This is a genomic window from Sorangium sp. So ce185 (genome assembly GCF_051526825.1).
Lineage (GTDB): Bacteria > Myxococcota_A > Polyangia > Polyangiales > Polyangiaceae > Sorangium > Sorangium cellulosum_D.
In genome coordinates this window covers 8957189-9014859 of sequence record NZ_CP150316.1, presented here as the reverse complement: position 1 = coordinate 9014859, position 57671 = coordinate 8957189, and the positions used below count along the sequence as shown (strand labels likewise).

Annotated in this window: 35 protein-coding genes and 1 pseudogene (2 of these 36 running past the window's edge); 13 read left to right on the top strand and 23 right to left on the bottom strand. The window is 72.7% G+C overall.

Annotated features, from left to right (window positions below):
• The 6 genes from WMF26_RS32950 to WMF26_RS32925 all read right to left on the bottom strand — a co-directional run.
• Positions 1-268, bottom strand: the 5' portion of a protein-coding gene (locus tag WMF26_RS32950; protein ID WP_061624440.1) for a hypothetical protein. The gene continues 107 nt to the left of window position 1, outside the view; only the first 268 of its 375 coding nucleotides appear in the window; the start codon lies at positions 266-268; its stop codon lies off the left edge, out of view.
• A 146-nt stretch (positions 269-414) separates the two neighbouring features.
• Positions 415-1449 (bottom strand): aspartate-semialdehyde dehydrogenase, encoded by a 1035-nt coding sequence (locus WMF26_RS32945; RefSeq protein WP_061624441.1) that lies wholly within the window; start codon positions 1447-1449, stop codon positions 415-417.
• Positions 1450-1641: 192 nt separating this feature from the next.
• Entirely contained in the window at positions 1642-2904 is a 1263-nt protein-coding gene (locus WMF26_RS32940; protein WP_437995956.1) for a glucose-1-phosphate adenylyltransferase, read from the bottom strand.
• A 428-nt stretch (positions 2905-3332) separates the two neighbouring features.
• Entirely contained in the window at positions 3333-3998 is a 666-nt protein-coding gene (locus tag WMF26_RS32935) for a hypothetical protein (protein WP_437995955.1), read from the bottom strand.
• 261 nt (positions 3999-4259) lie between these two features.
• Positions 4260-5915 (bottom strand): serine hydrolase domain-containing protein, encoded by a 1656-nt coding sequence (locus tag WMF26_RS32930; RefSeq protein ID WP_437950122.1) that lies wholly within the window; start codon positions 5913-5915, stop codon positions 4260-4262.
• Positions 5916-6120: 205 nt separating this feature from the next.
• On the bottom strand, positions 6121-6948 hold the full coding sequence (locus WMF26_RS32925; RefSeq protein WP_437332301.1) for a TIGR02452 family protein: 828 nt from the start codon (positions 6946-6948) through the stop codon (positions 6121-6123).
• 187 nt (positions 6949-7135) lie between these two features.
• Here WMF26_RS32925 and WMF26_RS32920 point away from each other — a divergent pair, with 187 nt between their 5' ends.
• A complete protein-coding gene (locus WMF26_RS32920) occupies positions 7136-7918 on the top strand; it encodes a helix-turn-helix domain-containing protein (protein ID WP_437950120.1) in 783 nt (260 codons plus the stop codon).
• A gap of 103 nt (positions 7919-8021) precedes the next feature.
• The gene (yddG, locus tag WMF26_RS32915) at positions 8022-9077 is read left to right on the top strand and encodes an aromatic amino acid exporter YddG (RefSeq protein WP_437995954.1); all 1056 of its coding nucleotides are present in this window, start codon (positions 8022-8024) and stop codon (positions 9075-9077) included.
• 44 nt (positions 9078-9121) lie between these two features.
• On the opposite strand, the gene WMF26_RS32910 is transcribed toward yddG, so the two are convergent.
• Both WMF26_RS32910 and WMF26_RS32905 read right to left on the bottom strand, forming a co-directional pair.
• Positions 9122-10174, bottom strand: coding sequence for a hypothetical protein (locus WMF26_RS32910; protein WP_437995953.1), 1053 nt, complete (start codon positions 10172-10174; stop codon positions 9122-9124).
• An 893-nt stretch (positions 10175-11067) separates the two neighbouring features.
• On the bottom strand, positions 11068-11388 hold the full coding sequence (locus WMF26_RS32905) for a hypothetical protein (RefSeq protein ID WP_437332297.1): 321 nt from the start codon (positions 11386-11388) through the stop codon (positions 11068-11070).
• A gap of 441 nt (positions 11389-11829) precedes the next feature.
• Here WMF26_RS32905 and WMF26_RS32900 point away from each other — a divergent pair, with 441 nt between their 5' ends.
• The gene (locus WMF26_RS32900) at positions 11830-12294 is read left to right on the top strand and encodes a MarR family winged helix-turn-helix transcriptional regulator (RefSeq protein WP_437995952.1); all 465 of its coding nucleotides are present in this window, start codon (positions 11830-11832) and stop codon (positions 12292-12294) included.
• A 74-nt stretch (positions 12295-12368) separates the two neighbouring features.
• Complete coding sequence (locus tag WMF26_RS32895) at positions 12369-12929, top strand: carboxymuconolactone decarboxylase family protein (RefSeq protein WP_437995951.1); 561 nt, start codon at positions 12369-12371, stop codon at positions 12927-12929.
• Positions 12930-12982: 53 nt separating this feature from the next.
• Here WMF26_RS32895 and WMF26_RS32890 read toward each other — a convergent pair whose 3' ends face one another.
• Entirely contained in the window at positions 12983-14386 is a 1404-nt protein-coding gene (locus WMF26_RS32890; RefSeq protein ID WP_437995950.1) for a serine/threonine-protein kinase, read from the bottom strand.
• Between the two features lie 306 nt (positions 14387-14692).
• Between WMF26_RS32890 and WMF26_RS32885 the strand changes: the two genes are divergently transcribed.
• Positions 14693-15451, top strand: coding sequence for a hypothetical protein (locus WMF26_RS32885; RefSeq protein ID WP_437995949.1), 759 nt, complete (start codon positions 14693-14695; stop codon positions 15449-15451).
• 8 nt (positions 15452-15459) lie between these two features.
• The gene (locus WMF26_RS32880) at positions 15460-19473 is read left to right on the top strand and encodes a serine/threonine-protein kinase (protein ID WP_437995948.1); all 4014 of its coding nucleotides are present in this window, start codon (positions 15460-15462) and stop codon (positions 19471-19473) included.
• Positions 19474-19585: 112 nt separating this feature from the next.
• On the opposite strand, the gene WMF26_RS32875 is transcribed toward WMF26_RS32880, so the two are convergent.
• Positions 19586-22036, bottom strand: coding sequence for a thrombospondin type 3 repeat-containing protein (locus WMF26_RS32875; protein WP_437995947.1), 2451 nt, complete (start codon positions 22034-22036; stop codon positions 19586-19588).
• A gap of 244 nt (positions 22037-22280) precedes the next feature.
• Positions 22281-24299 (bottom strand): hypothetical protein, encoded by a 2019-nt coding sequence (locus WMF26_RS32870; protein ID WP_437995946.1) that lies wholly within the window; start codon positions 24297-24299, stop codon positions 22281-22283.
• Between the two features lie 527 nt (positions 24300-24826).
• On the opposite strand from WMF26_RS32870, the gene WMF26_RS32865 reads away from it, so the two are divergent.
• The 3 genes and pseudogenes from WMF26_RS32865 to WMF26_RS32855 all read left to right on the top strand — a co-directional run bounded on the left by WMF26_RS32865 (position 24827) and on the right by WMF26_RS32855 (position 27225).
• Positions 24827-25525: an alpha/beta fold hydrolase gene (locus tag WMF26_RS32865; RefSeq protein ID WP_061624092.1), complete on the top strand. Its 699-nt coding sequence runs from the start codon at positions 24827-24829 to the stop codon at positions 25523-25525.
• A 604-nt stretch (positions 25526-26129) separates the two neighbouring features.
• Positions 26130-26480, top strand: a pseudogene (locus WMF26_RS32860) (nuclear transport factor 2 family protein); the annotation flags it as partial.
• A gap of 82 nt (positions 26481-26562) precedes the next feature.
• The gene (locus WMF26_RS32855) at positions 26563-27225 is read left to right on the top strand and encodes a glutathione S-transferase family protein (RefSeq protein ID WP_437995945.1); all 663 of its coding nucleotides are present in this window, start codon (positions 26563-26565) and stop codon (positions 27223-27225) included.
• Positions 27226-27420: 195 nt separating this feature from the next.
• On the opposite strand, the gene WMF26_RS32850 is transcribed toward WMF26_RS32855, so the two are convergent.
• Positions 27421-28338: a fatty acid desaturase gene (locus WMF26_RS32850; protein WP_437995944.1), complete on the bottom strand. Its 918-nt coding sequence runs from the start codon at positions 28336-28338 to the stop codon at positions 27421-27423.
• A gap of 764 nt (positions 28339-29102) precedes the next feature.
• Complete coding sequence (locus tag WMF26_RS32845) at positions 29103-30074, bottom strand: FAD-dependent oxidoreductase (protein WP_437995943.1); 972 nt, start codon at positions 30072-30074, stop codon at positions 29103-29105.
• Between the two features lie 216 nt (positions 30075-30290).
• On the opposite strand from WMF26_RS32845, the gene bluB reads away from it, so the two are divergent.
• The gene (gene bluB, locus WMF26_RS32840; RefSeq protein ID WP_437950105.1) at positions 30291-30965 is read left to right on the top strand and encodes a 5,6-dimethylbenzimidazole synthase; all 675 of its coding nucleotides are present in this window, start codon (positions 30291-30293) and stop codon (positions 30963-30965) included.
• A gap of 86 nt (positions 30966-31051) precedes the next feature.
• On the opposite strand, the gene WMF26_RS32835 is transcribed toward bluB, so the two are convergent.
• The 9 genes from WMF26_RS32835 to WMF26_RS32795 all read right to left on the bottom strand — a co-directional run bounded on the left by WMF26_RS32835 (position 31052) and on the right by WMF26_RS32795 (position 50222).
• Complete coding sequence (locus tag WMF26_RS32835; RefSeq protein WP_437995942.1) at positions 31052-32383, bottom strand: formylglycine-generating enzyme family protein; 1332 nt, start codon at positions 32381-32383, stop codon at positions 31052-31054.
• Positions 32384-32595: 212 nt separating this feature from the next.
• A complete protein-coding gene (gene ilvD, locus WMF26_RS32830; protein WP_437950103.1) occupies positions 32596-34494 on the bottom strand; it encodes a dihydroxy-acid dehydratase in 1899 nt (632 codons plus the stop codon).
• Positions 34495-34549: 55 nt separating this feature from the next.
• Positions 34550-36181 (bottom strand): cytochrome c/ABC transporter substrate-binding protein, encoded by a 1632-nt coding sequence (locus WMF26_RS32825; protein ID WP_437995941.1) that lies wholly within the window; start codon positions 36179-36181, stop codon positions 34550-34552.
• A gap of 1 nt (position 36182) precedes the next feature.
• Entirely contained in the window at positions 36183-36794 is a 612-nt protein-coding gene (locus tag WMF26_RS32820; RefSeq protein ID WP_437995940.1) for an SCO family protein, read from the bottom strand.
• Positions 36791-38776: a YncE family protein gene (locus WMF26_RS32815; RefSeq protein ID WP_437995939.1), complete on the bottom strand. Its 1986-nt coding sequence runs from the start codon at positions 38774-38776 to the stop codon at positions 36791-36793. Before WMF26_RS32815 ends, WMF26_RS32820 begins: the two co-directional genes overlap by 4 nt.
• Positions 38773-43500: a multicopper oxidase domain-containing protein gene (locus tag WMF26_RS32810; RefSeq protein ID WP_437995938.1), complete on the bottom strand. Its 4728-nt coding sequence runs from the start codon at positions 43498-43500 to the stop codon at positions 38773-38775. Before WMF26_RS32810 ends, WMF26_RS32815 begins: the two co-directional genes overlap by 4 nt.
• A 475-nt stretch (positions 43501-43975) precedes the next feature.
• A complete protein-coding gene (locus WMF26_RS32805; RefSeq protein WP_437995937.1) occupies positions 43976-48715 on the bottom strand; it encodes a copper oxidase in 4740 nt (1579 codons plus the stop codon).
• Between the two features lie 441 nt (positions 48716-49156).
• Positions 49157-49390: a hypothetical protein gene (locus tag WMF26_RS32800; protein WP_061623714.1), complete on the bottom strand. Its 234-nt coding sequence runs from the start codon at positions 49388-49390 to the stop codon at positions 49157-49159.
• 46 nt (positions 49391-49436) lie between these two features.
• Entirely contained in the window at positions 49437-50222 is a 786-nt protein-coding gene (locus WMF26_RS32795) for a class I SAM-dependent methyltransferase (protein ID WP_061623715.1), read from the bottom strand.
• An 863-nt stretch (positions 50223-51085) separates the two neighbouring features.
• Here WMF26_RS32795 and WMF26_RS32790 point away from each other — a divergent pair.
• The 3 genes from WMF26_RS32790 to WMF26_RS32780 all read left to right on the top strand — a co-directional run bounded on the left by WMF26_RS32790 (position 51086) and on the right by WMF26_RS32780 (position 54814).
• Positions 51086-51616, top strand: a complete 531-nt coding sequence (locus WMF26_RS32790; protein ID WP_437995936.1) for a hypothetical protein — start codon at positions 51086-51088, stop codon at positions 51614-51616.
• 245 nt (positions 51617-51861) lie between these two features.
• Entirely contained in the window at positions 51862-53742 is a 1881-nt protein-coding gene (locus tag WMF26_RS32785; protein ID WP_437995935.1) for a PilT/PilU family type 4a pilus ATPase, read from the top strand.
• A gap of 1 nt (position 53743) precedes the next feature.
• Positions 53744-54814, top strand: coding sequence for a type IV pilus twitching motility protein PilT (locus tag WMF26_RS32780; RefSeq protein WP_437995934.1), 1071 nt, complete (start codon positions 53744-53746; stop codon positions 54812-54814).
• A 178-nt stretch (positions 54815-54992) separates the two neighbouring features.
• Here the strand turns inward: WMF26_RS32780 and WMF26_RS32775 are convergent, their stop codons facing one another.
• Positions 54993-57671: the 3' end of an AAA family ATPase gene (locus WMF26_RS32775; protein ID WP_437995933.1), read on the bottom strand. The gene runs 3276 nt beyond the window's last position; 2679 of the gene's 5955 nt are visible here — the last part of the coding sequence; its start codon lies beyond the right edge, outside the window; the stop codon is at positions 54993-54995.

The following is a 57671-nucleotide window of genomic DNA, read 5'->3' as shown; positions in this document are numbered from 1 at the left end:
GGCAAGCGTCGCAGCGGGCGACGAGCCTGCGGGCGACGGGGTGGAAGATCTCGTTGAAGATCTCGTCGCCGATCTGGCGCGAGCCGGCGTGCTCGATGAGCGGCAGCGCGAACCACTCGCCCAGGACGGGGAGGTGGCCGGCGCGGAACAGGCGCACGGCCATGTCGTTCATCGCGCGAACGTTGGCGGCGATCAGGGCGGGGTCGTCGTTGGTGCCGGAGCGATAGGGCCCGGCGACGAGGATCATGAGCGGCTGCCCGGTCGTCATCTTCTTGAGTCCTCCAGGGGGTTTTGGCCGACAGAAATGCAGGGAGTGAGGAGCGGTGTCGGGTGGCGGGCCGTCGGCCCGCGAGATCGGGTGAGGCCGCGCCATCGCGGCCGTCGCGGCGGTTCACGCCCGTCCGGGCGCGCCGGTCACGGGGCCTGGAGGTCCTGGTCGGCGCTCTTGAACCAGCGCGTCGCGATGCGGACCGCGTTCGTGGCCGCGCCGAGCCGGAGGTTGTCGCCGACCACCGTGAGGCACACGGTCTTCCGGTCGCGGTCCCGGGCGTCCGGGCGGATCCGCCCGACCAGGGCGCGGTCGCGGTCCTGCACGCAGTGGAGCGCGCTCAGGCCCTCGCCCGCGGCGCCGGGGAGGTACTTCACGTAGGGCGACTGCGCCGGATCGCTCAGGATGCTCGCCGCGCGCTCGAGGTCCACCGGGCGCTCGAACGTCACCCACGCGTTCTCGTAATGGCCCACGGCGACCGCGACCCGGCAGCACTGCGCGGACACGCCGAGCTCCGGCATCGCCAGGATCTTGCGGCTCTCGAAGATGAGCTTCCGCTCCTCCGAGGAGAAGCCGCTCTCGTCGGTGCCGCCGTTGTGCGGGACGACGTTGCCGGCGTACCCCGACTGCTTGAACGGGAGGCCCAGCCGGTCGGCGGCCTGGTAGCCGTCGCGCGCGTCCGCGAGGAACGTGTCGAGGGCGGCGATGCCGGCGCCGCTGACCGCCTGGTAGGTGCTCACCGTGACCGCGCTGAGCCCGAACTCCCGGCGCAGGGGCGAGAGCGCGAGCGTCAGCGGGATGGTCGTGCAGTTCGGATTGGCCACGAGCCGGACCGAGTCGTCGATGATGCTCGAGTTCACCCCGGCGGCGACGAGCGGCACCTTCGGGTCGGTGCGGTACGTGTTGCTCTTGTCGATGACGCGGTAGCCGAGCTCCAGGAGCCGCGGGACGTACCGCTTGCTGTGCTCGTCATCCAGGGCGACGAACGCGAGGTCCCCGCGGGGGGCGTCCTGCGCCTCGAGCCGCGACGCGCCGAGCACCTCGTACGACTTGCCGTCGAGGGTGAGCTCCTGGTCCCGGCTCGCGAACAGGGCGAGCGTTGCGCCGGGCCAGGCCCGCGCGATGAGGGTGATGGTTTCGCGACCGACGAGGCCCGTAGCGCCGAGGATGCAGATTCGCATAGGGGCGTTCTTTACCAGACCGGGGCCCGTCCGACGAGGGGCCAGTGGTCGGGCGCGGCGACCGCGGCCCCGATGGCGCAGGGCGCCATGCCCGGCGGCCTCGGGTCGGCCTGTCCGGGGCGCCCGGGCGCCGCGGCGCCGACCTGCGCGGGCGAGCTCGCGCCGGCCTCGCGCGGCGCGCGGGCGGCCTGCTCAGATGACCGTGCCCGGGGGGACGACGGCGTTCTTCGGGACGACGACGACGCCCTCGCGGGCCGCGTAGTACTCGGCGTCGGCGTCCTCGCGATCGGGGATGTTGCGGATCACCACGCCCTCGCCGATGCGCGCGTTCTTGTCGATGATCGCGCCGTCGATCCTGCACCCCCGGCCGATGCCGATGGGCGGGAGGCCTCTCGCGCTGTCGGCGGCGTGGCCCTGGAACAGGACCTCGTAGTCCGCGCCCATCATGACCGTGTTCGACATCGTGACGTGGGGCCCGATCGACGAGAGCTGCCCCACGACGGACCGGGAGATCTTCGACTCGATGATCCGGCTCCCCTCGGCGAGGAGCACCTGGTCGAGGACCGAGCCGGCGCTGACGTGGGCCGGGGGGAAGAACTGCGGGCGGGTGTAGATCGGCCGCTGAGGATCGTAGAACGAGAACGGAGGATTGGAGTCGGTGAGCGCGAGGCTGGCCTCGTAATAGCTCCGGATCGTGCCGATGTCCTCCCAGTACCCGTCGAACGTGTAGGTCACCATCCGGTGGGTGTCGAGCGCGCGCGGCAGGATGTGGTGGCCGAAGTCGGAGGCGTTGTCGCGCTCGAGCATCTCGTAGAGCGCCTTCGCGCTGAAGATGTAGACGCCCATCGAGGCGAGCCACGGGTTCTTCGGATCGGGGAGCCGCCGCACGCCGTCGAGCAGCTTCATGTCCTTCGGCTTCTCGACGAACTTGACCACCCGCCCGTCGTCGTCGGTGTCCACGATGCCGAGGCGCGACACCTCGGCGGTCGGGACGGGCCGCACCGCGAGCGTGACGTCGGCCCGGGTCTCGCGGTGGCGCGCGAGGAAAGGCTCGTAGTCCATGCGGTAGAGGTGGTCGCCCGAGAGGATCATGACGTCGCGCGGGTTCGGCGACTTGACCTCGACCAGCTGCTTGCGGACCGCGTCGGCGGTGCCCTGGTACCAGTCGCTGTGGGTCGGCGTCTGCTCGGCGGCGAGGATCTGCACCGCGCCCGCGGAGAAGACGTCGAATCGATACGTCTGCGTGATGTGGTTGTGGAGAGAGACCGAGTTGTACTGCGTGAGGATGTGGATCCGGTTGAAGCCCGAGTTGAGGCAGTTGCTGATCGGGATGTCGACCAGGCGGTACTTGCCGCCGGTCGGGACCGCTGGCTTCGAGCGCAGCTTGGTGAGCGGGTAGAGGCGGCTTCCGACGCCTCCGCCGAGGATCAAAACCACCACGTCGTTGTGCTTCAAGCGGACCTCCGCAGGTGAGGGGGACGGTTCGACGCCCGGAGCGATGGGCGCGACTAGACTAGCCGATCCTCGGGACCGGTCGAGCCGAATACCATGTTGCGCGAGGTGGTTGCAACCGCCGCGATCACCGGGTGAATCCGGCCAGCCCGGCGCGGGAGGCGCCCGGCCTCGGGGGCCGCCGCCGCCGCGCCGGGGCGGTGAGCCGCCGCCGCGCCGGGGCGGTGATCGGACGAAAGGGAGAGACAGACAAACCGCCAAGGCGCCAAGGACGCCGAGAGAGCGAATTCTCCGCGTCTCGTGGCGCCTTGGCGGTTCCTTCGTTCAGCGCCTGTCTCGCCCGGCGCGCCGACGTCGCGGGCGACCGCGGCGCCGGGTCGCTCGTGGGCGGGCCCGGGCCGCCGGGCGAGGACGGCGGCCGCCGCGCCGGATCAGCGCATGCCGCCGGAGCCCGGCGTGGTGCCCGTGGCGCCGGGGCTCGTGCCCGGGCTCTGCGTGCCGGTGCCGGTGCCGGTGCCGGTCCCGGTCGTTCCACCCTTCTTGTTCTGCTGATTCCCCTGCTGCGGGCTCGTGGTGGGCGACTGCGTGCCGCTGCTCGTGTCGCCGCGGAAGCCGCCGGGGACCCCCGCGCCCGTGCCCGCGCCCGGCGTCCCGGTGCCCGTCGCGCTGCTGCCCGTGGTGCCGCTGGTGCCCGTGGTGCCCGTGGTGCCGGTCGTGCCGGGCGTGCCGGTCGTTCCGGTGGCGCCCGTGGTGCCGGTGCCCGTCATCCCGCTGGTCCCGGTGCCGGTGGCGCCGGTGCCCATGCCCGTTCCGGAAGCCCCCTGTCCAGCGCCCATGTCGCTCGTGCCCGAGCCCATGCCGCCCGTCGAGGGCTGGCCCGTGCTGCTGCCGGTCCCCGGAGCGCCCATGGCGCCGCTCGTCCCCATGTTCGTCCCGGCGCCGCTCGCGTCAGAGCCCCAGGGCGACTGAGTCCCTTCCGTGGTGCCCGGGGAGGTGGAGCCAGCGGGGCTCTGCGGAGGCTGCGAGTTGCTGGAACAGCCGAATCCGGCGAGAGCGAGCACGGTCGAGAGCGCAAGAGAGTGAACGAGAGTTCGCATGTGATCAGTCTCCTCGCTGCCGCCCGAGACGGGCGTGGCAGCGCTGAAGCGAGCTCCGGTGTCCCGGAGTCTCGGAACAACGGCAAATCCGTTGGTGTGAGCGGTGGCGGCCCAATGCACGGCGCGAGCCAGCCGCACGGCAGCCCCGGAAAACAGGTCGCTTCCGGACGTCGCCGTCACGCCGTCATCGCGAGCTCAGCCGCGCGTTCGTGTGGGGGCGCTCTGCCACAGGTGTGGCGCGATGGCCGGCCGCCGGCGGGCTCAGCGGCAGCGCGCCGGGCGGGCGCGCGCGCGGAGGCCCTCCCACGCGATCGCCCCCGTCTGCTCCTCGACGCTGAGCGAGGTGATCAGCGGGTCCGGCGAGGTGTCCACGCGCACGGCCACCGAGAGCGCCCCGCGCTCGCAGCGCAGGCCGAAGCGCGCCGACGTGGCGCTCTCAACCATCGCGGAGCCGTCGAGCGCGCACGCGCCCACCCTCGCGCCGACGTCCCGCAGCTCCTGCCGCAGCGACGCGAGGTGATCCTCGGGGAACCAGCCGGGCCGGAGCCTGCGATCGAGCGGTTCCATCCGCGCGCGGCCGATGACCGAGGCGACCGCCTGCGCCGCGCGGCGCACCGGCGGGGAGGGCGGGACGACGCGCGCGACCATCGCGCCGGTCGCCTCGAGCTTGCCGAGCACCTTCGCGCTCAGCGGCTCGAGCGCGGCGCCGGCCACGTTGGCGAGCGCGACGACGCCGACGCCGCGCTGCGGGAGGATCATCACCGAGGCGGAGAAGCCGTCGATGAGGCCGTTGTGGAAGACCACGTGGCCGAGGTCGCAGTCCTCGCGCACGTGCCAGCCGAGCCCGGGGCCGTCGGCGCCGCCGGCCGCCGGGAACGCCGAGCCGTTGCGCGCCATCATGTGCGACTCGCGCAGCGTGCTCCGCCGCAGGGGGCCGGTCTCGGGCGCGTCGCGGGCGGGCCAGGCCGCGAGCTGGAGCCCGATGAACCGGCCCATGTCGGACAGGCTCGCGTAGAGCCCCGCGGTCGACTCGGAGGCCCCGAGCCGCCACGGCTGGATGGGCGTCACCTCGTCGCCCGCGCGCACGTGCGGCGACGCGAGCGCGTCGGGCGGCACCGCTGCGGCGTCCCACGCGGCGTCGCGCATGCCGAGCGGCGCGAGCAGCGCGTCGTTCATGTAACGCCGGTACGGGACGCCGGCGGCGCGCCCGACGAGCAGCCCGAGGAGCGAGTAGCCGAGGTTCGAGTAGGACGTCTCGGTGCCCGGCGCGCTCTCGAGCCCGAAGCCGTCGAGGGTGGCGAGGATCTCGCGCTCGGTGACGTCGCGCGCCGTCGACGCGGGGGAGAACACGCCGAGCCGGGGCAGGCCGGAGCTGTGCGTGAGCAGGTCGCGCACCGTCATCGGCCGCGAGTCGCGCGTCGGGTAGACGACGCCGGCGAGCGCGGGCAGGTAGCGGGCCGCCGGGGCGTCGATCGACAGCCGCCCCTCGTCGCGGAGCCGCAGGACCGCAGCGGCGGTCAGCGCCTTCGTGATCGAGCCGATGCGAAAGCGCGTGTGCTCGTCGACCGCACCGCCCCGCGCGACGTCGCGCACGCCGATCACCTTCTGGATCGCGAGCTCGCCGTCGATGACGACGCCGAGCGCCAGGGCGGGCAGGCGCTCCCGCTCCGCGGTGCGCTGCGCCAGCGCCTGCACCTCGGGCGCGGCCGCGCGGAGCTTCCGCCCGCGCTCCGGATCGAGGAAGCGCGGCGCCGGCGCGGGCTCGCTGGCGAAGCGCTGGAGGAGCGGCGCCGGGGCCGCTGGCCGGGCGGCCCGCGGCGCGGGCGCGGTCTTCGCGCACCCGCCGAGGAGCGGGAGCGACAGGGAGAAGACGGCCGTCGCGAGGCGTACGGCGAAGATGCTGCCAATCGTCTTCAAGGCGGAACCGTGATTTTCGCTCCTCCATCACGGTCCGACAATCGAAAGCAGCAATCGCGCGAGCTCGGTCCTCGATGGCTCTCGACGTTTCCATTGAAGCTAGACGGAAAAGCGACCTCGGCGCAGCCCGGGCGTATGTCTCCCACGATGTGGCCCGCGTGCGGGCGCGTGCGGTGCGCGCGGTCGTGCCCGCGACGGCGCGCGCCTACGCCCCCGCGAACCGATCCCGGAAGGCTCGGTAGTTCGGCTGGTCGGCGCCCCGGTCGTACACGGCGAACACCACGCGCGAGAACGCGCCGCGGAAGCGCGGGTGCTCGAGGCACCGGGCGAAGACGTCGGCGACCTCGCCCGGATCGTTGCGGAAGACGCCGCACCCCCAGGCGCCGAGGACCAGGCACCGGTGCTCGTGCGCGCCCGCCGCCGCGAGCACCATGGCCGCGCGGCGCTCCAGGGCCGCGCGGATGTCCGGCTCCACCCCCTCGTCGCGCTCGAGCGCCTCGCCGGCGTTGGGCGCCGGCGCGGTGATGATCGACAGCGCGAAGGGCCGCTCCAGCAGGTTGTGCTGCTCGTCGCGGAAGAACGGCACGTCCGGCGAGTAGATGAGGTGATCGGTGTACAGCAAGCTCCCCGAGGCGCGGTTCTGGTCGTAATACTCGCGTTGCTCGACCAGGCACGCGTACAGCGCGGAGCACCTGGCGAGGTCCTCTTCCTGGGCCTTGGCCCCGCGCAGGAACCCGCCCCCGGGGTTCTTGGCGGAGGCGAAGTTGAGGGCCGCGACGCGGGCCTCGCCCTCCTGCTCGGCGAGCCGACGGCCCGCCGCCCCCGTGGTCTCGCCCGTCACCTCGATGCTCGCCGGCCGCTCGAGGCGCTCCTTCGGCTCCCAGGTGTCGAGGGATCCGGGCCGGTAAAGCGCGGTGCCCTTCACCGCGGCGAGCACGCGGTCGCGGACGCGGACCGTCGCGCCCGAGGGCGCGGTGTACTCGCCCCGGCTCACGATCTGCACGGTTTCTGCGGCGATGCCCGTGAGCTTCATGCGTCCAAAGATTGGCGAACCGCGGCCGAGCGTCCAGCGAAACGCGCTCCGCCGCGGGCGCGCGGGGCCCTGCTCCTCCGGGGCTCCGGCGGGCCGGCGGCGTCGTCTGCCTGCGATCTCCGGCGATCTCCCGCGGGTCGGCGCCGCGCATGGCGCGCGGGCGGCGCGCGTGAGATCATGGCGCGCGATGGGCGAGGTCGAGCTCAGCGTCCAGCGTTACTCGGCCGAGGTGGTCGCGCACCGGCACGCGCACCACCAGCTGGTCTTGCCGGTCGAGGGCGCGCTCTCGATCGCGATGGCCGGGCGCGAGCTCCGGGCGGCGGGGCGCTCGGGGGTGCTCGTCCCGTGCGACGCGCGCCACGCCTTCGCGGCGTCGGACCGGAACCGCTTCCTCGTCATCGACGTGCCGCCCGCCTCCGCGGAGGCGCTCGGCGCGGCGCCGTGGTTCGAGCGGAGCGCCGGCGGGCCGGTCGCCCTCGACCCCGCCGCCGCGCTCCTGGTCCACGCCGCGGCGGCCGAGCTCGATGGGGCGGGCTCGGTCGCGCTGCGCCGGCAGTGGGCGGGGCTGCTCGTGCTCACGCTGGCCGAGCGCGGCGATCGCGGCGCCGCGCGCGCTCCGGAGAAGCTGCGCCGCGCGCTCCGCTTCATCGAGGAGCACGCGCACGAGCCGCTCACCGTCGCCGACATCGCTGCCCGCGCGGAGCTCAGCCCCGGGCACCTCCACCACCTGTTCCGCGCCGTCCTCGGGACGACGGTGCAGGCGCGCATCGCGGACGTGCGCCTCGCGCGCGCGACGGAGCTCTTGTCGCGCACCGATCTCGGGATCGCCGAGATCGCCCTCCGCTGTGGCTACGCCGATCAGAGCTGCCTGACGCGCAGCCTGCGGCGCCGCCGCGGCGTGACCCCGGCCGCCCTGCGCCGCGGGGCCCGGTCCGGGCGGCCGGCCGAGCCGCGGCGCGGGGGCGCGTAGCCGGGCGGCGCGCGTGCGGGCGCGAGCGCGCGCCGCAGCCCCGGCACAGGACCGCGGAGCCTGGGCCAAGACGGCGGCCGGCCCGCGCGGCATTCTCCGCGCCATGTCGGATCCGATCTCTCCCGCGCTGCCGGAGGCGGCTCCCCGCGCGCTGCCGGAGGCGGCCCCCTGCGCGCTGCCGAATGCGACACCCGGCGCGCTGCCGGAGGCGGCCTCCCGCGCGCTGCCGAATGCGACACCCGGCGCGCTGCCGGAGGCGGCCTCCCGCGCCCTGCCTGAGGCGACATCGGCGGCGCGCCCCTCGCCGCGCGCCGCCACCCTCGCGGGCGTCGCGGCCATCTGCCTCTGGGGCAGCTTCACGCTGCTCTCGACCTCGGTGCGCGGCCTGCCGTCGCTCCAGGTGCTCGCGTCGACCTTCGCGATCGCGGCGCTCCTCGGCGCGGCGCGGCTCGCCCGGCGCGGCCGCGCCGGCCTCGGCGTGCTCCGCCAGCCGCTCGGGTGGTGGCTCGTCGGCGTGGGCGGCCTGTTCGGCTATCACGCCCTCTATTTCTACGCGCTCACCGTCGCGCCGCCCGTGCAGGTCAGCGTGATCTCGTACCTGTGGCCGCTGCTCATCGTCCTGCTCTCGGCGGCGCTCCCCGGCGGCCGCCTGCGCCTCCGGCACGTGGCCGGGGCGCTGCTCGGGCTCGCGGGCGTCTGGACGGTCCTCGCCGCCGGGGGCGCCGTGATCCCGAGCGCCGCGCACCTGCCCGGTTACGCGGCCGCGCTCGGATGCGCGCTCCTCTGGTCGACGTACTCCGTGCTCCAGCGCCGCTTCGCCGACGTCCCCGCCGACGCCCTCGTCGGCCCCTGCGCCGCGACGGCGGCCCTCGGCCTCGCCGGGCACCTCGCGTTCGAGCGCACGGTCGCGCCCACGGCCGGCCAGGCGCTCGGTCTGCTCGCGCTCGGGCTCGGCCCCGTGGGCGTCGCGTTCTTCGCCTGGGATCACGCGACGAAGCACGGCGACGTCTCTCAGCTCGGCGTGCTGGCCTACGGCGCGCCCATCCTCTCGACGCTGCTCCTCTGCCTCGCCGGCCACGCCGAGGCGAGCCCCGCGCTGCTCGCCGCCTGCGCCCTCGTCGCGGCCGGCGGCCTCGTGGCGACCGCGCGCGCCGCGTGAGAGGCGCGGCCGCGTCCCTCGTCTCGGGCGCTATCGGATACGCCCTATTCCAGCCTGTCGCCTGACGATGCGGCGTCGAATCGGCTCAGGTAAGGCGTGCCCCGCGCATCGAGTCGGCATACCCATGGGTGGTCGGGATCATACGCGGTAGCGCCTCCAATGGATACAGGCGGGGCCGCTTGTAGGCTCGGCAGCGCCTCGAGGATCGCCTCGCCCCCCGCACGCCATCGAAAGCACCATCTCGTCATCTCGGAAGGTCTCGGATGATGCGCGTCTCGACGTTCGATGATACGGCCTCGCGTATGGCGATACCAATCATTGAGCCGTTCGGCGACGTACAGATCTCCCGTGTGTGAAAACCATGCATCGAGCTCGGATTTTGCGTTGATCGCGTTGGCAAAAACTTTGACCGGCGAGAGCCACTCTTGCGATAGCTGTCGCAGGAGGAGCTCGTCGAAGCGCGACAGGTAGAGCCCATGGGCTGCCCGTCGGGGAAAGAGTCCGGCATGATAGCGCCCAAGGTTGGCCAGCTGCGGGTGGAACGTGCTCCCAGATGCACAGAACCTGGAAAAGGCGACGGGCGAGCGGCGGCACCACAGTTTCCAGAGCGTCGCCGCGAGGGCTGTCTCGAGCTTCGACCATTGGACCACGGGCGGCTTGCGTAGCAGAGCATCCGCGACATTGAGGTATATGGCCCTGCCCGGGCCGGGCCCTTGCGGAGATGCTCCGGCGGCGTCCGGGCTGAGATCGACGATGAACAGCGCGCGCCCGCGCTCGACGACGGAAGCACAGATTCGACAGAGGCTCATCAGGCCGCTTGGTGTCGGCGGAAGCGCCACGCAGACCGGCGGCCCATCAGGACGCGTGAGCTCTTCATTGAGATCGGTGGACGGCTCTCCACCCAAGTATCTGACGCGCGCAGCGCGATGACGTTCAGGATCGAGCCTCGATGGCCCCAGCAGGAGCTCGTCATCGTCGACCACGACGGGGGATGCAACCTTGGCCAGAGCTGCTCCGGCAACCCTGCCCATGGCGACGTAGACTGCGCCCTGTATCGGCTCATTCATCATCTGAATCCACACGATCTGCATTTGCACGCTGGCGGGTATGGTGTGCCCGATTGGCAGGCTTCAAAGCAGCTCCTGCACGATGTGTGGCGCCATTTGTCGCAGCCTGGATATCCCGTGATGCACTTGCCGCCGATCTCTTGGCAATCGACGAACATGTCTGTGCATGTCTTGTCGGGCGTGCACCCTGCCATCTGCTCATCGGCTCCGCTCCCCACGTCGTCGCCGTTTCCGAACCGGTCCCCCGTAGCTGCTGACCCGGGTGGGTATGGTTCTCCGGCCCCTGTGCCTTCCGTCCCCCTAAGATAGCACTCGCCCACGTCGTAGTTGCACGCCCACACCGTGAGACCGAGAGGAATAAGCAGAGGGATCGCCTTCATTTTCAGCCTGTGGCGCATGCCCATCCTCCAGGTCGTTCCAGATGCGCGTGCGGAGGGGCGGTGTCAACTCTGATTCAGGGCACAGATTGCGTCCCTGCGGCTACGGCTCGTCAACCTCGTCCCGGCCCGGAGGCGAGCTCGAGCTGAGCGCAGCGGGTTGCACATCGTCGCGGCCGAGCTGGCGGAGGTCGAGGCGGACGGACGTGGGCGAGCGAGCTGGAAGGGTACGGCATGCAGCAAGCATGCAGTAAGAAGAGGGACCGCAAGGGCGGAGGCGCAGGGGAAGAGAGATGATATCCTTCTCTTCCCCTGCGCCCCCTGCGCCCCATGCGCCCTTGCGGCCTCTTCCCATGAGCCGATTTTCGCGGGACGGCGGGTGCTTGGCCCCACCCAGCGCTCTGACTGGATCGTCGCGTCACGCACCTCACGGCGCCGCCGCCGCGACGGCGGCCGGCGACCTATCCGCCGTGCAAGCTACCGAGGCGGGGCCTTCCAGACGCCGGGCGTCGAGCTTCTTCCGGCCGGTTCATCGCCACCTCAACGTCAGCGCTTGATCTGGGCATCGGGCCAGAGCCCAAGGATCTCTTGCAGCTGGTGCTCGGGACCGAACTCCTCCCAGAGAATGCCATTGCAATCCCGAGCCTCGGAAAAGGCGCTGGCGTCATCGTCCTCCCACCCCAGATGACGCAACCCCGGAGCCCCGCCATCGGGGAGCTGGCGAATCGAAAAGTTCACCACGTCGGTGCGCCAGAGCGCGTACTGGCCCGGCACGATCACCTGCGGCTGGGCCGCCAGGCGCTGCGTGTAATCCGTGATGGACTCCGAGATTGAGCTCACACCCAAAGCAATATGAATCTTTCGCATCTAGGACCCTCCGCACAGCGCCGCGAGACTCGTCATGAGCGAGCTTCGAACAGAGGCCGATACCATGGGCGAGGCAACGGCACCAGCCTCGGCGCGCGCGCCGGCGCTGATTCGCGACCTCCGAGATCGCCGACCGGCTCGTGCGGTTGCCGCGTCCGAGCTCGGCACGGGCGCGGAGGTCGAGTCGGACGGCCGTTCGCCCCCGACACCCCGTCGTCGTAGAGGCCAACGACCCTGGCTCGATTGTCGCCAGCGTCGAGCATCCTCTCGACGCCGCTCCTCGGCCGCGCCGGCCACGCCGCGGCGAGCCCCGCGCTGGTCGCCGCCTGCGCCGCCATGACCGCACGGCGGCCCGCGCCGGCCGCGCCAGCGAGCCCCGCGCCGCGCGTCGCACGATTGGTTGTATTGACAATTAATTGTTCGGCGCTACGCTCGGCCATCATGCGCGACCAGTTCACGGCCGAAGGGGGGATCATCCTCGACAACGCCCTCGGCTACTGGATGGCGCGGGTGTACCTCGCCTCCCGCGCCGCGATGTACCGGCGCTTCCGCGCGCACGGCGTCGAGATCACGCCGGAGCAATGGATGGTGCTCGTCCGCCTGTGGGAGCAGGAGGGCGTCACGCAGACGCACCTGGCCGAGCGCACCTTCCGGGACGTGCCCACGATGAGCCGGATCCTGGCGCTCATGGAGCGCGACGGGCTGGTCGAGCGGAGGCGCGACCCGACGGACCGGCGCGCCCGGCTCGTCTACCTCACGTCGCGCGGGCGGACGCTGCGCAAGGCGCTGTCGGGCGAGGCGAAGGCCCTCGTGGACGAGCTGCGCGCCGGCATCCCGGAGGAGGATCTCCTCACGACCCGGCGCACGCTCCAGCGCATCCTCGCGAACCTCGAGCCCGAGGGCTGAGCGCGGCCCAGCCCCCGCGCCGGCCGCTTCATCCCCAATTGATTGCATTGACAACCAACTCAGGAGACGCCCGCATGACCGAGACCGTTGCTCCCCCTGGCCAGGCCGCTGCTTCCCCTCACTTCCCCGCGCACACGCTCGACACGGCGCCCGCGGCGGCCCGCGCCGCGCTGGAGCGCACCTCGCGGAAGTTCGGCTTCCTCCCGCTGCCCTCGGCGCGCTTCGCGACCTCGCCGCTCCTCGTGCGCGCCTTCGACGAGCTCCTCTCGATCTTCGAGGGGGCCACGCTCTCGCCGGTGGAGCGCGAGGTCGTGGTGATGGTCGTCGCCGGCGAGAACGGCTGCGACCTCTGCCGCGCGATGCACCGCGGGCTGCTCCTCCGCGCGGGCGCGTCCGCCGAGGTCGCCGCGGCGCTGTTCGAGCGGAGGCCGGCGCCCGACGCGCGCCTCCAGGCGCTCGCGGCGTTCACCGAGGCGACGCTGCGCGAGCGCGGCCAGGTCTCGGACGCCGATCTCGACGCCTTCCTCGGCGCGGGCTTCACCGCCGAGCAGGCCCTCGAGGTGATCGTCGGCATCGGCACCTACACGCTGTCGACGTTCGCGAACCGGATGACCCGCACCCACGCGCTCCGCTGACGCGCCCGGAAGCGCGGGCGCCCGCCGCGGTCACGGGCCGCGCCCGCGGCGGGTCACGCGCCGCGGATCGGGCGCAGCTCCTCGCCGACGAGGCCCGCGGTCGCGCTCGGCGTCGCGAAGACCCCCGGCTCCTCGCCGGCCGGCGCCCACTCGCCCGCGCACATCAGCGCGCCCCCCAGGATCTCGGGCTGCGCCGCCGGGCGCACCTGCACGTCGTCCGCGTGGACGCTCACGTTGACGTGCACGCGCGCGTCCGCCCCCGCGCGGCGAACCACCGCCTCGTGCAGCGCCGCCGCGACCCGGAGCGCCGCGCGCCGCTCGTCGCGCTCCGCGTCCGCCCCGGCGGGCAAGAGACGCACGCCGAGCACCTCGTTGCCGGTCGTCGAGGCCAGGATGAACCCCGCGCGCTCGAGCTGCGACTCGGCCATGTCGAGCACCTGCCCGATGTCCGCCGCGAGCGCGTCGTCGAGATCGTCGGAGCCGCCGCCCGTCCTCACCTCCAGGTACACGCCCACCGCCGGCTGCGTCGGATCGGGCCCACCCCTCGTCCCCGACGCGGGCTCGCCGATCGCCTCCCGGAGCGCCCGCACCAGCTCCTCGACCGAGCCGAACCGCCGCTCCCGCCGCTTCTCCATGCAACGCAGCACCACCGCGTCGAGCTCGAGAGGAAGCGGCACCCGCAAGCTCGGGGGCATCGGCGGCTCCTCGAGGTGCTTCCGCACCATCTCGTCCATGTCATGTGTGTGGAATGGTAATCTTCCGACCAGCATGCGATGGAGAAGCACTCCGAGCGCATAAACATCCACCCGCGCATCGATGGGGCCGCCCAGGATCTGCTCGGGCGCCATGATCGATGGCGTCCCGGGCATTCTTCCGGCGGTGGTCAGCCAGGTCGAGCCCTCCTCGGGCCCCATCAATTTCGCGATGCCGAAGTCGAGCAGCTTCACGGTGCGTGGTTTGCCGGAGCAGATGAAGATGTTGCTCGCCTTCACGTCGCGGTGAATGATGCCGGCGGCGTGCGCGGCCCCGAGCGCCGCGCAGATGGGCTCGAACAGATCGAGCGCCTCCCGCGGCGCGAGCCGGGTCTCGGCCCTGATCAGCGCGTCGAGCGTCTGCCCCTCCAGGCGCTCCATCACGTAGAACGGCTGATAGTTGTTCAGCTCACCTACTTCGTAAATTTCTACGATGTTGGGGTGGGAGATCAGGCGTAAAGCCTCGATCTCGCGCGCGAATCTCTCGACCACGCGGCGCGAGTGAGCTACCGCCTCGCTCAGCACCTTGACCGCGGCGGGCCTCCCTGAACGGGCGTGCCTCGCTGCATAGACGACCCCGCAGCCGCCGCGCGCGATGAATCCTTCGAGGATGTATTCGCCGGCCAGGGTCCCCGCCGGGAGCTCGCCGCGCGCGCTGGCCCGCTCGACCTCCGAAAACGGCCTCGTCTCGTCCTCTTTCGTCATCTTGCCCCACCGTGCGGCGCGTCACGGGCCGCCGCGCGCGCCGCTGTCCCCCTTCGAGGATGATCTTGATGAACCGGTATACTCAGGAGCGTTTCTAAATGGTAACTTAAACTTGGCCGCACCTCGACACTGAACCGCCGGCCGGGACCCGTCGCTGAAAGGGGGAACAAGATGTTCCTTTGCTGGACACGGACTGTTGCGCTGCTCGCAATACCTCTGGTTACTACCGCCTGCATCGGGGCCGAGATCGACGACGAAGCCGACGAAGAGCTCGAAGAGCCGATCGGCGAGGCGGAGGGCGCCGTCGTGGCTGGGAACGGCGCCCTGTCCAATATCATCAACCGGAACGCGCTCCTCTCCGGCGCGCTCACCCCGAGCCTGCTCGGCGCAAACGCGCTCAAGCCCAGCGCGCTCAGCGCCGCCGCGCTCGCAGCCATCCAGGATCCAGGACCTCAGGGCGCCTTGTCAAGGCAGCTCCTCCAGTACGTCGTGAGCTGTGCGCTCCGGCCGGACCAGTCGTTCTCGTTCACGTGGACCGACAGCGGCGGTACGAGCCGACAGGAGACGTACAGCGGCTACCTCGGGATCGTGGACTGGTGGGTGTACGGCCCGCTCACCGATCCCTTCTACCAGCGCTACATCTCCGCGTGCCTCGCCGCGCGCACGAACTATTACGGCGTCCCGGTGATGATCTCCCTGCGCGCGAGCCAAGTATCCATGGGCTCGTCGTGGAACGAGCGCTCGACCTACTCGGTCAGGGAGGGCGCGTTCTGGGGCAACCTGTTCAGCTCGACGCCCTACCTACGGGCCTGCCACTCGCCGGCAGGCGTCGCGCGCGCGCGGGCGCTGAAGCGTGACTGTGCGGCAGGTCACATCAAGCCCGACCCGGCGACCGGGGCGCCGATCACGGAGCCGTGCGGCCCCATCGCGCTCGCGGGGTCGTGCGATACTGTGTGCGAAGCGGTGGTCGCCGACGGCGGCTTCTACTCCCAATGCCTCGACAACCCGGCGATCTCGTCCTCGGCGCGCACGGATGTGGTGATCACGTCCTTCCTGCCGCCGTAAAATGCGGCATGGGCTCCGAGGTCCAGCGGAACCAGGATCCCGAGCGCGCACCTCCGGACCATCGGCGCTGCCCGTCGTGCGGGCGGCGGAACCCGGGCTCGTGCCCCGAGTGCCCGCCGCAGCCGCATCGCGATGAGGCGAGCCCGCCGGACATCACCGAGGTCGTCCCCGTCTCGCTGCCGCGCTTCCCGGGCTACCGGACGCGCAGGGTCCTGGGGCAGGGCGGCTTCGGCACCGTGTTCGAGGCCGAGCCCGAGGGCGGCGGGGAGCCGGCGGCGATCAAGCTCGCGCGCGCCGATCGCCGCGGGGCGGCCCCGCGGCTCCGGCGCGAGATCGAGGCGCTCCTCGCCGTGGGCCCCCCCCACGTGCCGGCCGTGCACGCGCGCGGCGCGCTGGACGACGGCTCCCCGTACGCCGTGCTCGATCTCGTCGCCGCGCCCACGCTCGCCGCCCGCCTCGCCGCGCGGCCGGCGCCGCGGCTCGACGAGGCCGCCCAGCTCGGCCTCGCGACGCTCGCGGCCCTCGAGGCCGTGCACGCGCGCGGCTACGTGCACTGCGATCTCAAGCCCGAGAACATCTTCGTCGATCGCTCGGGGAAGGCGACCCTCATCGACCTCGGCATCGCCCGCGTCGTGGGGCGGCGCGACGGCGCGCAGGACGAGGACCTCGCCCTGGGGACCGCGGAGTACATGGCGCCGGAGCAGTCCGCCGGGCGCGCGGATCTCGACGCGCGCGCCGACATCTACGCGATGGGCGTCATCCTGTACGAGCTCTTCGCGGGCCGGCCTCCGTTCTGGGGGCCGCGCGCGGTGGTGCTGGAGGATCACCGGAGCCGCAGGCCGACGCGCCTGTCGGCGCGCGCGGCCGTGCCGCGGGCGATCGAGGAGGTGGTGCACCGGTGCCTGGCCAAGGAGCGGGGCGAGCGGTTCGCGAGCGCGACCGAGCTCCGCGCCGCGCTGGAGCGCGCGCTCGGCGACGAGCTCACGGCGAGCGAGCACGGAGGGCCTCGCTCCGTGGCCGGCGCCGAGCGCCGCGCGGTGGGGCTCCTGTTCTTCGAGGGCGCGGCGGATCGGATGGCCGTGCAGCGCAGGGTCCGGGCGCTCGGCGGCGAGCTCGCGCACGCGTCCGGCGCTCGCTACGCGGCGGTCTTCGGCCACGAGGGCGCGGCGAGCCCGGCGCGCCACGCCAGGCGCGCGGCCGACGAGCTCCTGCGCGCGGGGCTGTGCGAGCGGGTGCTCATCGATCTCGCGCCCGTGTCGGTCCAGGCCCGCCCCGGCGGGGCCCGGCGCTTCCTGAGCCCGCTCTTCTCGCGCGCCGAGCGGTGGCCGGCCGCCTCCGGGCCGCCGGGGCCGTTCCTCACGCCCGCGGCGGCGGCCGCGCTCCCGGAGGCGTCCCTCGCCGCGCCGGAGGACGATCGCGCGGGGGATGGCGAGCCCCGGCCCGGCGACGACGCGCGGGAGACGACGGGCCCCGGCGCGCTCATCGGCCGCCGCGAGGTCCTCGAGCACCTCGTCCACAGCGCCGAGGAGGCGCTCCGGCTGCGGCAGCCGACGGTCGTGTCGGTGATCGGCGAGCCCGGCTACGGCAAGAGCCGCCTCTTCGTCGAGCTCGTCAGGCAGCTCCGGGAGCGCCTGCCGCAGGCCAGGCTGATCGATCTGCGCGGGCGGGAGCCGACGAGCGGCGTCGCGGACGCGACGCTCCAGGAGCTCGTGCGCGAGGCGCTCGACATCCCCGAGGCGCCCCCCGAGAGCGGCGTCCGCGCGGCGCTCGCGGAGCGGCTCGGCTCCGCGCTCGGCGAGGAGCTCGGCTCGGGGCTGGCGATGGCGCTCGGGTGGGTGGACGAGCGGACGGGCGGCGAGTTCTTCCGGGACGTCGAGGCGCTCAAGGCCGTTCCCGGCGCGCTGCGCTCGGCGTGCGTGCGCGCGGCGGGCGAGTGCCTGCGCCGGTGCGCCGCGGCCGCGCCGGCCGTCGTCATCCTCGACGACGCGCAGTTCGCGCACGAGGTGACGCTGGCGGCGCTCGAGTACGCGGCGCTCGGGGACGGGGCCGCGCCGCTCTGGGTGTGCGCGATGGGGCGCCCCGCCTTCGCCGAGGCGCAGCCCTCCTGGGGCGAGCGGGCGGCGCGGCGCGAGGTCGTGCGGCTCGATCCCCTCGACGCCGACAGCGCGCGGGCGCTCTGCCGGCGCCTGCTCCTGCCCGCGCGGGACGTGCCGGAGTCGGCGATCGATCGCCTGATCGAGCGGGCGCAGCGGGTGCCGCTGCTCCTCGTGGAGCTCGTGCACGGGCTCAAGCGCGAGGGGATCTTGCGCCGGCACCCGCGGGGCGACGCGTGGTACCTGGCGACCGACGAGCTCGAGCGCCTGCCGGCGCTGCCGCTCCTCGATCCGCTGGCGCAGGGGGAGATCGAGGCGCTCGGGCCGGCGCTCGGGGCGCACGCGCGGCTCGTCTCGCTGCTCGGCGCCGAGGTGTCGCCCGACGAGATCGCGGGCGTCTTGAGCCACCTCGATCGGCGCGGCGAGGGCGCGGCCTTCCCGCTGGACGCGCGGGTCGGGACCGAGCGGCTGCTCAAGGCGGGCGTGCTGGTCGCCGATCGGAAGGGCCGGCTCGGGTTCCGTCACGCGCTGATGCGGGAGGCGATCGCGCAGGGGGTCGCCGAGGGCGAGCGGCGGCGGATCCACCTGGCCGCGTACGAGCACCACCGCGAGGCGGCGCACGAGAGCCGGGAGCAGCGGCGGTTCAAGATCGCCTACCACGCGGCCGAGGCGGGGCTCTCGGCGGTGGCGGAGGCGGCCTACCTGGAGCTGGCCGAGCGGGCGCGGGAGCGGCACGCCTACATGGAGGCGGAGCTGCACTACAGCCGCGCGCTGGCGCAGCCGGCCCCGGATCGCGGCGCGCGGCGGAGGGCGGCCTACCGGGGCCGGGGGCTGATGCGCTACCGGCTCGGCCGCTACCACGACGCGCTCGGGGATCTCGCGCGCGCGCGCGCGATGGCGATCGAGGAGGGGGAGGCGATCGAGCAGATCGAGATCCTGCTCGACGAGGCCATCACGCTCGACTGGATGGACGACTACGGGCGATCGAAGGAGCGGGTGGAGCAGGCGAAGGCGCTCGCGAGCGGCGAGCTGCCCCCGGCGCTCTCGGCGCGCCTGTCGATGGGGGCGGCGCTGTCGCTCCACCGGGAGAGCCGGGAGGAAGAGGCGGCGCGCGAGTTCGAGCGCGCGGCGGCGCAGGCGGAGGCGCTTGGCGACGCGGGCTACGAGACGCTGGTGGTGTCGCTGCTCGTCCTCGGCTTCATCTACCAGGGGCTGAGCAAGCTGGACGAGGCCGGGGCGGCGCTGGATCGGGCGATCCGGATGTGCGAGGCGCGCGGCGATCTCCTGCACCTCGGGCCGGCCATCAACAACCGGGCGCTCCTGCGCGCGTGCCTCGGCGACAACGAGGGCATGATCCTGGACATGTGCCGTCTCCTCGCCCTCTCGCGCGAGCTGGGCCTCGGGGCGATGGAGCTCATGGGGGAGTTCAACCTCGGCGAGTACCTGTACATGGTGGGCAACCTCGAGATGGCGATGCCGCACGTGGAGCGGGCCGCGCACCTGGAGCGCCAGCAGCGGGGGGAGGAGGCGCGCCCTTGGGCGCAGCTCCTCCAGGCGAGGCTGCTCCTCTACCGAGGCGACGAGGACAAGGCGCGGGAGATCATCGAGACCATCCGGGCCCAGCAGGCGAAGGCGATCGCCGCGGGGCGCGGGGGCCTGGAGATGGCCCCCGCGGAGGAGGTGCTGTGGTCGATGATCGACCTGGCGACGCGCGACGCCACCGACGAGGAATGGGATGAGCTCGAGGGGCGGTCGGCCCGCTGCTCCGTGGGCCAGGAGCAGATCGAGGTGATCGAGGCGCGGGCGCGGGCGCGCTCGCGCCGCGGCCGCCACGCCGAGGGGAAGGCGGCGCTCGCGCGGGCGATCGAGGCGGCCGAGCGGATCCCCAACTGGATGAGAGAGCGGCTCGAGCGGCAGCGAGGGAGCTAGGAGCTCATGGATGGCGCGGCGAGCCCGCCCTCGCCGTGGAGCGAGTCCCGGACAACGCCCGCACGCTCGAGCTCGCGCGTGCGGTGGCTCGACGGCTGACGCAGCGCCGCGTTCACGCGCGTCGCCGGCCGCACGCGAGCCGCAGCATGCCGCCGAGGAGCGCGAGCCACGGCGCGAGCGGGCCGCCCGACGGCGCGCCACCCGCGGCGTGGCAGTCACAGCCGGGTCCGCCGCCGCCGAGCCCGCCGCTGCTGCCCCACGACGACGACGACGACGCCTCGCTCGACGAGCTCGCCGCGCCCGAGGCCGCCCCGCCGCCGCCCTCCCCCCCTGGGCAACCGTGGTTCGACGCATGCCCGGGCTCGGTCGGGCACTCGTCGTGGACGTCCCTCACGAAGTCGTTGTCGTCGTCGGCGTCGCACGCGTCGCCTGCGCCGTCGCCGTCGGTGTCGGCCTGATCGGCGTTCTCTCGAGCCTCGCAGTTGTCGCACGCGTCGCCCACGCCGTCGCCGTCGGTGTCGGCCTGGTCCGGGTTCTTCACGTCAGGGCAGTTGTCCATGCCGTCGAGCGCGCCGTCGCCGTCCGAGTCGGCGAGATCCTCGTCGCAGGCGTCGCCGGTCCCGTCGCCGTCCGAGTCCTCCTGGCCGGGGTTCGCCGCCGTGGGGCAGTTGTCCGCGTCGTTGTTCACGCCGTCTCCGTCGTCGTCGGCGTCGCACGCGTCACCCACGCCGTTGCCGTCCGAGTCCCGCTGATCGGCGTTGGGCGTCCGAGGGCAGTTGTCGTCGGCGTCGAGGACCGTGTCGTCGTCGTCGTCCGGGTCGCAGGCGTCGCCGGCGCCGTCGCCGTCGGTGTCGCGCTGGGTCGAGTTGGCGATGGAAGGGCAGTTGTCCGAGCCATCCAGCGCGCCGTCGTCGTCGTCGTCCGGGTCGCAGGCGTCGCCGGCGCCGTCGCCGTCGAGATCCTCCTGACGCGGGTTCTCCGCATGGGGGCAGTTGTCGCCCGCGAGCACGCCGTCGCCGTCGAAGTCGATGGCGCCGGGCGTCGGGACGGCGCACGCGGCCCAGGTCGACGACGTCGGCTCGCCGGTCTCGATCGCGCCGGTCACCCCGTTCCCCCCGCTCGCGCTCTGGGCGCCTTCGGTGAAGTCCTGCCGGCAGCTCCCGTTCGCGGCCGACAGCGGCGCGTGCAGCGCGGCGTCGTCCGCCGCGTCGTCCAGGTAGGCGCTCGGCGTGGCCCCGGGGTCCGGCCCGTCGATCGATACACCCGTCTTGTTGACAGGCGTGTTCGCCCCCGTCACGCCATAAAAGACGTAATCGACGTCCTTCACGAGATCGCTCACGCCGTCCCAGTAAAAGAGGATCAGGCACTCATGATCGTTCGTCAGCCCGCGCGTCTCTCCCACCGATCCAGGGATCGGCAGCCGCATGTCGGGCACCCCGGCGGCCGACTTGCCCTCCGGGCCGCCGGCGCTCTGGATCTCGTAGGTAGGGGGCGCGCCCCAGCCGTTGAACGACCTGCTCTCGTTGCACCCCATGCGGTAGCACTCGGCCCCTCCGAGCGACACGGTCTGGACCTCACCGGGGGCGATCTCGGCGCCATCCGGGAAGCGCACAAGGAAATCATTCGTGTTCGGGAGCGTCGGGTCCGGCGTGACGAGCTGATAATAAAAGCGGTAGTCCGCGAGGTAGTAGTCCGACAGATCGACCGGCGCGCTGCCCGGGTTATAGATCTCGACGAACTCCGCGGCCGTCGGGTGGACGAGGAGCTCCGTCAGGAGGAGCTTCGCCGGGCTCGACGCGTGCGCGCGCATCCGGCCGTGGAGCGCGTCGAGCTCCAGCGTCACGACCTGCCCCGCCGCCGCGCTGAACGCGCCGCTCGAGGAGTCTCGCGGGGCGTAGCTCCAGCCGTTCGCCCCGAGCCTCGTGCTCCAGGGGCCCTGCGCCGCGAACTTGAAGGACGCGCCGGAGAGCGCCGTCCGGGCCACGAAGCGGTATGTATAGATCCCATCGCCCGCGACGCGATCGCCGAGGGCGCCGTCGTCGCGCGCGACCGTGAGGGACGAGTACGGGTTCCAGTCGGTGTCGCCCACGGAGCTCTGCCAGTCTCCGACGGCGACCCACACCTGCGGTGCGCCGCCCTCGTCGAGCGAGGCGCTGCGCGAGTCCGAGGCCGACTCGGTCGCCGGCAAGAACCCTTGTGCGGTCAGGTCGCGCTTGTCGTAGTAGAAGGTGACATCGTAGGGCGGTGTCCCGCCGGCCAGCGTGAAACGCAGGCTCTCGCCGCTGGCCGCCCCGGCGCCGCCGTCCGCGAGATCGACGCCGTTTCGCGAGATCTTGTACTCGACGTCTCCCGGCGCCGCGAACGAGACGGCCGCCGTGAAGACGCCGTCCCCGGCCGCCCTGTCCGGGGCGATCCCGTCGTCGCGGAGCGGCGCGCCGCGGCGCGCATCCCACGTCCCGAGCTCCGGCGTGGAGCCGGTCACCGTCGGCGAGGCGAGGGCCGCCCTGGGCAGGAGCGAGAGCAAAGCGAAGCTGATACCGACGAAGGAGCGGCGTCGTCGCACGGGGCCACCTCGGTGCCGGGGCGAATTATCCGGACAAGCGGAACCCTAGCGCAGGACGGACGAACAACGAAGTCACAAAGCAGGAACGATCCAGCGCTCGTGACGCGGCGTCACGCGCCATCCATCGGTGAGCGGCGAATCCCGACCTCGCCCGGGTCGGGCGGCGTAACGAGCGGCGTAAAGGTGCCTCGATGTCGCGGCCCAGGCGCGCGGGTCGCTCCAGCGACCCGCGCGACCCGCGCCCTCAACGCGGGACAGCCGCTGTGGCCGGGCGAGGCGAGTCCTCGCGATGCGCGATGCTCGTGAGAACGCTCTTTACGCTCGTCTGACCGGCGGGGTCGCCCGTCGCGTCGAAGAGGGCGAGCGCCCTCGTGTAGTCGAGCGCCGCGCCGGCGGTGTCGCCCCGCTCGCAGCGCAGGTCGGCGCGCGCCTTGAGCACGGCCGCCTGGCCGGCGCCGTCCCCGAGCGCCTCGAAGAGCCGGAGCGCATCCTCGTAGTCGCGCTCCGCGCCCGGGAGCGCGCCCCGCTCGCGGCGCAGGTCGCCGCGGGCCTTGAGCGCGGCGGCCTCGCCGCGCCGATCACCGCTGTCCCGGTAGAGCAGGATCGCATTGCCGTAGTCGCGCGCCGCGAGCGCCGTCTGGCGCTCCCGTAGCCGGAGGTCGCCGCGGGCCTGCCACGTGCGCGCGTGGGTCTGCTCGCAGCCGAGCGCCCGGAGGAGCTCGGCCTGCGGGAGGATCTCGCGCGGGGCGCGGGCGCTCGCCCCGCGGCGCTCCTCGGCGCCGCTCGGCGGCGAGCGGAGCTGGCTGAGGACGCGCTCCTCCACGCCCTCGAGGATGTAGAGCGCCCGGTCGTAGTCGCGCGCCGCGCCCGCGAGATCCCCCTCGCGGAAGCACAGATCGCCGCGCGCCTTCAGCACGTTGGCCTCGCCCGGGCGATCGCGGCAGGCCCTGAGGAGCGTGAGCGCGCAGCCGTAGTCGCTCGCCGCGCCCTGCGCGTCGTCCTGGTCGAGCCGGAGGTTGCCGCGGGCGAGCAGCCCCATCGCCTCTCCGGTCCGGTCGGCCGCCGCCCTGAACACCGAGAGCGCCCGCTCCACGTCGCGCGTGGCGGCCGCGAGGTCCCCCTGCCGCCGGCGCAGGTCGCCGCGGAGCAGGAGCGCCGTCGCCTGGCCGCGCCCGTCTCCTGCCGCCGGCGCCGCCTCGAACGCGGCGAGCGCCTCGCCGTAGTCGGACGCGGCGGCCTCGAGCGCGCCCTCGCGGACGTGCAGCGCGCCGCGCGCGAGGAGCTCCTTCGCGCCGCGGAGGGCGTCGTCCTCGACCGGCGCGCTCCGCGCCGCGGCGCGCTGCGCGTTCGCGCGCACCGCCTTGCGGAGGACGTCGCGGTGACCTGGGCGGCCGCGCTCGCGGGCGGCCGGCGTGGCCCGGAGCGTCCCGAAGGTGCCCCGCCGCTTGCTCGCGAGCTCGGCGCGCCGCGCCCCCTCGAGCGCCGCCAGCGCGCGCGCGCCGAGCTCGGGGAGCGCGTCGCCGGCGAGGCGCGCCGCCTCCTCGAGCAGCCGCTGCTGGACCTCGGTCGGGAGCCCGAGATCGAGCACCGTGCAGGCGTCGACGAGCGCCCGCGCCAGCACGCCTCCGCCGCGCGCGCCGTCGCGGAACGGGGCGATGTCGAGGGCCGCGAACACCTCGCAGGCGACGCGCCGGCGCATCGCCGCCTCGGGCCGCCCCTCGACCGCGGCCGTCCAGAAGAGGAGCGCCTGCATCGCGTCCGCCGCCCCGCGGTGCAGCGCGTCCCAGCGCCCCGCGTCGCCGGCCACGTCCTTGCGGGCCACGGCGCGCACGAGCGGCGTCACCCGGTAGGTCTGCGTGGCCTGATCGAGCGACGCCAGCCGGCCATGCACGAGCAGATGAAGCGGCCGAGCGGCCGAGGGCGCGGGCTTCCCCGCCGCCGCCGCGACCACCTCCAGCGGGACCCCCGCCGCGGGGAGCACGGCGAGCGCTTGCACCACGCCGCGCGCCTCCTCGCCGAGCGACTCCAGCGCGTCACCGAAGACCACGCCCAGGATCTCGTCCCCAGGCCCTCCTGGATCCAGGTGCGTTGCATTTTTCCGCAGATACGCCTCGGCCGACATCCCCGTCCGCCGCAGCGTGGCCGCGGCGATCTCGATCGCGGCCGGCAGGTACCCGAGGGCGGCGACGAGCGCATACGCCCACTGGACCTCTGCTGCGGGCGGGGCGTCCGTCCCCCATGCACCCTGAGAGAGGGCGGACATCGCAGCGGATACCGAGAGCACCGAGACCCTGAGCTCAGCTGTCTTCCGATCTCCGGACGTGGAGCGGAACCTCAACATTTCGCCTCTGTCATTCCCGAAGAGCTGGTTATCCGAGCAGGCGCCGCCGGGCCTTCGGCCCGCGCCGACACGCCTGCTGGCTCCCGTGAGCCTGGAGATTGCTGCTGTTTCGAAGAGCTTAGCGCGGCGCGGGACGGGCTCAACGACCTTCCAGGTTTTCGCATGCGGCGGCCGTCGCTGCACGCGCTCCGCGCCGCGACTTCGCACCGGCGCCGCGCGCGCGGTGGCACGCGCCCGGCATCGCCTCGCAGCTCATGGGGAAGCGCGCCGGACGACATGGAACGTTGGAACCCTGCGCTGGACGCTCGCGCGGCGCCGCCGAGGTGTCTGTCCTGTGGCCGGATCGAAGAGCGGAGAGCCCGCGCCGCTCCGCGGATTTCGCGGCGAGGCGAGCGGGGCGGGAGGAGAGCCGCGGAAGGGAGATCCGGGTCGGCGATGAGGTCGTTTATGTGACCGAGACGGGCACCGGGGCGCCGGTGGTGCTTCTGCCCAGCATGCTGGTCGGCGGCGCGACCTACCGGCCGGCGGTGGACGCGATCGCGCGGCGCGCCCGGGTGTTCGTCGTGGAGCTGCCGGGCTCGAGCCGCGGCTCGCGGCTGCGCGCGCCGTGGTCGCTGGAGCGGTACGCGCGTTGCGTCGACGACACGCTGCGCGCGTTGCGGCTCGATCGCGTGACGCTGATCGGTCACTCGCTCTCGGGCGCTGCGGCGCTGGTCACCGGCGCCCTGTACCCCGAGCGGTTATCCGGGCTCGTGCTCGCCGATTCCGTCGGAGTCAACCCGCCGCGCTCGATCCTCTCGCTCGTGTGCGCGCGCGCGGGCGACATGCTGCTCGAGCCTCGCTTCTCCGTGCGGACGGCGCCCGCTTTCCTCTACAACCTGCTCGTCCACACGCGGAGCGCGCTGAGCCTCGTGCGGATCGCCGCGACGGTGGACCTGAGCGGCTACGCCGCGCGCGTGCGCGTGCGGACGCTGCTCGCGTGGGGCGCGCGCGATCGCACGGTGCCGCTCGGCTCGGCGCTCGCCATCCAGCGCCTGATCCCGGGCTCGACCCTCGTCGTCTCCGCGAAGGGGAGCCACGACTGGATCGTCGGGCGACCCGCCGAGTTCGCGGACGCGGTGGCGAGGTTCATGGCGCGCGGCGGCTGAGCGCCGCGGGGTCGTGGCCCGCCGGCGTGCGCGACCGCGGTCGAGGCGATCCGCGTGAGCGGCCCGCGCGGAGGCGCGCCCTCGACGAGGCGATGCTGCGGCCTGCCGAGCTCGACCGGAGCGCCGCCGCGAGCGGTCGAGCCTGCGACTGGCACACTGTCCTCCGTCCCCCGTCCCCCGTCCCCCGTCCCCCGTCCCCCGTCCCCCGTCCCCCGTCCCCCGTCATCCGTCCCCCGTCATCCGTCCCCCGTCCCCCGTCATCCGTCCCCCGTCCCCCGTCCCCCGTCATCCTCTTCGTGCGCGTGCGCGTGCGCGCTAAATCCGGGAAATCGCGCACGCGCACGCGCACGAAGGACGAGCACGAGAGACGAGAGACGAGAGACGAGAGACGAGAGACGAGAGACGAGAGACGAGAGACGAGCACGAGAGACGAGCACGAGAGACGTGCACGAGAGACGAGCACGAGAGACGAGCGGGGAGATGATGAGGAGGTGTATCGCTCTATCGATCTCTTGGTATTCTTGATGTCTTGGCGCTCCTGCTGTCTTTGCCCCGAGGCTCCGTATCAGGGCGCTCCCTCCGGTTGACAGCGGGGTCATGGGTGATGTCTGCTCCGCGCTTGCCCTCAGCGGAGGTGCCCGTGGACGAGATCGTGAAAATCATCCATGCTTCTCAAGACGCGCTCGTCGCCCGCGATGTCGATGCGTATCTGGCGATGCTGTCCGACGATGTGGTCGTGTCCGACCCTTCCACCCCGCGCCTCGTGGGACGGGACGCGGTCCGGCGCCACGTCGAGGGGCTGCTCGCCTCCTTCAGCGAGATCGAGTTCCTGGACCGGAAGGTCTTTCCCCTCGGCCTCGGGGCCGCCATGCGGTTCACGCTGCGCACGAGGACGGCCGATGGCCGGGACGGTACGCTCGACGGCGTCGATGTGTTCGAGCTGAACGAGCAGCGCAAGATCGCGAAGATCACCAGCTACCTCGACGCGCCCGGCGCCAGCGCTGCGGCGTCGGCGCCGCAGCGCTGGCGCGCTCGAGGTGTACTGGGCCAGCGGCAGCCCGCCCGCCTGGCGGGTCCTGCTGCTGCTCGCGGTGAAGGGGGTGCCTTACACGTCCAAGCTCCTCCAGCTCTCGAGAGAGGAGCACACGGCGCCGGCGTACCTGGAGGTGAGCCCGCGCGGGAAGGTGCCGGCGATCCGCGACGGGGCGTTCTGCCTCCACGAGTCGCTGGCGATCATGGCCTACCTCGACAGAAAGCACCCGTCCCCGCCGCTCTTCGGCGAGTCGGCCGAGGAGGCGGGCGCGATCGCGCGCGTCATCGCCGAGCACGAAAACTACCTGTACCCGGCGCTCGGCCAGATCGCGCGCGCGGTCTTCTCCGGCGACCCGACCGCGCTCGCCGGCGAGGAGCCGGCCGTGCGCGCCGCGGTCGCCATGCTGCACGAGGAGCTCGCGCGGCTCGAGGCGTCGCTCGCGCTGCGCGACTACCTCGCAGGCCCGCGCCTCTCGGCGGCCGACCTCACCGTCTACCCGTCGATCCAGCTCGCCGTGCGCGCCGCGACCCGCCCCGCCGCAGCGCCGCTCGATCTCGCCGTCACGCCGCTCGCCGCGCGCTACCCGAAGCTCGCGGCGTGGGGCGCGCGCATCGAGGCGCTGCCCGGCTACGACGCGACGTACCCGCCGCACTGGCGCGCGGCATGATCCTCCGAAGCGCGCGCGTCGCATCGTCCCGCCGGCGGCGACGTGCGCTCGTGCGCGCGGGACGGCGGCGCGCTCACGCGCGACGCGCTCACATGCAACGCGCGGGACGGCGGCGCGCTCACATGCGGCGCCCGGGACGGCGGCGCGCTCACACGCGGCGCGCTCACACGCGGCGCGGCGCGCGCGCCGCGCGGATCAGAGGGCGTCGAGCTCGGCCGCCGCCTGCACCGGGTGGGCGGCGTGGATCGTGGGCGCGCGCGGCGCGGCGAGGCTGCCTGCCGCGAGCAGCGGCAAGGGCGCGCGCGGCGGGGCGAGGCTCTCCGACTGGAGCTTCATGAGCTCCTCGCGCTGGTACTTCCACACGGTCCGATAGCGGAAGAACGGCACCGCCGGGTAGAGGTGGTGGATCAGGTGATACGTCTGCCCGAAGAGCAGCACGTTGAACAGCGCGCTGTCGATCGCGCGCGTCGCGCGATACCGGTTCTGCGCCGCCGTGATCTCGTGCGGGTAGTGAGGCAGGTAGTCGAAGGCGAACGCGAGGAAGAAGATCGCGAGCCGCGCCGGCACGATCCAGTAGAGCAGCGCGAGCTCGCCGTGGCCGAGCCCGAAGGCCAGCGCCACGATCGCGAACATCGCCGCGAGCGTCGCGATCGTCTCGATCCGCTCGCTGCGCTTCTGCGCGTGGTACGAGCGCAGAAACAGGTAGTAGTAGTGGAGATCCTGCGTCGCCCAGCGCAGCGGGAGCAGGTACCACGGGCCGCGCCCGCTCCAGTGGTCGGGATCCCGGTCCGCGTCGTTCGTGTGCTTGTGATGCTCGAGGTGGAAGTGACGCACCGCCAGGAACGGCGCCATGAGCAGCAGCCCGGACAGCCGTCCGACCACGCCGTTCAGCAGCGCGGAGCGCGCCAGCGACCGGTGCGCGGCCTCGTGCATCGGCGTGAACGCGGCGTACGCCGCGACCGCCGCCGCGAGCACCGCCGGCACCGTCGACACGAGGCCCGCGACCCCCGCGTAGACCGACGCCGCGAACAGCGCGTACGACCCCGCGAAGAGCGCCAGCGTCGGCCACTCGATCGGCCGGGTCTGCAGCAGGCCGCTCGCCAGCGGGAGCACGCTCCAGACCGCCGGCCGCCCGGACGGTCTCCCCGACGGCCTCCCTGAGGGCCGCCCCGACGGTCGCGCCGACGGCCGCCCCGAGGGCCGGCTGGAGCGAGGCTCGTCGTCGTTCATCGTGAAATTCCAGACCGCTGGCCGCCCCGATGGACGACTGAGTCGATTCTCGTCGTTGTTCATGGCGTTCAACACTCCCGGGGGAAGCTTCGGTTCTTCACTTTGGTACAGCGGACGACGGCCGCCGGATCAAGCGCAAGCGAACGTTCGACCACCCGAGACCGCGCTCCAGGGATCGCGCCGCGAGATCGTCAGCGGCCGGCGATCTCCAGAGCGAGGTCCTCCACGGCCGCTCTCTCGAATGAACAGGGGAGCGCCATGGGCGTTTCCGCTGCGAGAGAAGGCGAGAGTTGCTCGCAGACGAGCACGAATCCAATCTAGCAGCCTCGCAACAAGAGCACAACGAGACTTTCGGAGCGATGCGTTGGGCTTCTGGTTAGCTGGATTTCAGGGGCAGGCTCTTCTGCTCGGCCTTCACGGCGTTCGCAGCGTTCACAGGCTTCACGGGCTTCACGGCGTTCGCAGCGGGCGCGGCTGTTGCAGTCGTTTCGGCGACCACGCGGCGGCCACGCAGCGGCCGCGCGGCGGCCGCGCGAGCGCGGCTTGACGGCGTGTCCGGGGCCAGCCCGGAGGCGAAGCGCTGAGCTCGCCGACGCCGTCGGAACAGTGCGGGCGCGCTTTTTCTTTCTCTCTCCTTCGAGTTCCTTCTAGGCGCCGCCGGGCGCCGGAGCGCCGCCCTGCCGCAGCATCGCGCTCACCTCGCTGGCACAACCCCACGCGAGCGTGTACCCCGCGCCACCATGGCCGTAATTGTGGATCACGCGGCCTTCGCGCTCGAGGCGCACGACGCTCCGGTACGGGCGCAGGCCGGCGCGCGCGCGGAGCAAGGGGCCTGGCCGAAGGCCGGCAGCCCGCACCCGCTGGAGCATTGCGTCAGTACGCTCGGGGTCGGGCGTCAGCGAGCGGTCGTCAGGGGACGGAACGACGCAGCCGCCAATCACGATCTCGCGACGCCGCGGGATCACATAGACGAGCGCGGATTCGTCCCTTTCATCACCCAATGCGACATCTAGGGGAATCTCGCCCGGCTCCACGATCGCTACCTGGCCGTAAAGGGCGAGGAGCTCGCCGTCGCCGGTGAGGGCGCGCGCCCCGAGCCCGGTGCAATTCACGACCACGTCGCCCTCGACCTCGGCGAGCGATCGCACGCGCTCGATGCGCACCGGGCGGTGGAGCTGGGACTCCAGCCAGGGCAGGTGCAGCGACGGCTCGATGCGCGGCGCCGTGAACCGGAAGCTGTGGGGCGCGCCCAGCGGGTGCGGTCCTGGCTCGATCGCGAGGTCCGGGACGCTCGGGGCCCACCAGGGCAGCTGCACGTCGTCCGACGCCTCGCGCGTGGTCAGGAGATCCACCCCCGCCTCCGGGTGCTCCCGGGCGATGCGCGTGAGCTCATCGAGCGTCGCCCGCGACCACGCGTTCACGCGCTCGGGCGGGTTCGCCGCGAACGGGTGCCACAGCGCGGCCGCGACCGCGGACGTCGTGTGCTCGCCGCGCTCCGCCGCGATCACCTGCACGCGGTGGCCGTCGCGCTGGAGGACGACCGCCGTGGTCAACCCGATCACCCCTGCGCCCACGACGGTGACGTCCAGCCCCGGAGCTTGCTTCGCCGATGACTCCACGATCGCGCGCTCTAGCACGCTGAGCCCGTGCGTCGAGACCGCGCGCCGCGCCCGTGGATCGAGGCCGATCGGCGGGCAAGGCCGGTCGGCGGGCGAGGCCGATCGGCCGGCCGCCCCGGGCGCGCTGACGCCGCCGCGCAGGCGGTGCTACGCAGTCGCGGATCCGCAGCGCCGGATCGCGGCCGTCCTGCGGCTCGGCGCGCGACGCGAGGGACCATGTCGAGCCACCGCTTCAACGATCCGGAGATCGCCGCCGTGTACCGCGCCATCCACGAGCGGCGCGACATGCGCCACTTCCTGCCCGGGCCGGTGGACCCCGACGCGCTCGCCAGGCTGCTCGCGGCCGCGCACGCGGCGCCGAGCGTGGGCATGATGCAGCCCTGGCGCTTCGTGCGGATCACGGCGCCGGCGCTCCGGCGCGACATCCACGCGCTCGTCGAGGCGGAGCGCCTCGCCACGGCGCGCGCGCTCGGCGAGCGCGAGGACGAGTTCATGCGCCTCAAGGTCGAGGGCGTCCTGGAGTGCGGCGAGCTGCTCGTCGCCGGCCTCATGGCGGGGCGCGAGGCGCACGTGTTCGGCCGCCGCACGATGCCCGAGATGGATGTCGCGTCGGTGGCCGCGGCCATCCAGAACCTGTGGCTCGCCGCGCGCGCGGAGGGGCTCGGCGTCGGGTGGGTGTCGCTCTTCGAGCCGGACCGGCTGGCCGCGCTGCTCGGCATGCCGCCGGGCAGCAGGCCGCTCGCCATCCTCTGCGTCGGTCACGTGGAGGAGTTCTACGGTCGCCCCATGCTCGAGGCGTGCGGCTGGGCAGCGCGCCGCCCGCTCTCGGAGCTCGTCGCCGAGAACGTCTGGCCCGAGGAAGCCACCGCGCCCGCGGGCCGCCGCCCGTGAGCGCGTCGCGCTCGCGCCGGCGAGCGCGCGAGCGAGACGAGTGCGACGAGCGCGACGAGCGAGACGAGCGAGCCGCGCTGCGCGGCCTACGGGTCCCGCGCGCAGCGGGCGCCGATGTTGTTGACGCGGTCGAAGGGGTAGCTGAAGTCGCGGTTGCCCGCGCGCAGGTCCGCCGCCGGCGCGCGGTAGCTCCCGCCGCGCGTGACCCGCGTCGCGTCGCGCTCGCCGTCCACGCGATGCACGCAGTCGATGCACGGCGTGGGGAGCGCGTCGCGCCACCAGTCCATCGTCCACTCCCACAGGTTGCCGGCCAGATCCGAGTGCCCCCATCGCCCGTCTCCGCTCGGCTTCGACCCCACCGGCAGGATGTCGCTCAGCGCGCAGTCTCCCGCGGCGCTCCCATCGCCGGTGCAACCATAGGCAGCGCGCTCGCTGTCGAGGGCGGCGCCCCACGGGTACGGCCGGTGCTCGTCGCCGCCGGCCGCCGCGTAGTTCCACTCCGCCTCGGTGGGCAGGCGGCCGCCGTCCCACGCGCAGAACGCGAACGCCTCGAACCACGTGATGCAGTTGATCGGGAGCTCCTCGTTCGGCCCCGGCGCGTCGGTCCATGTCCAGAGGCGATCACCATTGCATTGCAGCGCCGATTTCAGCGCCGCGGTGTTCGGCTCGAGCCGCTGGTTCCACCCCGCGATCCATCCGCTGCCGTCGACGTGAGGGTTCCGGCCAGCCCCGATCGCGGGCGGGTTCGCCTGCACGCCCCGGCCAGCCTCCACGAAGGCTCGAAATCGACCCACCGTGATCTCGAATTTGTCCAGCCGGAAATCGCTGACGGCCGCAGGGAACGAGTCGTCCGTGCTCGAAGCGCCGTCGTAGCTCCTCAGGTACGTGCCGCAGGGGACCAACCTGTTGCCGCAGCAGCTCGCGCCGCCAGGTCCGCAGCTGTCCCCGGCGCCGGGCGCGCCGCTCGCGCAGCTCGGCGGCATGGCCATCACGTCCGGCGAGCCGCACGCGTTCGGGCAACCCGGGTCCCCGCACTCGCCGCATTCATCGCCGCCCTCGCACGGCACGCAGACCCCGGCGGCATCGCACTCCGCGCCGCCGTCCGGCCCGCAGGGCGTCCCCGCCGGCCGCGGCCGCTGCGCGCACGCGCCCTCGCTGCACACCGCTTCCATGCACGGGCCCTGCGCCGGCGGGCAATCCTCCGCCGGATCGACGCAGGCCCCCGGCCCGTCGCCGCCGCCGCCGCTGCTGCCGCTGGCGCTGCTGCTGCTGGCGCCGCTGCCGCCGCTGCCGCCGCGACCGCCGTCTCCAGGCTCGGCGCTGGAGCCCCCGTCGCCGCGATCGTCGGGGAAATCGCGGACCCGCGCATTGCAACCCGACACGAGAGAGATGGACACGAGGAGCGCCAATTGTCTCATGTACGGCATGATACGCGATGGCGTGCGCCACGGCGTCGCGTCGAGCGCAGGGAGGCTCGACCCGGGCGACGCGGGCCGGCCTCCGGCGAGCGCGAGCCCGGGCGTGCTCTGTCGGCCGGGGCGGCCGCCGTGATGGCGGGGCCGCGCTCGCCGCCGCGCCGCCCGCCCCGTGACCTCGTCAGGCGGGCGGCGACTCGACGGCTCCGGATTGGCTACTTGCGCTGCGCGGCGCCGCCTTCGCGCCGCCCGGGCTCGATCTGGCCGACGTCGCGGACAGCGCCATTGGCGGCGCTCGTGGCCATGAGCGCATAGGCCCGCAGGGCAGGGGAGACCTTGCGATCGCGGTTCGGCTTGAACGCATCTGCGCCCCGCGCCTCGGCGGCGCGGCGGCGGCGCTCGAGCTCCGCGTCGCTGACGAGGACGTCGATGGTCCGGGCGGGGATGTCGATCCGGATGCGGTCGCCCTCCTCGATGAGCCCGATGTTCCCGCCCTCGGCCGCCTCGGGCGAGACGTGCCCGATGCTCAGGCCCGACGTGCCGCCGCTGAACCGGCCGTCGGTGATGAGGGCGCACGCCTTGCCGAGGCCCTTCCCCTTCAGGAACGACGTCGGATAGAGCATCTCCTGCATGCCCGGGCCGCCCTTCGGCCCCTCGTAGACGATGACGACCACGTCGCCCGAGCGGATCTGGTTGTTCCAGATCGCGTCGCACGCCGCCTCCTGCGACTGGAACACCCGCGCGGGCCCCTCGAACTTCCAGATCTCGGGGTCGACGCCCGCGGTCTTCACGATGCAGCCGTCCGCCGCGATGTTGCCGTAGAGCACGGCGAGGCCGCCCTCGCGGCTGTACGCGTGAGCGACGTCGCGGATGCAGCCCTTCTCGGCGTCGTCGTCGGTGTCGGCGAAGTACTTGTCCTGCGAGAACGCGACCGTGGTCGGGACGCCGCCCGGCGCGGCGAGCGCGCGCTTCTTCGCGGCCGCCGTCGCGGTGGGGCGGCGGATGTCGTTCTCGTCGATCGCGTCGCCGAGCGTGCGCGCGTGGACCGTGCCCACCTGCCGGTGGATGAGCCCCGCGCGATCGAGCTCCCCGACGATCGTCAGCACGCCGCCCGCGCGGTGCACGTCCTCGACGTGGTGGTGCGACGACGGCGCCACCTTGCAGATGTTCGGCACCTTGCGCGACATCCGGTCGATGTCCGACATCTTGAAGTCCACCTGCGCCTCGCGGGCGACCGCCAGGAGGTGGAGGACCGTGTTCGTCGAGCCGCCCATCGCGATGTCGAGCGCCATCGCGTTCTCGAAGGCCTCGAACGTCGCGATGCTTCGCGGCAGCACCGAGGCGTCCCCGTCGACGTAGTAGCGCTTCGCGAGCTCGACGACGCGCTTCGAGGCCGCCTCGAAGAGCTCCCAGCGCGCCGCGTGCGTCGCGAGCAGCGTGCCGTTGCCGGGCAGCGCCAGGCCGAGCGCCTCGTTGAGGCAGTTCATGCTGTTCGCCGTGAACATGCCGGAGCACGAGCCGCAGGTCGGGCACGCGGACCGCTCCATCGCGGCGAGATCCGCGTCGGACACCTTGTCGTCGCTCGCCGCGATCATCGGATCGATGAGGTCGAGCTTGCGGATGAGCGGCTTGCCGTCGCGGTCGTGCGTCCCGACGATCTTGCCCGCCTCCATCGGACCGCCGGAGACGAAGACGGTCGGCACGTTGAGCCGCATCGCCGCGAGCAGCATGCCGGGCGTGATCTTGTCGCAGTTCGAGATGCAGAGCAGCGCGTCGGCGCAGTGCGCGTTGACCATGTACTCGACGCTGTCGGCGATGAGCTCCCGGCTCGGCAGCGAGTACAGCATGCCGGCGTGGCCCATCGCGATGCCGTCGTCGATGGCGATGGTGTTGAACTCGACGCCCCACCCGCCCGCGGCGTCGATGACCTTCTTCGCCCGCTGCCCCACGTCGTGGAGGTGGACGTGCCCCGGGACGAACTGCGTGAAGCTGTTGGCAATGGCGATGATCGGCTTCTCGAAGTCCGCGTCCTTCATGCCGGTGGCGCGCCACAGCGCGCGCGCCCCTGCCATGTTGCGTCCCTGGGTGGATGTACGACTGCGGTATCCGGCCATGCCCGGAACCTACTCCGTTCCAGCCGTGGCGCCTAGCCGACAGGCGGGGCCGGCGTCAGGGTACCACCTCGACCCACGCGGACACCGGCGCGACGTCGCTCGACGCCGGATCGACGGCGGCGAGGCTCGCCCCGTAAGCGCCGACGCGCCGGTTCCTGCCGAAGGTGATCGCCGGACCCGGGCCGGGATCGAAGTCCCGGAGCTCCTCGAGCGCCGCGATGAGGGCGGGCCGGGTCACGTGGGCGCCGGCGCGCTTGAGCGCCTCGACGAGGACGCGGGCGGCGGCGTACGCGCTCGCCTGGAAGGCGGTGTGCCGCGGCGGGACGCGGCTGCGCTCCAGGAACGCGGAGAGCGCGCGCAGGCCGAGCCGCTCGGCGTCGTCGAGGGGGCCCGGGTGGAGGAGCAGGAGCCGCGCGGCGGCGGCGCGCCGGAGTGACGCGGGATCGCGCGGCAGCAGCGACGCGGGCGCGTAGAGGGCGGGGGACGGGCCCGACGAGGGCCGCGCCGCCGCGAGCCACCGCGAGAGCTCGTCGCCCTCGCCGGCGAGCAGGACGGCCCGGGGCCGGAGGCGCGCCGCGGCGTCCGCCGCGGCGGCGGCGTCGAAGCGGCCGGGCTCGAAGGAGAGGGAGGCCGGGGCCGGCAGTCCGCGCGCCTGCGCCTCGGCGCGCGCCCCCCGGAGGAAGGCGTCGCCGCGCGGGTCCGCCGGGTGGACGACGAGCAGCGCCTCGGCGCCGGGGGGCGCAGGGGCGCCGGCGAGGTGCGCGACGGCGACGCGCGCGAGCGTGTCGAGGCCGGGCCGGAGGTGGAACACGACGCCGTCGCCCGGATCCGAGGCCGGGAGCCCGGACCCGAGCGGGCCCACGAGCGGCACCTCGTCGGCGGAGAGGCGCGCCATCGCGCCGGCGTCGCCGCCCCACACGCTGCCGACCAGCGCGAAGACCCGCTGGTCGAGGAGGCGCGCGGTCGCGGCCGCGCCGTCGAGGGCGTCCCCGCTGTCGGCCACCACGAGCTCGAGCCGCCGCCGGAAGACGCCGCCTTGCGCGTTCACCTCCGCGAACGCCGCGGCGAGCACGTCGCGGGCCGCGGCGCCCGCCGCCGCGAAGCGCCCGGTGAGCGGGAGCGCGGCGCCGAGCCGGAGCGCCTCCGGCGAGACGCCGGGATCGGCGTCGCGGCCGACGCAGCGCAGGTACGCGACGAGATCGTCGATGTGCGCGCGGTCGAGCCGGTAGCGCGGCATGACGAGGTGGAGCTCCCGGGACGCCGGCGTCCTCCCGTCGCGGACGGCGGCCGCGAGCGTCTCCGCGGTGTAGGGGCCCCCCGCGCGATCGGCGGCGAAGAGCCGCTCGGGGGTGAGCGGCGGCGCCGCGACGCCGCCCTCCGACGTGCCGTCGCCGCTCCGGCCGTGGCAGCCGGCGCACGCCGCCGCCTTGCCCTGCAGCGCGGCGCCGCTCGCGCCGAGGCGGCCCTCGACCGGCTCGCCCGAGGCGAGGGCCCCGTGGTGGAAGATGCGCCTGCCGCGCAGGGCCGCCGGGCTGAGCGCGGCGCACGAGGCCGCGCCGTCGGGCGCGGGCGCGGGCGCGTCGCCGGGGGCCGCGGCGCCCTTCAGCGCGGCGGCGAGGCCGAGCGCCGAGAGCGCGGCGGCGAGCGCGCGGCGCCGCCGCATCGTCACGAGATGGCCCACGTGCACCTCACGGCTTGTCGTTGATGTGATCGACCAGGTGCACGATCGTCTCGGGGCGCTCGGTGGCGATCGTCTTCACCCACATGCCGGTCGTCGTGTCGCCGATGAGCAGCGTCGAGGTGTGCTCCTCCGGCTTCTTCGTGAGCCCGCCGAGGCGCCCGAGGACCTTCTCCACGTTCTCCGGCGTCCCGGTGAGGAAGCGCCAGCCGTCGCCCGCGTTGAACTTGGCGGCGAACTGCTTGAGCACCTTCGGCGTGTCGTTCACGGGATCGACCGTGATCGTGAGGATCGCGACCTCCTTGCCGACGCGCTTGCCGAGCAGCGCCTGAACGCGCGCGAGGTTCGCCGTCATCGTCGGGCACGCGCCCTTGCACGAGGTGAAGGCGAAGTGGATGAGGACCTTCCGGCCGCGCAGGAGGTCGGTGTAGAAGCGCCGCGCGCGACCGTCCTGATCGACGAGCTCCGTGTCGGTGAAGTACGCCGCGGCCGCGGCGTCGTCGCCGGCGGGCGAGGCGGCGGCCTGCGCGCGGGGCCGCTCCGGCGCCGGCTCCGCGGCCGGGCTCGCGGGCGCGAGCGCGAGCGCGAGCGCCGCCGCGAGCACAGGCGCGGCGCGCCTCATCGCGCGCCTCCCGCCGCCGGCGCGGCGCCGGGCGAGCCGGCGTGGAGATCGACGTACGGCAGCGCGCCGAGCGGAGCTTTGCGCGACTCGGCCTCGAGCATGAACCGGTACTGGCCGGGCTCGGGGGGCGTGAACGTCACCGAGAAGGCGCCGTCCGGCTCGGCGCGGGGCAGCGCGACGTCGCGGAATCCGATCGGGAATCGAAAGATCATGACCTTCATCTCCTTGGCTTCGAGGGGAGGCGCAGGCGCCTTCGGCGTCGCGCGGAAGCGCAGCGTCACGGGCTTCGCGACCTCGAGCTCGACGCTGCCGTCGAAGAGCGGCTCGACGGTGAGCCCGGGCGAGCGGTCCTCGACCGGGACGCCCGACGGCGCGACCGTCGCCTCGAGGCACGCGGCGACGCGGCGGTCGCCGAGCAGGAGCTCGACGTCGTACGCGCCCGCCTCGCCGAGCCGGACCGTCGTCGCGTACACGCCGGGCTGCACCTCCTTCAGCGTGCGATCCTCGATGATCGCCGCCCGGGGCTCTCGGCCGTAGTTCGAGAGCGTGCCCATCGGCGCCATCATGCCTTCGACGTAGTAGTAAAGCGCCTTGTCGGCCGGGCTCGCGATGACGGCGCCGTTGCCCTCCGGCAGGAGGGCGAACGGCGCGGCGCTCCTCGCGCTCTTCGACGCGCGGGGCGCCTGCTGGCCGACCTGGACCTCGACGACCGGCAGCTTGCCGGGCCGCTGTAGCGAGGGCAGCTCGATGAGCGAGACCCGGTTCTCGCCGAGGTTCCTCACGTAGGCGTACGCGTTCGTGAAGGCGATCGCGTCGGGGCTCGCGAACCCGGCGAGCGTGTGCGCGAGCGCGCCCGTCGAGGCGTCGAGGATCGCCACCTCGCCCTTCGCCGGGTTGAGCGCGAAGGCGAAGCGGCCGCTCGGCTCGAACTGGACCGCGCTGACGCCGGGCTTCACGGCGACGCGGCTGGAGAGGGCGCGGCGCCCGGCGTCGAGGATCGCGATCTCGCCCCGCTGCTCGTTCGCGACGTAGACGGCGCCGGCGGCGTCGCTCGCCGCGACGGCGGCGGCGCCCTCGCCGATCTCGATCTCGGCGACGGGCTCGAGCGCGCCGGTGTCCACGGCGGTGACGGAGCCGGCGTCGCGGCTCGTGATCCAGGCGGTGCGCCCGCCGTCCGAGAAGGCGATCTCGTGGTGCCCGGCGCCGACGTGCAGCGTCTTCAGCACCTCCGCCACGCGCGCGTCGACGACGCTGACCGTCCCGTCGCCGTCGTTGCCGACCCACACGGTGCGCCCGTCCGGGGCCACCGCGACGCGCATCGGGTCCGCGCCGACAGGCACGTTGGCCTCCACCAGGCTCCGCCTCGTGTCGACGACGGCGAGGCCTCGCCCGTTCTGGAGCGTCACGTAGAGGCGGCTCCCGTCCGGGTGGAGCGCGAGCGACGTGGAGCGGGCCGCGAGCGTGACGAGGCTGCGCAGCTTGCTCCGGCTGAACGCGATCTGTGAGTTGATGACCGACAGCGTGTTGTCGTCGTTCTGCGTCCACAGGAGGGAAGCGTTCATGTCGACGTCCGGGCGCACGGAGATGAGGCCGGCCATGAAGCTCTTGATCTTCTCCTGGCACCCGGCGTCGTCGGGCGGCGCCCCCGCGCGCCTCGTCATCCACGCGAGCGGCGACAGGTCGCGCGCGGGCGCGCCCGTGGCGGCGTCGGTGATCGTGAAGACGGCGGTCGCGTCGGAGCGCGCCTCGAGGCGCCCTCCGGCGCCGGGGATCGGCCGGAGCTCGAAGGCGATCGACAGCCCATCTCGCTCGACCCGGCTCACGGCCGCGCTGGGCTCACCCCCGACGGCGGCCTCGGCGGGCGCCGGGGCCGCGGCGGCGGGCAGGGGAGGCGGCTCCCGCCGGCTGCAGGCCGTCGAAGCGGCGGCGCCGAGGAGGCCTGCTGCCAGCGAGAGCCGGCGCGACGCGACGGAGGCCCTCACGGCAGCACCCGGAAGAGGCCCCAGAGCCCGTCCGCGAGCATGGGGAGCGACTGTTCGTTGTACATCCGGTCGCCGGGGACGAGGAAATCCCCGCCTGCCGGGGCGAAGGGGACGATATTGCGGTGTGTCATGGGTCCTATTGCGTTCTCCACTGCGATGTTCAGCACCTCGTGGTTGTCGCCGATGCGGCGGGAGCGCGCTCCCAGGGCAAAGGGGTTGTGCGGCCACGACGTGCTCCAGAAGCTGAAGGCGTGCTGGCGATGGTGGCCGGACGGCTGCACGACGCGCACGCGCACCGGCTGGGCGGCGTTGGCCAGGAAGATCGGCGTCGCCGGGTCGCCGTGGACCTTGGAGCTGAAGATATCGCGCAGGTCCCGATCATTGAGCTCGTCGCTCGCGATCTCGGGCGGCACGCCGATCCGCGCCCAGAGCGGCTCGGTGCGGTAGTTGAAGGCGTCGTGGCCGGTGTCCTCGGCGTCGTCCTCGCCGTCCATGTTCCGCAGGGCCGTGCCGCAGTTGAGCCCCCGATCGAGGCACTGGAACCTCGGTAGGCTCGAGTGCAGGCCGATTTCGTCCTGGTAGACGAGCACGAGCTCCCGGAACGAGCGCGCGGCGCCATGCTCGTCGGTGAAGACGACGTCCGCCTGGGCGTGGGTGCCCGGATCGCTGCGCCAGACCGCGCCCTCCGGCTCGATGATGAGGGCGCCGACGGCGCCGTGCATGCCGTGGTTCACGACGTCGGCCATGTCCCTCAGGTTGATGGCGCCGTACTCGACGGCGCGCGGCTCGATGGGGCCCGACATGCCGTCCAGCTGGGCGAACTCGCCGGCATACCAGGTGTACTCGCGGAGCTCGCCGGGCGCGATCGTCTGCGGATCGTTGAACCCGACGTTGGCGCCGTCGTCGGTCTTGACGTCGTAGGTGACGAGCTGCGGGTGGAGCGAGACGTGGTTCGAGGGCCGCACCTGGTTGGTGTTGAAGCCGTCGATGATCGGGGGGCTATAGTTGAAGTGTGGCGTCTTGGGCAGCACGAAGGGCAGCTCGTTGACGAGCGTGACCTGGATGCAGTCGCCCGCGGCGGCGCGCAGGATGAGCGGCTCCGGGGCGCGGAGCCCGGCGCGGAGATCGGGCAGATCCTCGGCGCGGACGAACAGGATGGCGTCGGGATCGAAGAGCTCGAACTTCTCGTTGTAGATGAGGCGGTGACCCGGCAGGTTGCCCTTCGCGGTGATCGCGTGGACGACATACCTCGTGACGGGCGCGCTCGCCGGGCAGGTCTCGAAGCCTCGCTGCGTGGGCGGTGGCGGGCCTGGGGGCGGGGGCAGCGGCAAGAGGCCCGGACCGCCCGGACCACCGGGACCGCCCGGATCGCACGGAACGCCCGGATCGCACGGCGGCATGATCCTGAGGATGCCCCAGACGCCGTCCCAGAGATCGTCGGTGGGCGCGCCCTGGTAGAGGTAGTCGCCGCTCGGCGTGCCGCCCGACGGCGTGAGCGCAAAATCGAAGTGCTCGGAGAGCCCGATGGGCTGAGCGTTCGAGTAGCCGCTGTCGGGATCCTCGTCCGAGTTGTGCCACTTCTGGCCGTGGACCGAGAAGACGTGCTGCTCCTCCTGCGCGCCCTGGATGAGGCGCAACCGGACGGCGTCTCCCTGGCGAGCGAGGAGCAGGGGCGTGACGGGATCGCCGTGGACTCGCGAGCTGAACACGTTGTGCATCTCGCCCTCCTCCCCGGGCTTCTGCTTCACCCGTCCTGTCCTGCAGTCGCGCTCGGCGATGCGGAGCGGGATGGGCTCGTTGCGGTAGTTCATGATCTGGCCGCCGGGGTCGCGCGACGAGATCACCTCCGGGGCGAAGACGTCGCGGTGATCGACCGCGAGCGGGAGCGGCGCCTCCTGCGCCGTCGGCGGGTTCACCGGATTGCCGCACTCGTCGAAGAGGAGGGCGAAGTCGGCGATCGCGAGGTTGAACTCGCGGAACGGCGGGTGGTCGGTGCCGCTCGGCGGGAGGATGTCGGCGCGGAAGCTCGTGGGCCCGCCGTCGCCGCGCGTGCCGAAGACGACCCCGGTCTCGGGGTCGCGCCAGACCGAGCCGCTCGGCTCGATGACCAGGCCCATGTAGAGCCCGTGGTGCTGGTGCGACGAGGGGCCGAAATGGTCGTGGGAGAAGGCGGTCTCCAGGGTGCGGTCCTGGTTCTGCTGGGTCACGACCGGGTCGGCCCACCAGCGCTGCACCGTGGTCTGCAGGCCGACTCGGCCGTTGTGGATGCGCGGGTGCGGCTGAGCGATCAGCGGGACACGGACGCCGCCCTCGTTGACGGTGCCGTCCGGCAAAAAAGCGCCGCCGAGGTTGTTGGCCGCGTCGATGCGCTGGACGACCTCCTCTGACGAGAACGTCCCGTCCTCGTAGTTGAAGCCGTTGGCGGCGCCGTCGGAGGAGGTGACGTCGAACTTCACGAGGTGGATGTGCTGGCCGACGATGTCGGTGGGCGTGAAGATCTGGAACGGGTCCTCTTCCAGGGCGTCGGGGAGCAGGTTCGTGGCCTCGGAGACGACGCACTCGCCCGAGTTGGCGCGGATGAACAGCGGCTCCGGCGGTCGGGCGCCCGACAGCGTCGCCTCGACGTCGTCCTCGAGGACGAGGATGCGCATCTGCGGGTCGTGCCAGCCGCGCCGGTTGACCACGCCGTCGACCTGGAGGAACGCGCTGCGGTACCTGCGCTCCGGTGTCCCCACGGGGCACGGGTTCGTGTACGGCGCGCCCGGGGCCGCCGGCTGGCCGTTGACGGCGAACACCGACAGAGCGCCCTCCGGCGTGAACGCAGGATAGACGCTCGAGGGGAATCCATCGGTCGCGAACGGTCGCGCGCCCGGGAACTGGCCGGAGTGGAAGGCCCGGGCCGCAAGCTCCGGGGGCGTCCCTTCCGGGGGGAGCAGCTTGAGGTTGGCCGCCAGGAGGTCCACGTCGAACCTGCCTTCCACGCCGAGCACCGCGCCGTCCGGTGGCACGCTGGTGACGAGGTGGCGCTGCAGCCCGCCGTCGACGACGAGGTCGAGCGGCGGCTGAGGCGGCCTGCGGCCCGCCAGGGCGGCGATGTAGAACGGATACCCCGGCATGGGCGGCCGCGTCGCGATGGTGCCGTCGGGGAGCGCTACGGCGGTGGGCGCGTAGGTCGGCATGGGCGGCATCCCGAGCTTCGGGATCGGCACGACGGCGGGCGTGGGCGTCCCCTGCTTGATTTCGCCGTCGGGCAGGAAGCGATCGCGCGTGCCCGCCTCGAAGACGTCGTGGGTGCGGAAGAGCTCCCACATGCCTTGCGCGAAGTGGGGATACAGGTGGCAGTGAAAGATCGAATCGCCCGGGGTCAGGGCCCGGCTGCCCGCTCTGCCGACGTTGTAGGTGAAGGCCGCGCCCGGGCCGATGCTCTGCGCGTCCACCGTCGTGCCGGTGTCGTTGTTCGGCGCCCGCTGCCACTGGTGCGCGTGGAGGTGGAAGACGTGCGTCTCCTTCGGCCCGGCGTGGAGGTTCCTGATCCAGACGGGGTCGCCGAGGTACGCGTGATGGACGTTCGAGGGATCGTCGGGGAACAGCGCCCGGATCGCGTCGCCGTCCCTGTCCCGCTCGACGTTCATCGCCGGGTCGCCGTTGGGCCACGAGGTCAGGAAGAACTCCTCGAATTTGCACTCGATACATTCCTTGCTCGGGCCGATCCTCGCCCGGTTGGCGAGGAGGATGGCGCCCATCCCGGAGGCGCCGTAATTGATGCCGAATCCGTCGCGCACGCCTTGAAAGGCCTCGTCCTGCTCGAGCTCCCGGAACGCCTGGACGACCTTCAGCTCGTCGTGGAACATCGCCGTGAACTCGCGGAAGCGGCCCCGGATCTCCGGGTTCGGCGGATCGAGCTGGCTCTCGTCGTAGCCGGCGATGATCGCGTTGAGGTCGCCGTGCACGATCTCGTCGCGATCGTTGATCATCCGGAGGATCGGCTCGCCCCACGCGTCGAGGGCGTCGTAGTCGATCCTGGGTGTCCCGTCGGGGTTCGGCGTGGGCAGCGAGGCGGCGGCGAGCTCCTCGGCGGTGACCTGCGACCGATACGCGACCGCCCCCGCGGGCTCGACGTTGACCGAGCCGAACAGCCCCTGGACGATTTGCCCGCCGCTCCCTTCGCCGCCGACCATGGCGCCGGCGCTGTGCATGAAGAACGGCCCCTCCCGGTCGGCGAACAGCTGGTAGAAGCGCGTCTCGCCGGGCTCGGCGAGGGAGTCGGGGCTCAACCCGACGTTGCCGCCGAGCGACTCGATGTTCTCGATCTGCAGCCCCGTGACGTGGATGCCCGCGCTCCGTGTCTTCGGGGAGTCGTCCGGGCGCTCGTCCGGCGGCCTGAGCAGGTTGGTGAACCTGATCTGCAGGGTGTCGCCGACGTTCACGCGCAGCACGAGCGGCCTCGGCCGCTTGCCTGGCCGCAGCATGGCGTTGCCCGGGCCGAGCGGCTCGTCCTTCCGGATGGGCACGACGTCCCGCGCGAGCGCGTAGATCATGCCGGCCGGGTTGAAGGACCCGAATCGGTTGTACACGTAGACCTGATCGAGCGCGACGACGTCCGCGAACACGACCCTGGTGTTCGCCCGCGCGCCGTTGTCTCCGGACTTGCCGGACAGATCCTCGTCCCCATCCTCGTCCCGCGGAGCGTCTTCGCCGGCGCAGCCTGCGAGCGCTAGCGCCACAGAAGCCCAGGCGAGAGCTCCAATCAGCCTCTTGTTGAACAAGGTGTCGTCTCCTCCGAATGCCACACCTGCACGCCCAGCCCTGGATAGCGGCTACGCCCACGTGTCCACAGGAGATCGGCGCGCAGCCGTCCACCGAGCATCGGCCGATCCATCGGTGCGTGATCTGGCTCACAAATCTGCGGGTATGGCCTATCGAGGTCAACCGATTTCCGCGGCGCTCTTTGGCTGGTCTCTCCTGCGGACAGAGCGATATCGAGTCGATCGCGGGCGGAGACGGGGGATCCGGCGCGCACGAAGCCATGTGTCGTGGCGAGAGCTCGCGTGATCCCGCGCGCGGGCTTCCCTCGTCCCGCGCCGCGGATGCGCCGGCCGTGTGCCGGGGTGGAGGACGTCACCCCCGCCGCTCGCCGGCCGGCGCCATGGCGGCGCCGAGCGGGCGTGCGAGCGGCGGGAGCCGGCGTGAGGAAGGCGGTTACCGCGTCACCCGGAAGATGCCCCAGAGGCCGTCCGAGACCTTGAAGCTCGGCTGATCGAGGTAGAGCCGGTCGCCGGGGACGAAGAACCTCCCGCCGGCCGGGGAGAACGGGACCACGTTGTGGTTCGTCATCGGGCCGATGGCGTTCTCGATGCCGATGTTCAGCACGTCCCTGTTCTCGCCGATGCGGCGGGAGCGCTCCCCCTCGGCGAACGGGTTGTTCGGCCACGCCGCGCCCCAGAGGCCGAAGGAGTGCATGCGCCGGTGGCCGGACGGCTGCACGAGGCGCACGCGCACCTTCTGCGTCGCGCCGGCCGTGAAGATCGGCGTCGCCGGGTCGCCGTGGACGCGGGAGCTGAAGATGTCGCTCAGGTCCTTCTCGTTGAGCAGCACCCTCGCGAGCTCCGGCGCGATCCCGAGCCGCGCCCAGAACGGCTCGGTGCGGTAGTTGAAGGCCTCGTGGCCCGTGTCCTCCGCGTCGTCCTCGGCCTCATAGTTGCGGATGGCGGTGCCGCAGTTGAGATCCTGATCGACGCACTGGAACCTCGGGTCGCCCGAGTGCAGGCCGACCTCGTCCTGATAGACGACCACGAACTCCCGGAACGAGCGCGTGTATCCGTAGTAGTCCTTGAAGGTGACCTCCGCCTGCGCGTGCGTGCCCTGATCGGCGCGCCAGGTGGCGCCCTTGGGCTCGATGATGAGGGCGCCGACGGCGCCGTGCATGCCGTGGTTCACGACGTCGGCCATGTCCCTCAGGTTGATGGCGCCGTACTCGACGGCCCTCGGCTCGACGGGGCCCCACCTGCCGTCCTTCTGGGCGAACTCGCCGGCGTACCACGTGTACTCGCGGGACTCGCCGGGCGCGACGGTCTGCTCCTCGTTGAGCCCGACGTTGGCCCCGTCGTCGGTCCTGACGTCGTAGGCGACGAGCTGCGCGTGCAGCGAGACGTGGCTGGACGGCCTGACCTGGTTCGTGTTGAACCCGTCGACGATGGGCGGGCTATAGTTCCAGTGCGGCGTCTTGGGCAGCTCGAAGGGCAGGTCGTTGACGAGCGTGACCTGGATGCAGTCGCCGGCGGCGGCGCGCAGGACGAGCGGCTCCGGGGCGCGGCGCCCGGCGCGGAGGTCAGGCAGATCCTCGGCGCGGACGAACAGGAGGGCGTCGGGATCGTAGAGGTCGAACTCCTTGTTGTAGACGAGCCGATCGCCCGGCAGATTGCCCTTCGCGGTGATCGCGTGGACGACATACTTCGTCACCGGCGCGCCCGCCGGGCAGGTCGGGAAGCGGCGCACCTCGCGGGGCTCGCCGTCCCGCGATCCGGGCAGCGGCAGCAAGGCCGTGTCGGTCCGCGGCCGCACCCTCATGATCCCCCACATACCGTCCCAGAGGTCGTCGGTGGGCGCGCTCTGGTAGAGGTAGTCGCCGGGCTCGCGATCGCCCCGCGCAGAGGCCGAGGGCGTCAGCCCGAACTCGAAGTGCTCGGAGATGCCGATGGGCTGGCCGTTCGAGTAGCCGCTGTCCGGGTCGTTGATCTCGTTGAACCACCGCTGCCCGTGCATCGAGAAGACGTGCTGTTCCTCCTGCGCGCCCTGGAGGAGGCGCACCACGACGTTGTCGCCCTCGTGGGCCGAGAGCAGCGGCGTGAACGGATCGGGGTGGACCCGGGAGCTGAACACGTTGTGCATCTCCCCCTCCTCGCCCGGCTTCTGCTCGACGCGGCCGGTTCTACAGTCGCGCCGGGCGATGCGCAGCGGGATCGGCTCGTTGCGATAGTTGATGAGCCCACCGCCCGGATCGGCGGCCGAGATCGCCTCCGGCGCGAGCACGTCGCGGTGCTCGACCGCGAGCGGGAGCGGGGCCTCCTGCGTGGTCGGCGGGTTCACCGGATCGCCGCACTCGTCGAAGAGGAGGGCGAAGTCGGCGAAGGCGAGGCCGAACTCGCGGAAGGGCGGCTGCGGGGAGCCGCGCGGCGGGATGATGTCGGCGCGGAAGCTCGTGGGCCCGCCGTCGGGGCGGTCGCCGAACACGACCCCGGTCACCGGGTCGCGCCAGACCGAGCCGCTCGGCTCGATGATCAGGCCCATGTAGAGGCCGTGCTGCTGGTGGGAGGAGGGGCTGAAATGGTCGTGCGAGAACGAGGTGTTGAGGGTGATGTCGTCGCCGCGCCGGCTCTGGACGGGGTTGGCCCACCAGCGCTGCACCGTGGTCTGCAGGCCCTTCCGGTCGTCGTGGATGCGCGGGTGTCGCTGCGCCGTCAGCATGACGCGGCGGCCGCGCTCTTCGACCGTGCCGTCCGCCTTCAGTGCGCCGCCGAGGTTGTTGGCCGCGTTGATGAGCTGGACGACCTCCTGTGGGGCGAACGTCCCATCCTCGTAGTTGAATCCGTTCGTCGATCCATCCGAGGCGGTGACGTCGAACTTCACGAGGTGGATGTGCTGGCCGACGGTGTCGGTGGGCGTGAAGATCTGGAACGGATCCGCTTCCAGCGCGTTGGGGAGCAAGTTCGTCGCCTCCGAGACGACGCAATCGTTCGAGTTGGCGCGGATGAACAGCGGCTCCGGCGGCCGCGCGCCCGACAGGGTCGCGTCGATGTCGTCCTCGAGGACGAGGATGCGCATCTGCGGGTCGTGCCAGCCGCGCTGGTTGACCACGCCGTCGAGCTGGACGAACGCGCTGCGGTACCTGCGCTCCGGCACCCCTGGTGGGCAGGGGTTCGCGTACGGCGCGCCGGGGGCAGGCGGCTGGCCGTTGACGGCGAACAGCGCGGGCTCACCCTCGGGCGTGAACGCCGGATATGCCTGCGCGGGGAAGCCGTCCGTCGTCGTGATGGGCGTCGCTCCCGGGAACCGGCCGGCGTGGAACGCCTGCGCGGCCAGCTCCGAGGGGGTCCCCTCGTTCGGCAGGAGCTTGATGTTGGCTTCCTCGATCTCCACGTCGAACTTGCCGCGCCTGCCGAACTCGGCGCCGCCCGGCGGGACGCTGGTGACGACGTGGCGCGGGAGCCCGCCGTCGACGATCAGGTCGAGCGGCGGCTGAGGAGCCCTGTGGCCTTTCAGGGCAGCGATGTAGAACGGATATCCCGGCATCGGCGGCCGCACCTCCCTGCCGCCGCCGGGGAGCTCCACGACGGTGGGCTTGTAGGTCGGCATGGGCGGCATCGCGATCTCGGGGACGGGCACGAGGGCGGGCGTGGGCGTCCCCTTCTTGATCTCGCCGTCGGGCAGGAAGCGATCGCGCGTGCCCGCCTCGAAGACGTCGTGGTTGCGGAAGAGCTCCCACATGCCCTGCGCGAAGTGGGGATACAGGTGGCAGTGGAAGATCGAGTCTCCGGGCGTCAGGACGCGGTTGCCGCCCCTGCCGACGTTGTAGGTGAAGGCCGCGCCCGGGCCGATGGATTGCGCGTCCAGGGTGTTCCCGTTCGCGTCGTTCGGCGTCTTCAGCCACTGGTGCGCGTGGAGGTGGAAGACGTGCGTCTCCTTCGGCCCGGCGTGCACGTTCCTGAACCAGACGGGGTCGCCGAGGTATGCGTGGTGGACGTTCGACGGGTCGTCGGGGAACAGCGCCTCCGTCGCGTTGCCGCGCCTGTCCCGCTCGACGATCATCGCCGGGTCGCCGTTGGCCCAGGAGCTCAGGAAGAACTCCTCGTACGCGCACTCGATGCATTTCTTGCTTGGACCGAGCCTCGCCCGGTTGGCGAGGAGGATGGAGCCGAACCCGGAGGCGCCGTAGTTGACCCCGAACCCATCGCGCACGCCGTGGAAGGTCTCGTCGACCTCGAGCTTTTCGAACGCCTGGACGGCCTTGAGCTCGTCGTGGAACAGCACCGTGAACTCGCGGAACCGCCCAGGGGCCACGGGGGTCGGGCTGTCGAGCTGGCTTTCCTCGTAGCCGGCGATGATCGCGTTGAGATCGCCGTGCACGATCTCGTCGCGATCGTTGAGCATCCTGAGGATCGGCTCGCCTTGCTCGTCCAGCGCGTCGTAGTCGATCCTGGGCGTCCCGTCGGGGTTCCGCGTGGGCAGCGAGGCGGCGGCGAGCTCCTCGGCGGTGACCTGCGACCGGTACGCGACCGCCCCCGCGGGCTCGACGTTGACCGCGCCGAACAGCCCCAGCACCGTCTGTCCGCCGTCCCCCTCGCCGCCGCCGGCCTGGGCGCCGCCGCTGTGGAACAGGAACGTCCCCTCCTTGTCGGCGAAGAGCTCGTAGACGCGCGTCTCGCCGGGCTCCGCGAGCGAGTCGGGCCCCCGGCCGATGTTGCCGCCGAGCGCCTCGATGTTCCTGATCTCGAGCCCGGTGACGTGCACCGAGGCGCTCCTCGTCGCCGTCGAGTCGTCAGGGCGTTCGTCCGCGGGCCGGAGGAGGTTCGTGAACCGGACGCGGAGCGCGTCCCCGACGTTCACGCGCAGCACGAGCGGCCTCGGGCGCTTGCCCGGCCGCAGCATGGCGTTGCCCGGGCCGAGCGGCTTGCTCCCGTCGATCGGCACGACGTCCCGCTTGAGCGCGTACATCATGCCGGCCGGGTTGAACGACCCGAACCGGTTGTACACGTAGACCTGATCGAGCGCGACGACATCGGCGAATACGGTCCTGCCGCTCGTCGGATGATCGTTCAGCTCCGATGCTGCAACTTCATCGCTTTCTTCCTCGGGCGCATCGACGTCCGGGGCTCCACAGCCCGCGACGCCGAGCGCCACCGCGGCCCAGCCGATAGCTTCGAGCAGCCTGTTCCTGATCAAGGTTGTCCTCTCCTCGGTACGCGCGCAGGCGCGCGCCTCGCACGGCGCGCCGACCGCGCCCCGTGCGTCTCCACTGCGCCGCATCGCGGCCGTCCGCCGTGGACTGGCCTGGATCCGGTAGCAATCCGGGTGAGCGACTTTGTGACTTTGTGAGATCGCCGTCAATTAGAATTGCTCGCGTCCGGCCGGCGCAGTCGACCCGCGTGGATTGCGAGCTATCCAGGGATGGTGTCGTCGGCGCGGCCCGGGGAGAGCCGACAGCGCTGGAGGACGCGAGTGCGCGGTGCGCGGTGGAACGGCGTCGCGCCCTCTCGGCGCCTCGGTCGAGGCGCCTGCGTCGGGGCTGGGTGAAGGGGGTGTCAGGGACGTCGAGCCGCGTGGACGCGCCCGTCGGTAACGTACCGGCCCGCCCCGGCGCGACGCGCGCCGCTGGCGGCGTGTTCAGCCTTGCGGCTTGGACCACCGGTCCACGGCGACCATCGCGGCGCCGAGCCCGTCGATGTACGTGCCGTGCCGGAACGTCGCGCGCTTGAGCGCTGTCACCAGCGTGCTCAGGAGCTGGCGCGCCTCGTCCCGCTCGCGCCGCAGGTCCTGGACCTCATCCCGCGACGGCCGGCTCACGGCCGCCGCTTGCCCGGCGTCCTTCGTGCCTGTCTGCTGTGCTCTCTCGGACATGGGTCTCATCCTCCCCTATCAAGGTAGCGCCGCCGCGACGTGGCCATCAACCTCCTGTGCAGGGTTTTGACCCGGTGTTCGTATCCCGGCCCACGCCGCCTCCGGAGCGCGCGACGAGGGTGACGAGGCCGCGCGCGATCTCGCGGTGGAGGACGTGGAACCCGGCCGCTTCGAGCCTGTCGCAGACCCACTCGGGGGAGAGCCGCAGCTTGCGATAAAAGCTCGCTGAAAGCCTCCACCGTCCGTCCTCGCGGCCGCGCGTGTGGACGAGATCGTGCACCTTGACGGTCTCCGGTTCGTATTCGAGGAAACAGGTCATGATCACGTCCGCCGAGTCGTGCACGGGGATGAACCGGTCGGCGCCCTCCAGCTCTCGGGTGAGGTCGCGGAACGTGAGCACGAGCTGGCCGCCGGGCGCGAGGCGCCGCGCGCAGCCGGCGAACATCCGCTCTACGTCCCCCTTGCTGCCCAGGTGAGGGAGGGTGTCGCCCATGCACACGGCGAGCGCGCAGGGGGGGCCCGGGCGCTCCAGCGCGTCGAGGAGATCGCCTCGGACGACATCGACGGGGAGCTGCCCGCGGCGTGAGGCGAGCTCGGCGAGGAGCTTGTCCGAGGTGTCCACCGCCGTCACCCGGAACCCGAGCTGCGCCAGCGCGAGGGACTGAAAGCCCGAGCCGCACCCGAGGTCGATGGCCTCCGAAGCGCCCTCGGGGCGAACGCCGAGGCGCTCGAAGAGGGCTCGCTGCTCGGCGACCTTGGCGTCGTGGTCCCCGAACATCCTGGAGTAGTGCTCGGCGAGGAGCTTGTCGTAGTGATCCGTGACGGTGGGCATAGTCTCTCTTCCTCCGCGGCCATCCTACAGCCGCGCGGCCGTCCGCCGTACACCGCCGCACGCGCGGAGCCTACGCGACCACGCGACCACGCGACCACGCGACCACGCGGCCACGTGACAGCGTACATGGACGCACGAGGGCGCACCAGAATCGCTTGCTCTCGAAAATTTCTGTTCTGCTTTGACGAAGGCGTGATATCTTGATTGAAACGCGACTTTTACTCCGACATCGATGTTCGCGTCGGCGATGTTGGAAGGCAACGGGGATGTCCCGGGGCGATGTTGACGAGGGAGAGGTCGCGGTGTTGTGCGCAGCTGGTGTCGTCGGACGGGTCAGAATGAGATGCGGCGAGCTTGGACCGAGCACGCCGGACGCTCGCGCGGGCCTCTCGCTCTTCGAGAGCGCGCCTCGCGCGAAGCGCGCTGACCTACCCGTAGGCGGAGCCAGCCAGGCGAGCCGGAGAGCCCAGGCGAGCGGTCGAGCCGGGTAACCAGGCAGCCAGAACGACAGCGCCGAACGGCGGGCGAGCCAGAACGACAGGCGAGCCGCCGGCGCAGGTGACAGGTGAGCTCGGGCGAGCCGCGACGCGCTCTTGCGCGCGCCGCTCCTCCAGGGCCGGTCAGCCTCGCCGAGCAGCCCGCGCCGGAATCGGAATCTGGAGAATCCGGCGATGCGGTGACCGCGGCGATGCGGGATGACCGCGACCGCGACCGCGCCGCGAAGCTGAAGCCGAAGCCGAAGAAAAAGAGTTGCGGAGAGTGTCAGTCTCGGGCAGGATGAGAAGTTTTGATGCTGGGGTGTTTGCGGCCTCGCCGGGTGGACGCGGGCCGCGGGGTCTCATTGAAGCGAAGGAGCGGAGTGCATGAAGACGTTGGGTGTTGGGCTCTCCAGGTACTCGCGATCCCTCGTCGCGGCGGCTGCGTTCGCGCTCCTCTCTGCCTCGCCGATCACGGCCTCGGCGGAGCACCCGGGGGCGACGCGGCCGGCCGCGCCCGGGGGTGCGCCGGCGGCGGCTCCGGGGGCGGAGAGCGCGCCTGCGGCAGAGCCCGCTGCCACGCCCGGTGCGGGCGAGTGGGACAGCTACTCCGTCGAGGTCTACGGCATGCTGGTCTCCCGCGCCGGGAAGGTCGCGACGCTGCGGCCGCTCGTCGCCACCAGCGCGACGCCGGTCGCCGCGGGGACCAAGGCGGTGCTCTTCCGCAGGATCGAGGATCCCAAGGGCGCGAGTCCCACGAAATATGTCGAGATCGCCAGGGTGACCATGAAGAAGATCGAGGCCACCGGCAACATGCAGCTCACCATCGACTCGGAGCAGCAGGCGCCGGCCGCGGAGAAGGGCAAGGCGCCGGGCCACTTCGTGAAGGGCGCGCGGCTCAAGCTCGCGATCCAGTAGGCCCGACATCGCCTCTGCTGAGCACGCCGCCCGCGTGAGCTGCGCCGCGCCGCGCAGGGGCCGCCGCCGCAGCCGCCGCGCGCCGTCGCGGCGGAGGGGGGAGCGGCGCGCCGCCTGCGCGGCCCGCGCCAGGCCGCGCGCGGCCCGGGTGAGGCCGCCCTCCGGATCTCGCCGTCGCCGCACGACATTTTGAAACGCCGCGCCTCATCGTTGATAGAGTCGCCTTGCGGAGACGAGCGACGACGATGAACGCCCTTCGATCCTGGCTCTCGCAACTGAATCGCCCCGAGGTGACGGAGTTCGCCGTGGCCACGGGGCGCATGCCCAGCGTCAAGATCTCGGGCGCCTTCCAGGCCGTCGATCCCAGCGCCCTCACCACCGAGGACATCCTCATGCTCCTCAGCGCCCTCGGCGGCGGCCGCCACATCGAGGCGCTCGGCGCGAAGCCGTCGCAGTGGCACATCCGCATCGAGGGCATCGGCGCCATCTCGGTCGTCGCCGCGCGCCAGGGCGACCTCGTGCACGCCCGCATGACGCGGATGCAGCCGTCGTCCGCCGCGCCCGGGGCCGCCGCCGCCGCGCCCGGGACCGCCGCCGCCGCGCCCGGGGCCGCCGCCGCGCCGCCGGCCCGCCCCTCGCAGCAGTTCTCCATGCGGGAGCACCTCGCGCCCGAGGAGGCGCAGCGCCCGCCGCCGCGCGACCCGGACGCGAAGCGCCCGAGCTCCTCCGAGCTCGCGTTCGACCTCCGCGGCGCGTCGCCGCCGCCCGCCGAGCCCCGCGCCGGCCGCCCCTCGACGCCGCGCTTCGATCCGCGCGGCGAGGACGCGCCCGCCGAGCCCCGCGCCGGCCGCGCGTCCGCGCCGCCCGCCGAGCCCCGCGCCGGCGCCCGGCCGGCCGCGGCGGGCCCGCGCGCGCGGCCCTCGTCCGCCGACGTCCCGGGGGGCGCCCTCGACGGGCTGCTCGCCATGGCGCGCGATCAGGGCGCGAGCGATCTCCACCTCGTCGCCGGCCGCCCGCCGCTCCTGCGCGTCGGGGGCGAGCTCGTGCCGCACGGCGATCCGCTCGACCCGGCGGCGGTCGCGTCGCTCCTGCTCCCGCGCGTCCCCGCGCGGCTCTCGCCGGTCCTCGAGGCCGAGGGCTCCTGCGACTTCGCCCTGGACCTCGCCGCGCTCGGCCGCTTCCGGGTGAACATCGCGCGCCACCGCCGGGGCTACAAGGGCTGCTTCCGCCTGATCGCGCGCACCATCCCCACCCTCGCGTCGCTCGGCCTGCCCGACGCGATCGGGCTCGCCACCCGCCACCATCAGGGCCTCATCGTGATCACCGGGCCGACAGGGCACGGCAAGACGACGACGCTGACCGCGATCGTCGACATCCTGAACCGCGAGACCAGCCACCACATCATCACGGTCGAGGATCCGGTCGAGTTCGTCCACGCGCGCGGTAAGGCGATGATCAGCCAGCGCGAGGTCGGCACCCACACCCGCTCGTTCGAGAACGCCCTCAAGGCCTCGCTGCGCGAGGACCCCGACGTCATCGTCGTCGGCGAGCTCCGGGACACCGCGACGGTGCGCATGGCGCTGGCGGCGAGCGAGACGGGCCACCTCGTGCTCGGCACGATGAACACCCCGAGCGCGGCGAAGACCATCGATCGGCTGATCGACCTCTTCCCGCCCGGCGATCAGCAGCAGGTCCGCGTCACCCTCGCGGGCGGCCTCCGGCTCATCGTCAGCCAGCGGCTCCTGCCGAGCGCGGACGGCAAGCGCATGGTGGCCGCCGCCGAGGTCCTGCCCGGCTCGGTCGCGCTGTGGAACCTCATCCGCGACTCGAAGACGTTCCAGATCCCGAGCCTCCAGCAGCGGGGGAAGAGCCTCGGGATCATCCGCCTCGACGACTCGCTGGCCGAGCTCGTCCGCGCCGGCAAGACGACGCTCGAGGCCGCGCTCACGGTGGCCGAGGCGCCGGACGAGCTCGAGGCGGTCCTCACCGGCAAGCGGCAGCCCGCGCTCGCGCCGGACAGGAAGCCGCCCGCCCCGCCGCCCGAGGCGTCGCGGCCCGGCGCCCCCGAGGCGGGCAAGGGCCTGTTCGAGCGCGCGGGCGCGCTCTTCGGGAAGAAGGGAGGCTAGCGTGGCCAGGATCGATCGCCTCTTCGACGAGCTCCTGATCAGGAAGGGCAGCGACCTGCACCTCGGCATCGGCTATCCGCCGCTCGTCCGCGCCCGCGGCGAGCTCGTCCCGATGCGCGACACGCCCCTCGACGCGGCTGAGATGGAGGCGCTCCTCTTCGAGATCACGACCCCCGAGGAGCGGCGGCGCATCGTCGACGAGCTCGACCTCGATTTCGCCTATTCCTACGCGGACAAGGCCCGTTTTCGCGCCAACTACTTCTACAAGACCACCGGGCTCGCGGCCGTCTTCCGCACCATCCCGAGCAAGATCCTCTCCCTCGACGATCTCGGCTGCCCCGAGATCATCCGCCGGCTGTCGGAGCGGCCGAGCGGGCTCATCCTGATCACGGGCCCGACCGGCTCGGGCAAGTCGACGACGCTGGCGGCGATGATCGACCACATCAACCGCTCGCGCGCCTGCCATGTGCTCACGATCGAGGATCCGGTCGAGTTCGTGCACAGCCCGATCAAGGCCCAGATCACGCACCGCGAGGTCGGCCCCGACGCGGGCAGCTTCGCGAGCGCGATCCGCAGCGCCGGGCGGGAGGACGCCGACGTGATCTTGATCGGCGAGCTCAGGACGAACGAGACGATGAAGCTCGCCTTGCAGCTCGCGAGCTTCGGCGTCCTCGTCTTCGGCACGGTCCACACGAACAGCGCCGCCGCGACGATCGACCGCATCATCAACGCGTTCCCTGCCGACGAGCAGCTCCAGGTCCGCGGCATGCTGGCCGAGAGCCTCGCCGCGATCATCGCCCAGCAGCTCCTCCGCACGAAGGACGGCACGGGCCGCGTCGCCGCGCACGAGATCCTCGTCGGGTCCAGCGCGCTGTCCGCGATGATCCGCGAGGGCAAGACGTTCCAGATCACGAACCTGATGCAGGCCGGCCGCTCCGCCGGCATGCAGACGATGGACATGGCGCTGGAGCGGCTCGTCAAGAAGGACACCATCTCCGTCCAGGCGGCGCTCGAGAAGGCGATCGACAAGGACACCTTCCAGCGGCTCTTCCCCGACGCGCAGGGGGCGTGAGGGGAGCTGTCGAGGCGGTAGAAGATTGGATGATGAAGAAGAGAGAGAATTTAACGCAAAGACGCAAAGACGCAAAGACGCAAAAAAGAAAGAGAATTAATTTTTAATATATCTCTCTCTTCCTTGCGCCTTTGCGCCTTTGCGTTAAATTCTCGTCCGACACCCCTGCTCCAGCAGATCACGACGCGAGGCGGCGCGGCAGATCCACGGTGAAGCAGGCGCCCTCGCCCCGCTGGCTCGCCACCTGGATCGTGCCCCCGTGCGCCCGGACGATCTCGTTCGCGAGGTAGAGCCCGAGCCCGAGCCCGCCGTAGAACCTCGACGAGACCGCCCGCTCGAAGCGCGTGAAGATGCGCTCCAGATCTTCGGGCGCGATGCCGATCCCGTGATCGCGCACGACCACGCGCGCCGCGTCGCCGCGCGCGTCGACGGTCACCTCGATGGGGCGGCCGGCGCCGAACTTGATCGCGTTGTTGAGCAGGCTCCTCACGACCTGCGCGACGCGGAGCCGGTCGAAGCGGCCGAGCACCGGGCCGCGCGCGTCGAGCTCGACGCGACAGCCCGCCCGCGAGATCGCCTCGCCGAGCAGGGCCACGACCTCGCGCGCCAGCGCGGCGAGGTCGACCTCCGCGAGCTCCAGGTCGAGCCCGCGGCGGGCGACCCGGTCGACGTCGAGGAGGCTGTCGAGGAGCACCTCGATCCGCTCGACGTGCCCCAGGCTCGCCGCGACCATGCGCTCGAGCGACGGGGCCGCGGCCTCGGTCGCGAGCTTCTTCTGCAGCAGCCCGAGCTTCAGCTTGAGCGGCGTGAGCGGCGTGCGGAGCTCGTGGGAGGCGACCGAGAGGAACTCCTCGCGGAGCTGGATCGCCCGCTGCGCCTCGCGGTAAAGCCGCGCGTTGTCGAGCACGATCGCCGCCCGCCGCGCGAGCTCCTCCGCGAGCTCGGCGTCGGCCCGGCCATAGGGCGGCGCCGCCCCCGTCCGCACCAGCGAGAGCACGCCGAGGCAGCGATCCCGCGTCAACAGCGGCGCGTTCAGGTACGCCGCCGGCGCGAGCGCGAACAGCGCCTCGGGGCGCGCCGCCGCCGCGGCCCAGCGCCGCATCACGCGATCGTCCACGCGGCCGAGCTCGGCGCGCTCCGCGCCCAGCGCGCGGCGGGGCGCCCACGGCGCGCCCTCGGGCGAGGCGAGCGCGCGCAGCCGCCCGGCGCTCTCCGGCGAGCCCGCCGCCACGGCCGAGAGCTCGAGCGCGCCCGCCTCGTCGAGCACGTAGAGCGCGGCGCCCTCGGCGAGCGCAGGCACCGCGACCTCGGCGATCGCCTGAAGCGTCGCCTCGTAGCCGAGATCGGCCACGAACCGCCGGGTCGCCTCCGCCAGGAAGCGCTCGGCCATCGCCGCCCGCTTGCGCTCGGTGATGTCCGTGGAGATGCCGCAGACCGCATACGCGGCCCCCGCCGCGTCGCGCAGCGTGAACTTGACGGTCAGGTAGGTGTGCGGCCCGTCCTCCTGCGGGAACACCTCCTCGAGATCGAGCAGCGTCTCCATCGCGATCGCCCGGCGATCGTTCGCGGCGAACAGCTCCGCGATCTCCGGCGGGAAGAGGTCGTGATCCCTCCGGCCGACGATCCGATCCCGCGGCCGCTGGACCGCCCGCTCGTAACACCGGTTGACGAGGAGCAGGCGGCCCTCGAGGTCCTTGACGTAGATGATCGCCGGCGAGTTGTCGACGATGGCCTGGAGCTGCTCCTCGCTCTTCTTCAGCGCCGCGTAGAGCGACGCGTTCTCGAGCGAGATGGCGGCCTGCGACGAGAGCAGCTCGAGCACCGCGAGCGTGCCCTCGGAGAACGCGCCGCGCATCGCCGCGTTCTCCAGGTAGAGGATCGCGGAGGCCCCGGCGCGCCGCGCGATCGGCATGCACAGGACCGATCGCGGCCGGGCCTGCGCGACGTACTCGTCCGCCGAGAACCGCGACTCCGCCGCGTCGTCGAGGACGACCGGCTCGCCGGTCCGGCGGACGTAGTCGACGATCGACAGCGGCAGCGCGGCGGACGACGCCGGCGCGCGCGCCTCGCCCGCGAGCGCCTCCGCGAACGGCCTGCCCTCCTCGATCCGCGCCCTCGCCCGGATCGACGCGGCGCCGCGGCCGGCCTCCAGCAGGTAGCCCTTCTGCGCGCCCGCGTGCGCGAGCACGATCCGGAGCAGCGCCTCCTCGAGCCGGGGCACGAGGATCTCGCCGGAGATGCTCTGCGACGCCTTCACGACGGCCAGCCGATCGAGCTCCTCGGCCGGCATGGTGACCGTGCTGGACGCCGCGAGCAGCCGCGCCGCGAGGTGCGGATACAGCTGGTCGAGCTGCTTCACCTTGGCGTCGGCGCCCCAGCGCGCGTACGACGAGCGCGCCGCGCCGAGGTAGGTGTCGGCGATCAGGTCGAAGCCGCGATCGCGGTAGAACGCGGCGGCGAGCTCCTGGGCGAGCGCCTCGCCCTGGACGAAGCCGTTCGCGCGCGCGGCCCGGATGGCCTGCTCGTAGCGGCGCATCGCGGCGAGCTCGTCGCCCGCGATGCGCGCGATCTCGGCCGACACCAGCGCGCGGCGGTCCTCCTGGTTCGCGGGCTCGACCTCCGCCCAGCGGCGGAGATCCGCCTCGTGCGCGCGCAGGGCGGGGAGGAGCGAGCGCCGCTCGGCCTCGGGCAGCGCGCGGGCGCGGCAGGACAGCGCGAGCGCCGCGATGTAGCCGTGGTCGGCGGCCTGGATCTGGCCGGTCACCAGGCCGAGCAGCTCGCCCGCCGCGGCCGCCGCGTCGACGGCCTCGCCGTAGCGCCCGAACACGAGCGCCGCCTGGGCCGCGTAGAGGCGCTC

Bases quoted from the DNA above. Each gene is read 5' to 3' on its own strand.
- WMF26_RS32935 (WP_437995955.1), bottom strand. From the start codon at position 3,998: ATGCGAACTCTCGTTCACTCTCTTGCGCTCTCGACCGTGCTCGCTCTC.
- WMF26_RS32890 (WP_437995950.1), bottom strand. From the start codon at position 14,386: ATGACGAAAGAGGACGAGACGAGGCCGTTTTCGGAGGTCGAGCGGGCC.
- yddG (WP_437995954.1), top strand. From the start codon at position 8,022: ATGTCGGATCCGATCTCTCCCGCGCTGCCGGAGGCGGCTCCCCGCGCG.
- WMF26_RS32900 (WP_437995952.1), top strand. From the start codon at position 11,830: ATGCGCGACCAGTTCACGGCCGAAGGGGGGATCATCCTCGACAACGCC.
- WMF26_RS32880 (WP_437995948.1), top strand. From the start codon at position 15,460: ATGGGCTCCGAGGTCCAGCGGAACCAGGATCCCGAGCGCGCACCTCCG.
- WMF26_RS32795 (WP_061623715.1), bottom strand. From the start codon at position 50,222: ATGCCCACCGTCACGGATCACTACGACAAGCTCCTCGCCGAGCACTAC.
- WMF26_RS32785 (WP_437995935.1), top strand. From the start codon at position 51,862: ATGAACGCCCTTCGATCCTGGCTCTCGCAACTGAATCGCCCCGAGGTG.
- WMF26_RS32835 (WP_437995942.1), bottom strand. From the start codon at position 32,383: ATGAGACAATTGGCGCTCCTCGTGTCCATCTCTCTCGTGTCGGGTTGC.
- WMF26_RS32895 (WP_437995951.1), top strand. From the start codon at position 12,369: ATGACCGAGACCGTTGCTCCCCCTGGCCAGGCCGCTGCTTCCCCTCAC.
- WMF26_RS32790 (WP_437995936.1), top strand. From the start codon at position 51,086: ATGAAGACGTTGGGTGTTGGGCTCTCCAGGTACTCGCGATCCCTCGTC.
- WMF26_RS32870 (WP_437995946.1), bottom strand. From the start codon at position 24,299: ATGTCCGCCCTCTCTCAGGGTGCATGGGGGACGGACGCCCCGCCCGCA.
- WMF26_RS32905 (WP_437332297.1), bottom strand. From the start codon at position 11,388: ATGCGAAAGATTCATATTGCTTTGGGTGTGAGCTCAATCTCGGAGTCC.
- WMF26_RS32925 (WP_437332301.1), bottom strand. From the start codon at position 6,948: ATGAAGCTCACGGGCATCGCCGCAGAAACCGTGCAGATCGTGAGCCGG.
- ilvD (WP_437950103.1), bottom strand. From the start codon at position 34,494: ATGGCCGGATACCGCAGTCGTACATCCACCCAGGGACGCAACATGGCA.
- WMF26_RS32920 (WP_437950120.1), top strand. From the start codon at position 7,136: ATGGGCGAGGTCGAGCTCAGCGTCCAGCGTTACTCGGCCGAGGTGGTC.
- WMF26_RS32800 (WP_061623714.1), bottom strand. From the start codon at position 49,390: ATGTCCGAGAGAGCACAGCAGACAGGCACGAAGGACGCCGGGCAAGCG.
- bluB (WP_437950105.1), top strand. From the start codon at position 30,291: ATGTCGAGCCACCGCTTCAACGATCCGGAGATCGCCGCCGTGTACCGC.
- WMF26_RS32945 (WP_061624441.1), bottom strand. From the start codon at position 1,449: ATGCGAATCTGCATCCTCGGCGCTACGGGCCTCGTCGGTCGCGAAACC.
- WMF26_RS32820 (WP_437995940.1), bottom strand. From the start codon at position 36,794: ATGAGGCGCGCCGCGCCTGTGCTCGCGGCGGCGCTCGCGCTCGCGCTC.